This is a genomic window from Methylibium sp. (assembly GCF_013817345.1).
Taxonomy (GTDB): domain Bacteria; phylum Pseudomonadota; class Gammaproteobacteria; order Burkholderiales; family Burkholderiaceae_C; genus Methylibium.
The window spans coordinates 57672-114887 of sequence record NZ_JACDCW010000002.1 but is presented as its reverse complement, the minus strand read 5'-3'; the positions used below and the strand labels follow the sequence as shown (position 1 = coordinate 114887).

Below are 57216 nucleotides of genomic sequence, written 5' to 3'. Positions count from 1 at the left end.
GCCCCGGCGGCTACCAGATCGGCAACCACCCGGCGGGCTTTGCCGAATGGAACGGTCGCTTCCGCGACGACGTGCGCCGCTTCTGGCGCGGCAACGCCGGCCTGCGCGGGGCGCTCGCCGCGCGCCTGTACGGCTCGGCCGACATGTTCAACCACGACCGCCGCCGGCCCTGGGCGTCCCTGAACTTCATCACCGCACACGACGGCTTCCCCTTGCACGACCTGGTGCGCTACAACGAAAAGCAAAATGAGGCCAACGGCGAGGACAACCGCGACGGCTCCGACCACGACGACAGCTTCAACTGGGGCGTCGAAGGGCCGAGCGAGTACGAGGGCATCGAAGCGGTGCGCGGCAAGGTGGTGCGCGCCATGCTCGCGACGCTGATGTTCTCCAATGGCACGCCCATGCTGCTCGGCGGCGACGAGTTCGGCCGCACGCAACAAGGCAACAACAACGCCTACTGCCAGGACAACGAGCTGTCGTGGCTCGACTGGGATTTGCTGCGAAGCGAGAAAGGGCAGGCGCTGATCGACTTCACCGCCCGCCTCATCGAAGCGCGTCAGCACAATCCCACCCTGCGCGCTGCCAACTATCTCCACGATCAGCGTGAACTCGGCGCGGGCATTCGCGAGCTGAGCTGGCTCAACGAGCATGGCGAGCCCATGCAGCAAAGCGAGTGGGACCACCCCGAGGGTCGGCTGATCGCGCTGCGCCGCGCGCGCACCAGTGACGAGGGCTACATCAACCTGTCGCTCGTGCTCATCAATGGCGCGGCCGAGCCACAAGTGTTTCGTGTGTCGCCAGGCGACGCGGCCTGGCAGATCGTGATCGACAGCGCGCATCCCGGCAAGGCCCCGATGCCGCTCGAGGACGACAGCGTCGAGATCGAAGCGCACAGCGTGGTATTGCTCACCACCGCCGGCTATGCGCCGGCCGAAGAGCGGCCCGAACCCATGCCCGACGACGAGCCTGTCGAGACCCGGCCGGCGCCACTGGACTGAGAACACGCCGATGAGCTCCCAACACCACCACCGCTTCGATTTCGGCGCTCAGTTGAGCGACGATGGAGGCCACACCCGTTTTCGACTGTGGGCGCCGAGCAGCGCCGCGGTGATGCTCGCGATCGAGCCGGCCGGCGACGTGCCCTCCGGTGATCTGAAGCACGCCTTGCCGATGCGCCGCACCGAGGGCGGCTGGTTCGAGCTCGAGGTCGAATGCGGCGCGGGCACGCGCTATCGCTACTGCGTGGGGGGCAAGAGCAACGGCGAGGGCGGCGACGAAAAGGTCGGCTCCCCGGTCGGTGAACCGGACCCATCCACCTTCACCGCCGTTCCCGACCCGGCCTCGCGCCTGCAAGCCGGCGACGTTCACGACGCCAGCTTGGTGGTCGATCCGCAGGCCTATGAATGGCAGCACACCGACTGGTCCGGCCGGCCCTGGCTCGAGACTGTGCTCTACGAACTGCACGTCGGCGCGCTCGGCGGCTACGCCGGCGTGCAGGCCCGCCTGCCGGCGCTCGCTGCACTGGGCATCACCGCCATCGAGCTGATGCCGCTGAATGACTTTCCCGGCGCGCGCAACTGGGGCTACGACGGCGTGCTGCCCTTCGCGCCCGATGCCGCCTATGGCACGCCCGAGGAACTCAAGTCGCTGATCGACGCCGCTCACGGCCTGGGCCTGATGGTCTTCCTCGATGTCGTCTACAACCACTTCGGCCCGGACGGCAACTACCTCGGCCTGTACGCCGAACCCTTCTTCACCGACGACGCGCACACGCCCTGGGGCCAGGCCATCGATTTCCGCCGGCCGGAGGTGAGCGAGTTCTTCATACACAACGCGCTGTACTGGCTGATGGAGTACCGCTTCGACGGGCTGCGCTTCGATGCCGTGCATGCCATTGCCGAGCAGGGCTGGCTGAAGACGCTGTCGCAGCGCGTGCGCGCCGCCGTGGAGCCGGGCCGCCATGTGCATCTGGTGCTCGAGCACGACGACAACGCTTCCCATCTGCTCGAGAGCCATTTCGATGCGCAGTGGAACGACGACGGCCACCACGTGCTGCACGTGCTGCTCACCGGCGAGCACGAAGGCTATTACGCCGACTACGCCGACGTCCCGGCCGAGCGGCTGGCCCGCGTGCTCGCGGAAGGCTTCGCCTACCAGGGCGACGCGTCGGCGCACCGCGGCGGCGAGGCGCGCGGCGAGCCCAGTGCGCAGTTGCGGCCGAGCGCCTTCGTGCTCTTCCTGCAGAACCACGATCAGATCGGCAACCGTGCCTTCGGCGATCGGCTCACGAAGCTCGCCGACCCCGGGGCGCTGCAGGCGGCAACCGCGCTGCTGTTGCTTGCGCCGCAGATTCCGCTGCTGTTCATGGGCGACGAATGGGCGGCGGCCGAGCCGTTTGTCTATTTCACCAGCCATCCCGACCCCGAGCTGGCCGCGGCGGTGCGCGAGGGCCGCCGACGCGAGTTCGAGCGCTTCGCCGCGTTCGCCGATCCGGCGCAGCGCGAGCGCATCCCCGACCCCAACGCGCCGGCGAGCTTCGAGCAGTCGTGTCCGCGCGAACCGGCCGAAGGCGGCGCTGCCGACGAAGCCCGGGCGCAGCGCGAGCGGGTGCGCGCGCTGCTCGCGCTGCGTCATGCACACATCGTGCCGCGGCTGGCGGGCGCTCGCAGCCTTGGTGCCCAGGCGATCGGCGAAGCGGCGGTGCAGGCGCGCTGGCGCATGGGCGACGGTGCGGAGCTGACGATCCGGCTCAATCTCGGTGCCGAGCCGGTCGATCTGGTGGCGCCGGGCGGCGAGGGCGACGAAGCGAGGTCGACCGTTGCGAAGGGCAACGAGGGCGTCGACAGTGCCACCCGATCGGCGCTCGGCGAACTGCTGTTCGAGACCGCCGCCGCCGGCCAACCACCGGCTCGCCAGCGGCTGCCGGCGCGCAGCATCGCCGTGTGGCTGAGCGGTGCAGCAGCAGCGGCGACCGAGGCGTCATGAGCGACACCGAGAGAGATCTCGCCCTCCTGCACGAACTGGCCGCCGCCGCCGGCATCGCGGTCGATTGGACCGATGCCCATGGCGCGCCCCGAACGGTCGCACCGCAAACTTTGCACGCGGTGCTCGATGCGCTCGATCTGCCGAATGCGAGCGCCGAGGAGCAGGCGCAGAGCTGCGTGCTGCTACGGGCCGAGCACGACAGCGCCGAGGCGCCGCCTTTGCTGGTAGCGAGCGTGGCCGAGCCCGTCGCGCTGGGGCGCTGGGCGGCGCAATGGGTCGGGCAGCCTTATCGCGTCGAGCTGGAAGCCGGCGGCGTGGTGGAAGGCCACATCGCCACCGCGGCGCAGGCCACCGACGCCGCTGTGCACAGCACCGATGGCGCACCCTCCGCGATTGGCTGTGTGCCGGCCATCGACCGAATCGGCTATCACCGTTTGACAGTCGGGCCGCTGAGCGTGACCGTGGCCGTCGCACCGCCGCGCTGCTACGGCGTAGCCGATGCAATGGCCGGACGCCATGCGGCAGAGCCGGGAGGCGTGGCGGCGGAGGACGATGTTGCATCTGCATCTGCATCTGCGACTGCGACTGCGACTGCGGATGCATCTGGGGCTGCCGAGCCCGCTGGCGGCAACACCCGCGCGGCGGCGACTGCCGGCTCGGCAGCGACCGCGAGCCGGCGTCCCTGGGCCTTGGCCGCCCAGCTCTACTCCCTGTGCCGCCCAGGCGATGGCGGGCTGGGCGACTTCACCGCGCTAGCCGAACTCGCCGAAGCGGCGGCGCGTCACGGTGCGGCCGGGTTGGCGATCAGCCCATTGCACGCCATGTTCTCCGCCGATCCCGGCCGCTACAGCCCTTACGGCCCGTCGAGCCGGCTGTTCTACAACGCGCTGCACGTGGACCCAGCGGCGTGCTTCGGCGCAGCCGCCTTGCGCAACGCGCTGCAGGCCCTGGAAGCCGAGGACGCCGGCCGAGACGAGACCGTGCAAGCCCGGCTCGAGCGCTTGGAGACCGCTGACCGGGTCGAGTGGCCCGAGGTCTCGCGTCTCAGGTTGCGCGTACTGCGCCGGCTTTTCGGCAGCGCTGCGTTCCGAGAATCGACCTCGCTTCAGGCCGCCTTCACGGCGTTTCGACGCGAGGGCGGCGAAGCGCTCGAGGACCACGCCCGCTTCGAGGCGCTGCACGCGCGCTTCGGCGTCGTGCCGGCAACGGCAACTGCGGACGCCAGCGATGGCAACAGCAACAGCAACAGCAACAGCAACAGCAACAGCAACAGCAACAGCAACAGCAACAGCAACAGCAACAGCAACAGCAACAGCAACGAGAACGGCGGAGGCGGAGGCGGAAGCGGAAGCGGAAGCGGAAGCGGCTGGCGATCCTGGCCGGTCGAATTCCAGGACCCCCGCTCACCGGCCGTGCAGTCCTACGCCGAAGCGCATGCCGACGAAGTCCGCTTCCATGCCTTCCTGCAGTGGTTGGCCGCAACCGGCCTCGCCGACGCGCAAGCCCGCGCCCGCGCCGCCGGCATGCCGATCGGCCTGATCGCCGACTTGGCCGTCGGCGCCGACGGCGAGGGCAGTCAGAGCTGGAGCCGGCAGAGCGAGATGCTCAACGGCCTGTCGGTCGGCGCGCCGCCCGACGTGATCAACGTCCAGGGCCAGTCCTGGGGCCTGGCTGCGTTCTCGCCGCGTGCGATGGCGCGGCACGGCTACCGCGCCTGGATCGAAATGCTGCGCGCGGCCTTTCGCCATGCCGGCGGCGTGCGCATCGACCACGTGCTCGGCCTGGCGCGTCTGTGGCTGGTGCCGCACGGCCGGCCCGCCACCGAGGGCGCCTACCTGCGCCTGCCGATCGAGGATCTGCTGCGGCTGGTCGCGCTCGAATCCTGGCGCGAGCGCGCCGTCGTCATCGGCGAAGACCTCGGCACCGTGCCGGCCGAGTTCCCGGCGCGTCTGGCCGCAAGCGGGGTCCTGGGCATGCGCGTGCTGTGGTTCCAGCGCGAAGGCGAGCGCTTCGTGCCGCCCGAGCGCTGGGGCGAAGACGCCGTGGCGCTCAGCACCACGCACGACCTGCCGCCCATCGCCGGCTGGTGGCAGGGCCGCGACATCGACTGGCGAACGCAACTCGGGCTGTTGCCGCACGGCGCGAGCGAAGACGATGAGCGTGCGCAACGCGACCGCGACCGCGCCGCGCTGTGGCAAGCCCTGGGCGATGCGGGATGCGTCGATGCTCGCGCCGCCCAGCCGCCGATCGGAGAGCCCCCCGTCGCTGCGGTGCTCGGTTTCGTCGCGATGAGTTCGGCGCCGCTGGCCATCGTGCCGCTGGAAGACGCGCTCGGCCTGGTCGAGCAGCCCAATCTGCCCGGCACCACTGCTGTGCATCCCAACTGGCTGCAGCGCCTGAGCGTGCCGGTGGATCGCCTGCTCGACGCGCCGGAGGTCGAGGAAAGGCTCGCCGCCGTGACGCAGGCGCGCGAAGGGCCGGCGCCTGCAGCGCACAGCGAATTCATGGCCACCGCACCGCGCGCCACCGCGCGGCTGCAACTCCACGCCGGCTTCACGCTCGACGATGCGGCGCACTGGGTCGACTACCTCCACCGGCTCGGCATCAGCCATGTGTACACGTCGCCGCTGACTACCTCGCGCGTCGGCTCCACGCACGGCTACGACGTGGTCGACCCGACCCGCATCGACCCCGAGATCGGCGGGCGCCCCGCGCTGCGCCGCCTGATGGCGCGCTTGCGCGAACGGGGCATGGGCCTGGTGGCCGACATCGTTCCCAACCACATGGGCGTCGCCGGCCGCGAGAACGCCTGGTGGCAGGACGTGCTCGAGTGGGGCCGGGCCAGCCCTTACGCGCAGTGGTTCGACATCGACTGGGAGCCGGACGACCTGGCCTTGCACGGCAAGCTGCTCGCGCCCTATCTCGGCGAGCCGTATGGGGAGACGCTGACCCAGGGCGATCTGCAGTTGCGCTTCGATGAGGAGTGCGGGCGCTTCTGGTGCGCGTATCACGATCACCGCTTTCCGATTGCGCCGACTTCGCACGCGGACGTGCTCCGTGCATTGCCCCCTTTCCCTTTGGGAGAGGGCTGGAGTGAGGGCCGGCCCGACCCTGCTTCTGCGATGGCCCCTCGCCCAGCCTCTCCCCAGCGGGGAGAGGAGCCAACCCTGGGGTCACTCGTCGAGCGCTTCGAAGGCGTCTTGCCCGAGCCTGACGGCGACAACCTTGCGCGCTGGCAAGCCGCTTGCGCCGCGCTGGCTGCAGTCGCCGCGACCGACACCGGCCGCGCTCACATCGACGCCGTGCTCGCACGCCATTCGACGCAAACCGAGGAGGGCCGCAGCCGCCTGCACGCGCTGCTCGAACGCCAGCATTACCGCCTTGCCTGGTGGCGCTGTGCGGCCGACCAGATCAACTGGCGGCGCTTCTTCGAGGTGAGCGACCTCGCGGGGCTGGCCGTGGAACGCGAAGAGGTCTTCGAGGCCAGCCACTCGCTGGTCTTCGATCTCTACGCCGAAGGACTGATCGACGGCGTGCGCATCGACCACATCGACGGTCTGGCCGATCCCGAAGGCTATTGCCTGGCGCTGCGCCGCCGCTTGACCGCACTGCATCCGGGCCGGCCCGAGGCGCTGCGCGAAGGGCGGCCGTACATCGTCGTCGAGAAGATCCTGGCCGTCGGCGAAGCACTGCCCAAAGCCTGGCAGACCGACGGCACGAGCGGCTACGACTTCATGGACCAGGTGGGCGCGCTGCTCCATGAGCCCGCCGGCGCCGAGCCGCTGGCCGCTTTGTGGCGCGAGTTCAGCGGCCGCCCGTTCGATTTTCCCGAGGAAGCCCTGCAAGCCCGGCGGCAGATCCTGGCCGAGAACCTGGCCGCCGAACGCGAGGCTTGCGCGCGCGCCTTTCACCGGGTGGCCCGCGCCTCGCTCTCCACGCGCGACTGGGCGCTGACCTCGATCCGCCGCGTGCTTACCGAGCTGCTCGTGCACTTCTCCGTGTATCGCAGCTACCCCGGACCCGGCGGCCGATCCACCGCCGACCGGAAGTACCTGGCCCACGCGGCCGCCGGTGCGCGGGCCGCGCTGCGCAGCGCGGACCATGCCTTGCTGGAACAGCTCGCGCGTTGGCTGAACGAGGCGCCGTCGTCCGAGCTGCACCGCAAGGCGCTCACGCGCTTCGAACAGCTCAGCGCGCCGCTCACCGCCAAGTCGGTCGAGGACACTGCCTTCTACCGTTACGGCCGGCTGCTCTCGCGCAACGAGGTGGGCAGCGACCCGGCGCACTTCGCGCTCGGCGTCGACGCCTTTCACCGCCTGGGCCGGGAGCGTGCCGAGCAGTGGCCCGCCGCGATGCTCGCCACGGCCACGCACGATCACAAGCGCGGCGAGGACCTTCGCGCGCGGCTCGCGGTGCTGAGCGAACTGCCCGACGACTGGGTCGTCATCACGCGGCACTGGCGCGAACTCAATGCGTCCGCCGGACAGGTCATGGTGAGCGGCGCGCGGGCACCGAACGGCGGCCAGGAACTGATGCTTTATCAGATGCTCGTGGGCGCCTGGCCGCTCGGCCTGGACGCCGGTGACCGCGAAGGGCTGGCCGCCTTCGCCGAGCGCATCGCCGCCTGGCAGACCAAGGCGCTGCGCGAGGCCAAGCAGGTCACCGGCTGGACGGCGCCCGACGAGGCCTACGAGTCGGCCTGCCGGCGCTTCCTGTTCGCGATCCTCGGCCTCGAAGAGCCGGCCCCGGCGAGCGAAGAATTCGTCGCCACCCTTGCTGGTTTCGTCGAGCGCATCGCGCCGACCGGTGCGCTGGGCGGCTTGGCGCAGTGTCTGCTGCGCCTGACGGTGCCTGGCGTGCCCGATCTCTACCAGGGCTGCGAGTGGTGGGACTTCAGCCTGGTCGATCCCGACAACCGTGCGCCGGTCGATTACGCCGCGCGCAGTGCAGCGCTTGCGCAGCAGGCGCCTCTCGCCGCGCTGATTTCCCGGTGGCGTGACGGGCACATCAAGCAGGCCTCGATCCGGCGCGCCTTGCAGCTCCGCAGCGAGAAGGCGGCGCTTTTTGCCGGCGGCGATTACCAGCCCCTCGGCATCGAAGGGCCGCTGGCCGGGCACGCCATTGCCTTCGCGCGCGGCCTCGGCGATGACTGCATCGTCGCGGTGGCCAGCCTGCGCGCGGCGCGTTTGCTCTCCACCGGCAGCACACCCTGCATCCCCGCCGAGGCCTGGGCCGACACGGCCCTGGTGCTGCCGCAGAAGCTTGTCGGGGCGCCTCGCGTGGTCGATGTGCTGACGGGCAAGGCATTCCGCGGCGATCAGGGTCCGCTCCGCCTGCGCGAACTGCTTGCAGAACTGCCGATTGCCCTGCTCGTCGCAAGCTCCACCCAGTTCGGGTAGAACGGGTCGCTGCCGTCATCGCTGCACTCGCCATTCGCGCTTGCTTCGGTGACAAACGCCTCCGCATTCCCACTCTCGTTACCCTTTCAGGAGATTCACATGAAGAACACTTTTGCCTGCCTCGTGCTCTGCGCCGCCAGCACCGCCGCCTTCGCTGCCGACATGGCCGACATGAAGCTGACCGCCGCCCAGATCGATGCCGCCTTCAAGGTCGCCAATCCCGACAACGACGGCACCGTCGACATGAAGGAGGCCACGAAGTTCGGCATCACCAAGAAGGCGTTCGAGGCGGCGAATCCCGACAAGGACGGCACGCTCGACAAGAAGGAATTCGCGGCCGCAATTGCTCACCAGTTCAAGCAGGCCAACCCGGACAACGACGGCACGCTCGACCCCAAGGAAGCGAAGGCGGCCGGCATCAAGAGCCAGAAGGTGTTCGAAGCGGCCAACCCCGACAAGGACGGCACGCTCGACATCGCCGAGTACCTCGTCGCCCTGACGAATCAGGCCAAGTAAACCGCGGTTGCGCCTTGGGTGGGGGAGGTTGCTTCAGCGCGCAACCGTCGGCTTGCCCGAAGACTCGATCACGTTCGGATGATCGGCCAGCGGCCGGCGCGGCTCCAGCGCCTGATGCAGTGCCAGGCCGATGGCGGCGCCCACGAATTCGGCTGCGACGAAGCCCGGCGCGCTGACCGGCGCGATGCCGGCGAAGCTGTCGCTGAACATGCGGCCGAACACCGCCGCCGGGTTGGCGAACGAGGTCGAGGCGGTGAACCAGTAGGCCGCGCCGATGTAGCTTGCCACCATGACCGGCGCGCGGCCGGCCGGCGCCCGCAGGATCACGAGCAGCAGCCCGGCGGTGGCGACCGCCTCGGCGATCCACTGGCCGTTGCCGCTGCGCAGCTTGCTCGAGAACTGCAGGATCTGCATGTCGAACATCGCATGCGCCAGCCAGGCGCCCAGCACCGCGCCACCGAGCTGCGCCAAGGTATAGGGCACCAGGGCGGAACGCGGCAACTCGCCACGCCACGCCATCACGGCGCTGACCGCCGGGTTGAAATGCGCACCGCTCACGGGGCCCAGTGCCTCGATCAGGATGTAAAGGCCGCCAACGGTTGCCAGCGCATTGGCCAGCAGCGCAAGGGCGACGTTGCCCCCGGCCAGCCGCTCGGCCATGACGCCAGAGCCGATCACGACCACGAGCAGCAAGGCAGTGCCGAGCGCTTCGGCCAAAAGCCGGCGAGAGAGCTCCTGCATCGCGCGCCTCAGCTCGCCGAAACGGCGACCAGCGCCTGCTTCAGCGCCGCATCGTCCAAGCGCTCCAGCGGCAGCCGCAGCAGTTGCAGCATGCGGTAGCCGAGCGCCTGGCGGGTGAGTTCGAAGGCATTGCGCCGCGCGACCTCATCCCCCGGCGCATTGGACGGGTCCGGATACCCCCAGTGCGCCTGCACCGGACCGCCGGGCCAGTAGGGGCAGGTTTCCTGCGCCGCGCTGTCGCACACGGTGATCACGATGCGCATGGTCGGTGCGTCAGCCACTGCGAATTCGTCCCAGCTCTTGCTGCGGTACCCGCCGGTCGCGATACCCGCCGTTTGCAGCGCCTCGATCGCCAAGGGATTGATGCGCCCGCTCGGCGCACTGCCTGCACTGAAGGCTCGCACGTCCCGGTCCAGCCGCTCGGCCAGATGGTTGAGCATCGCCTCGGCCAGCACGCTGCGCGCCGAGTTGTGGGTGCAAAGGATGAGGACGTTGGTGGTCATGGGTGTGTGGGGAGATCGAGCATCTGGGGGCAGCGAAAATTCAGCGCGTGCCGATCTCGCGCACCTCGCGCCGGATCGCCATGGTGTCGAGCTTGTCCAGCGGCAGCGCCAGCATCAGCTCGATGCGCCGCTTGAGCGTGACGGCGGTTTCCATGAAGACCTTCGCTTTCTCGGCGTCGCTGCCCTCGAAGGCCGCCGGATCGCGCACGCCCCAGTGCGCCGTCACCGGCTGCCCCGGCCACACCGGGCAGACCTCGCCCGCCGCGTTGTCGCAGACGGTGAAGACGAAGTCGAGCGCAGGTGCTTCGGGGCCGGCGAACTCTTCCCAGCTCTTGCTGCGGTAACCCTCGGTGGGCAGGCGCAGATCGCGCAAGGTCGAAAGGGCGAAGGGGTTGACCGTGCCGCTGGGCCGGCTGCCGGCCGAGTGCGCGACGAAGCCGCCGCGGCCGGCGTTGTTCATCAGGCCCTCGGCCAGGATCGAACGCGCCGAGTTGCCGGTGCAAACGAACAGCACCTGATACGTCTTCTCGTTCATGGCGACTCCTTGTGATGGTTCAGCAGTTCGTGCAACCCGCGTCCTCGACCTCGCACGGCTGGCCTTCGCAGCAATGCGCCGTGAGGTAGCCGAGCAGGGCGTTCATGCGCCCGAAGGCCGCGCGGTAGATCAGGTGACGGCCGTCGCGCTCCTGCGAAATCAGGCCGGCGTGCGTCAGTTCCTTGAGGTGAAAGGACAGCGTAGTTGCCGCCACGTCCAGTTCTTCGGACATCGCCCCGGGCGTGAGCCCTTCGGGGCCCGCGACCACCAGCGAGCGGAACACCCGCAGGCGCGAAGGTTGTGCGAGCGCGGCCAAGGACTTGACGACATCGTGTTCTTCCATGATTCGATAATATTGGAAGCATTGGATACCGGCAAGAGCCGATATTCACTTCTCACGGAAGTGCCGGGCCTATGCTCGGCGCCGACCTCCTTCAAGACCGAGTCCCCGAGATCCCCGACGTGCCCACTTCTCACCCGCCCCTCAGTCTGGCCGCGACCGCTGAATCGCCCTTGCCCGACGCCGCGAGCCCGAACCTCGCCGAGCTTCCTCAACTCGCCGCGGAGTGCTTCGACGCGCCGTCGAACGAGCGGCTCGCCGCTGCCGCCAGCTCGACCCACGCGCCGCGCTTCCTGCTGCTCTACGGCTCCCTGCGCGAGCGCTCCTACAGCCGCCTGCTCACCTTCGAGGCCGCCCGGCTGCTGCAGGCGATGGGCGGCGAGACGCGCATCTTCGATCCCGCTGGCCTGCCGCTGCCCGACGCCGCGCCTGACAGCCACCCCAAGGTGCAGGAGTTGCGCGAAGCCGCACTCTGGGCCGAGGGCATGGTCTGGTGCTCGCCGGAGCGGCACGGCGCCATGACCGGCATCCTGAAAGCGCAGATCGACTGGATCCCGCTGGCGCTCGGTGCAGTGCGCCCGACCCAGGGCAAGACGCTGGCGGTGATGGAGGTCTCGGGCGGCTCGCAGTCCTTCAATGCCGTCAACCAGATGCGCGTGCTCGGCCGCTGGATGCGCATGATCACCATCCCCAACCAGTCGTCGGTCGCCAAGGCCTTCCTCGAGTTCGACGAGGCCGGGCGCATGAAGCCCTCGGCCTACTACGAGCGCGTGGTCGACGTGATGGAGGAACTGTTCAAGTTCACGCTGCTCACGCGAGACGTCAGCCCGTACCTGGTCGATCGGTACAGCGAACGCAAGGAAAGCGCCGACGAACTGTCGAGACGTGTGAATCAACGAGCCATCTGAGCGTTTTCATGGATTTGCGTGGCTCGATGGCTCACCACCTGGAGTCAAGCCGGCACGGGAGCCGCGGCCGGCTCGATGCGGCATTCGGGCTCACACCTCCGCCCTGTGATCCTGGCGGTCGATTCCGTAGCGGCGCATCTTTTCCCACAGCGTCTTGCGGCTGATGCCGAGCCGCGTCGCCGCCTCCGTCACCAAGCCCTTGTGTTCCCGGAGCACAGCGATGACGAAGGCCCGCTCGGCGGTTTCCATGTGTTCGTTGAGCGATCCGCCAACACGGCCCGCCGGCGACTGCGCAGCCGAACCGGGAGCCGCAGGAAACAGGTCCGCAGCTTGGAGCACCGGCCCCGCCCCCAGCGCGAGCGCGCGGCGCAGCACATGGTTGAGCTCGCGAACATTGCCCGGCCAGCCGTGAGTAAACAGGGCCTGCTGCGCCTCGAGCGTCAGTCGGCAGCTCGGCCGCGTGTTGCTGCTTCCCAGCTCGGCCAGCATGCGGTCGGCGAGCCAGACGATGTCCTCGCGGCGCTCCCTGAGCGGGGGCGCTGCCACGGTGATCACGTTGATGCGGTAGTACAGGTCCTCGCGGAACAGGCCCGCGCGCACCATGGCCGGCAGGTCGCGGTGCGTCGCGCACACGAGCCGGAAATCGACCGGCGTCGCCGACTCGGCCCCGATGCGCGTGACCTTGCGTTCCTGCAGCACGCGCAGCAAGCGCGACTGCATGCCCAGCGGCATGTCGCCGATCTCGTCGAGGAAGAGGGTGCCGCCGTTGGCCTGCTCGATCAGACCCCGGTGCGCGCGCGCCGCGCCGGTGAAGGCGCCACGCACATAGCCGAACAGCTCGGCTTCGATCAGCGCCTCGGGAATCCCCGCGCAATTGACCGCGACCCATTCGCCCGTGCGGTGCTTGCCGCCCTTGCGGTGCAGCAGCGCGGCGATCACTTCCTTGCCCACACCGGATTCGCCCGAAATGAGGACGGATTCGACGCTCTCGGCCAGGCGATCCGTGAGCGCCTCGATCTTGCGCATGGAGGGTGAAATGCCGAGCAGCGGCTCGTCACGGCCGGCCGGCGCCGCGGCGCAAAAGCCGTGCACGCGCGCCATGAGCTGATCGAGATCGAAAGGCTTGGTGACGAAGTCCACCGCGCCGGCCTTGAGCAGGCCGACGGCTTCGTCGATGCTGCCGAATCCGGTCATGAAGACGAAGGGCGGGCGCTTCGCGGCATCGAGCGCTTCGAAGATCGCCGCGCCCGACATGTCGGGCAGGCGCAGGTCGCAGATCGCCAGCGCGTAGCGGCGCCTCTCCAGCGCGAGCAAAGCCTCGCGGCCCGTCTTGAACCAGTCGGCCGGGAGCCCCTCGATGCGAAAACGTTCGCACAGGGTTTCGCCGAGCAACTCGTCGTCTTCGACCAGGCAGATCTTGTTCGTTGCGCTCATGCGGAGAGTTCGGGCGAAAAGGTGGAGCGGTTGCTTGCGCCGGGCAGCGGCTGCAGCGGGATGCGGACTTCGAAGACCGTTGTGCCGGGGTCGGCCGATAGCGTGATGCGTCCGCCCATGGAGCTCACCAGCTGATGACTCGCCCACAGCCCGAGGCCATGGCCTTCACCGCCGACCACGGGCTCGAACGGGCGCGCGCGCCGGGGCGGTGGGAACTCCTGTCCGTCGTTTGCCACCCGCAACACGAGCTCGTGATCGGTGGTGGTGGCCGTGAAGGCGATCCACGCCTCGCTGGCCTGCACTGCATTGAGCAGCAGGTTGAGAACGACTTGGCGCACCGGTGCGGCCGGCACGGCCAAGTCGCCTTCGACGGGGTAGCTCCAGTCGAGCCGGAGTTGCTTGCGCTGAGCCTGCGGATGCACGAGGACGCGGAGGTCCTCGATGTCCGCCGGCGAGAGCGGTCGCGCATTGGTCTTCGTTTCGATCAGCAGCGCCGAGAGCGTCTGTCGAATCTGCTCGAGCCCGCGCTCCAGCAAGGCGACCGTGCGTGGCAAGAGCTTCGGGTCCTTGCGCAGATTGCTCAGCGCATTGAGCATGCCGGCCAGCGGGTTGTTGATCTCGTGCGCGACGCCCGAGGTCATGCGGCCGATCGCCGCGAGCCGGTCGGCCGCCACGAACTGCTGCTGCAGTTGCTCCTTCTCGCGCAATTGCTCCTGCAGCAGCGACATCGAGTGTTCGAGCCGCGCGAGTTCGCTTGCGGGCGCCGGCGGCGGTGGCGTGCCTGCGGCGGAGATACCCGCGTAAGCCGTCGATTTGTGCGCCGCCTCCTCACCCAGCCGGTAGAGCGCGTCGGTCACCCGCGCGACCGGGCTCGCCAGGCGGTGGCCCACCCACCAGCCGAGCGGAATCAACAGCACGACCAGCCCGAGCGTGATGCCGGCCAGGGTGGCGATCGTGTCGCGATAGCGCTGCGCGAAGACGGCGTGCGAGTAGCTCATGAGCAGCGTGCCGATGGGTTCCTGGTCGGCCGACAGCAGCGGCAGCTTGACGACGGCATAGGCATCGGCCCCGCTGCGGGTCTCCGCCAGCACCGCCTCGTCCCGCTTCGTTTTCAAGGCGGCCGCCTGCTGCAACGGCGCGCTGAGTCCAGCCAGCGGCGAGCCGACGCCGAAGCGAAGCGGATCGGACGACACGAACACGGCGTTGCCGCGGTCCAGCACAACCACGTCGCAGCGTTGTGGCCCGCCCTCCACGGCAGCGACGGCGCGCACGGCTTCGAAGGCTTCCCAGACATCGTCGCGCGCGATGTGCACGACCAGGCCGCGGGCGAGCGACTGAGCCACGGTGCCCGCGTGGTCGTGCAGGTCCTCGCGCAGCCAGTGGCGCGCCGACAGCGCGATGGCCACCGAGATCGCCAGGGCGGTGAGCACCGAAATGGCGGTGATCAGCAGCGGCACCTTGGCCCGGTAACTCCAGGTGCGCGGGTTCCAGGCCTGCGGGATGCGCATGGCCGTCCTATCCCACTCGTGCACCGCTCAGCGCAGCCAGCGCAGCGATGCTTTCGAACAAGGCCGGCTCGAAGCGGCCGAAGCCGCTCAGGTTGAGCTCGCTCAGCAGTCCCTTGCCGTTCGGATCGTCGGCCATGCCGAGCAGGGCGCCCTGCAGCCGGCGCTCGATCTCGGGGTCGAGGCTGGCCCGCACGGCCAGCGGCGGAAAGCCGTAGAACTCGCTTCGCCATGCGACGCGCGTCTTCGCGACCAGGGCCGGCGCCACCCGTTGCAGGGTGTCCCACACGTAGCCATCGACGGCGCCCGCCTGTGCCAGCCCTGCCGCCACCGCGCTGACCACGTTGCGATGGCCCCAGGTGTAGAAACTGCGCGCGAAATGCCGGTCGGGATCGACGCCGGCCTTCATCAAGGTGGTGCGCGGCACCAGGTAGCCGGAGTTGGAGTCGGGGTCGGAGTAGGCGAAGACCTTGCCGCGCAGATCGAGCACCGAGGCTGTGTCCGCATCGGTCGCCGGCACGATCAGGTAAGACTGGTACAGCGGCTCGCCGCGGTAGAGCGGCACCGACAGGCCGCGCAGCTGCGCCTTGTTCATCACCCACGGATAGCCGCAGATCCAGGCCGCCTCCAGCTCCTGGCTTCGCAGCAGACCCATGATGTCGCGGTAGCTGCGCCGGGAGACGAACTCGACGCGCATGCCGGCGACGGTGCTGAGGTAGCCGGCCCACCGGGCGAGAAAGCCCGTCTGGTCGTCGAGGAACACCGGCGTGGTGCCGAAGCGCAGCACGCTCGAGGCGCCGACGTTCGGCTGTGCCCGGGCCATGCTTGCCGGGCCGAGCCAGCAGGCCTGCAGGCCCGCGTGAATGAACTGGCGTCGCTTCATGCTGCCTCCTCCTCTATTCGAAGGTTACGGCGAGGTAACGCATCACCGACAGATCGGACAAACCCGCGTTACGACGACGTAACGCCAATTTCCGGGCGTGGGGAAAAGTCGTTTCGGATCAAGGACTTGGCCAGCACAGCCGAAGCGGCATGTTTCTCGCACATTGAACGGCGTCAGCAAAGAGCGCGTCATCCAACCGAGAGGGAGCCCATGGATTCCACCGTCAGCCGCCGAATGTTCTTCAAAGTCTCCGGGGCCACCGCCGCCGGCGTCGCCATCGCCAGCCCGGGCGCTGCGCAGGCGGCTCAGGTCGAAGCCGGCCGCACAACCCTGCCGTATCCCCGCAAGCCGGTCGCCATGGCTTCCGGCCTGAAGGTCAATGAACCCGTGAGCTTCACGTACCCGGACGACGCCTCGCCCTGCACGATGCTCAAGATGGGCCACAAGGTGCAAGGCGGCGTTGGGCCGGAGGGCGACATCGTCGCCTACAGCATCCTGTGCACGCACATGGGCTGCCCGGTCAGCTACGACGTGCAGGCGAAGTCCTTCAAGTGCGGCTGCCACTACAGCCAGTTCGACCCGGAGATGGGCGGGCAAATGATCTGCGGTCAGGCCACGGAGAACCTGCCGCAGGTCAGCCTCGCTGTCGCCAGCGACGGGGCGATCACCGCCACCGGCGTGCAGGGCCTGATCTACGGCCGCCAGTCCAACGTGCTCTGAGGAGGCTGCCATGACGAACCGCAAGGACCGCATCGCCCTGCCGCCGACCGGCGCGCAGAAGACCAACATGACTTGCCACTTCTGCATCGTCGGATGCGGCTATCACGTCTACAAATGGGACGAGGGCAGCGAGGGCGGCCGCGCCGCGAGCCAGAACGCGCTCGGCCTCGACTTCACGCAGCAGCTGCCGCCGCTGGCCGTGACGATGACGCCGGCCATGACGAACGTGATCGAGGACAAGTCCGGCAAGCGTTCGAACATCATGATCATTCCCGACAAGCAGTGCGTCGTGAACAGCGGCCTGAGTTCCACGCGCGGCGGCAAGATGGCCAGCTACATGTACACGGCCGACGGCATCGCGGCCGACCGGATGCTTTCGCCCCGGCTCTACACGGGCGATCAGTGGGTCGATATCGACTGGGACTCCGCCCTGGCGATCTACGCCGGCCTGATCAAGAAGGTGCTCGATACCGACGGGCCGAACGCCATTGCCTTCTCCGCCTTCGACCATGGCGGCGCCGGCGGCGGCTTCGAGAACACCTGGGGCTCGGGCAAGCTGATGTTCAGCGCCATCCAGACGCCGACCGTGCGCATCCACAACCGCCCGGCTTACAACTCGGAATGCCACGCGACGCGCGAGATGGGCGTCATGGAGCTGAACAACAGCTACGAGGACGCGCAACTGGCCGACGTCATCATCTCGACCGGCAACAACCCCTACGAGAACCAGACCAACTACTTCCTCAACCACTGGCTGCCGAACCTGCAGGGCAACACGGTGGAGAAGAAGAAAAAGCTGTTCGGCAACGAGGCCGTCGGGCCGGCGAAGATCATCTTCATCGACCCGCGCCGCACGGTCTCGCTCTCCGTGGCCGAAACGGCCGCCGGCAAGGAAAACGTGCTGCACCTCGACCTGCAGCCCGGCACCGACGTCGCGCTGTTCAACGGCCTACTGACGCACGTGGTCGAGCAGGGTTGGCACGACCAGGACTTCATCGCCAAGCGCACGAAGGGATTCGACGAGGCCGTCAAGGCCAATCGCCTGTCGCTCGACGAGTGCTCGCGCATCACCGGCGTGTCCGTCGCCAAACTGCGCCAGGCGGCCGAGTGGGCCTACCAGCCCAAGGCCGGCGGCGCGCGACCGCGCACCATGCACGCGTACGAGAAGGGAATCATCTGGGGCAACGATAACTACCTGATCCAGTCGGCGATGGTCGATCTGGTGCTGGCCACGCACAACGTGGGCGGCCGCCGCGGCACCGGCGTCGTGCGCATGGGAGGCCACCAGGAGGGCTACACGCGCCCGCCGCATCCCACCGGCGAGAAGATCTATGTCGATCAGGAGCTCATCCAGGGCAGGGGCCGGATGATGACCTGGTGGGCCTGCAACAACTTCCAGACCAGCAACAACTCGCAGCAACTGCGCGAGGCGGTGCTCAGGCGCAGCCAGATCGTCAAGGCGGCCATGTCCAAGGCGCGCGGCGCGACGCCGCAGCAGATGGTCGATGTGATCTACGAAGCGACGAAGCAGGGCGGCCTCTTCGTCGCGTCGATCAACCTGTACCCGACCATGCTGGCTGAGGCGGCGCATCTGATGCTGCCCTCCGCGCATCCCGGCGAGATGAATCTGACCTCGATGAACGGCGAGCGCCGCATGCGCCTGAGCGAGAAGTTCATGGACGCGCCGGGCGCCGCCCAACCCGACTGCCTCATCGCCGCAATGATTGCCAACAAGGTGCGCACGCTCTATCAAACCGAAGGCAACGCGAAGATGGCCGAGCGCTTCGCCGGCTTCGACTGGAAAACGGAGGAAGACGCCTTCAACGACGGCTTCCGCCGCGCCGGCCGCCCCGGCGCGCCGCCGATCGACAGCCAGGGCGACGACACCGGCCACCTTGCGACGTACGCGCTGCTGCGCGCCGCCGGCAACGACGGCGTACAGCTTCCGATCAAGGAAGTGAAAGACGGCAAGCTGATCGGCACGACGATGCTTTACACCGAGAAGTTCGGCACCAAGGACGGCATTGCGCAGTTCAAGCCCGCGCCGTGGCCGGGGCTGCCCAAGCCGGTGGAAACGCAAAAGGCCAAGCACAAGTATTGGATCAACAACGGCCGCAACAACGAGATCTGGCAGACGGCTTATCACAACCAGTACGACAGCTTCATCAAGGGCCGCTACCCCATGGCCTACATCGAGCTGAACCCGGACGACATGAAGGCGGTGGGCGCCGGTGCCGGCGACGTGGTCGAGGTGTGGAACGACTACGGCTCGACCTTCGCGATGGCCTACCCGGTCGTCGATGCCAAACCCGGGCAGACCTTCATGGTGTTCGGCTACGTCAAGGGCATCGCGGGCGACGTGACGACGGAATGGACCGACCGCAACGTCATCCCGTACTACAAGGGCACCTGGGCCAGCATTCGCCGTGTGGGCTCGATCGACGAGTACAAGCGGACGGTATCGACCAAGCGGCGCTCCTACGACAACGTGAGCAACGGCAAAGCCTGATCCCTTCTCCTTTCACCGGAGGAATCTCGAATGATCGCCACTTCCGTGCTCGCCTCGATGCTGACCCGGCGCTCGGTGTCCCCCAAGCGCCTGTGCGGCCCGGGTCCGTCGCCCGAACAGCTCGAAGGCATCGTCGGCGCGGCGCTGCGAGCGCCGGACCATGGCGGCTTGCTGCCGTGGCGGCTGATCGAGTTTGCGCGCGCGCAGCGACCGCGGCTGGCCCGCTTGTTCGAGGAAGAAAAGCTGCGGCGAGATCCGCTCGCTTCAACGGAGGACCTGGCCAAGGCCCGGGAGCATGCAACGCATGCGCCGGTGGTCCTCGGCTTCGTCGTGCGGCCCAGGCGCAACGTCGTGGTGCCGCCGCACGAGCAGTGGCTCGCGGCCGGGGCGGCGCTGGGGCACGTGTTGCTGGCCGCGCACTACATGGGCTTCGGAGCGATCATCCTCAGCGGAGAGCGTTGCGCCGATGCGCGGCTGCGCGAGGCGCTCGGTGTCGAGAGCGCGGAGACATTGGCGGGCTTCATCAGCATCGGCAGCATCGCCCGGAGTCCGCCTCCGGTTTCGCCGATGCCCGTCGCAGGCGTTCTGTCGGTCTGGAGGGGCGCTGACGAGCCGGTCCAGGACGCCGCAGCCCGCCGTTTCTGAATCGCAGCCGGTTCATCATCGGATGCGACGGGCCTCGGCGGCAGTGCTGCTGCCGAGCGATGCGTCCGGTTTTCACCGCAACGCTGCACCGCTGTCCATGTTCGCCGAGCTTGTTGGCGGCGCCACTGCGTCGAGTGTCAGCTTCGTGCTGACGGTGCGGCCCTCCGTCTCTTCCACCGACCGGATCGGCCCGATCTTCACCCGATCGGCCGGCGCGCCGGCCTTGCCGATCAGGTAGTCGCGGATCGCGTCGGCACGTCGCGCCGCGAGCCGTTGCACGGCCGCGTCGGGCAGGGGAAAGCTCTGGGCGATGCGCTCGAACATGGTGCGGTACAGGTCATCGGGCTGCGCACCGCCCGGGCGGCCGGTGCTCGCCTCCGCTCCGCTGGCTGCAGCCGCTGGCTGGGGCGGCGCGGCACGCAGTTCGCGCAGCGCTTGTTCACCGGCGTGTTCGACCAGCAGCGTTTCGAGTGCGCGCTGCGTGCGTTCGCTTCCGAACGCGATCAGCCCCTGCGATTCGCCTGCGGCCGGCTCGTCGCCCAGCACGCGTGCCAACTCGCGGCGTGCCGCCTGCCGGCGCAGCGCCTGCGTGTCGCGTTCGGCGGCATACGTGCCGCTCACGGCGAGCTGCAGCCGGGGTCGCTCTGCGAGGGCGCGCCCCACCTCTTCGAGTTTTTCGCGCTGCGGCGGCGCCAGCGCGTCGCTGCCGGCGCGGAACTCGATCTGGGCGAGCTGCTCGTCGCCGTCCTTGCCGTCGAACAGCCGGCCGAGGGCGCGAAACGGCGCCGTGACGACGCGCTTGAGCAGACTGCCGAGCGCCTCGCGCACGAGGGCGCCGATGTCGAACTCCGGGTCGCCGACATCGCCGCGCACGGGCACCGCCACGTCGATGCGGCCCTGCGCGTCGGTGAGCAGCGCCACGGCCAGATCGAGCGGCACGTCGAGCGCGTTGGGCGCTGCGACGCGTTCTCCGAGCCGGAAGTCGTCGAGCCGGATCTTGTTCTCACCGAGCAGTTGGCCGTTCTCGATGCGGTATTCGAGATCGAGCCAGAGCTTGCCTTCGGCCACCGTGCGGCCCGCGAAGGTGGCCGTGTAGGGCGAGAGCGGCGGCATCGCCACGTTGTTCATGCGCACGCGCAGGTCGAGGAATTCCGTCGGCGCGAAGGGCAGCAGGCTGCCGTTCACGCGCGCGGAGCCGAAGGGCTCGATCTGCCCGGCGGCCTGCACGCGCGCCCGCTCGCCGCGAGCGGTGGTGATGCCAAGCATGCTGCCGTTGAGCGACGTGATCTGCGTGGAGAACGGCAGCAACAGGCTGAGGTCGGCGTAGTCGAGCACGCCGCGCTGGATGCGGATGCGCTCTATCGCCACTTCGAAGGGCACCTCTTCCGGCGCCGGAGGGTTTGCAGTGCGCGCGGCGGCATTCGGATCGTCGCGGATCACTTGCGTGAGGTTGACCGAGCGGTCCTCGGCGATGACCAGCTTGGCGCCGGGCTCCTGCACTTCGATCTCGCGGATCGTCAGGCGGCCGGGGGCGGTGTCGAGCGTCACGCCCTCGGCTTGCAGCGAGCGCCAGGCGAGGAAGCGCTCCTCCGAGTCGGCCTCGTCGATGCGCACGGCGTCGACCGTCGCGTCGCCGGTGGCGCGCAACGCGAAGCCGTTGGTCTCGCCGGGGCGCAGTTCGAGCCGCCCCTTCGCCGAAAGCAGGCCCGAGCGCATCTCCAGCCGGGCATGGCGTGCGAGCAGCGGTTGCAAGGGGAGCAGCGGCAGCCGGTCGAGTTGGAGCTCGACGTCGCCGCTCTCGCCGCTTTGGGCGATGGCTCCTTTGGCCGTCAAGCTGCCGCCACCGGCCAGCGCCAATTGCGCGTCGAGTTGCATCGGCGTGTCGGCGGCACTGGCGATGTTGGCGAGGGTGGCGTCCTTCAGCTCGGCGGTGTATTCAATGGCCGGCTCGTAGCCGCCGTGGCGCAGGGCCAGGGCCACACCATTGGCGCGAAAGGCGTCGAGCGCGTAGCGCCAGTCGGTCGGCGCGTCGGCACCGGCATTGGCATTGGCATTGGCATTGGCATTGGCATTGGCATTGGCATTGGCATCTGAGCCGACGCGAGGCGGCTCGGATCGCCCGGTTTGTGCCGAGTCGGGCTGGCGTTCCGGTTCTCCGGACCCGCGGTCGGGTTGGCCACTCTCGGCAGGCGCCGTTTCGACGGGTGCCTCGCCGGAGCGCAAGGCTTGCAGGAGACCGGGCTGACCGCCTTCGGCCAGTTCCACTTGGGCGCTCCCACCCTGGGCGGCGATCTCGCCGATCCGGATGCTGCGCTCGCCGGTGTCGAGCCCAGCGCCGGCAACAGACAGCGTGTCGAAAGCCAGCAGCGGCTCGGCTGCGCCGATGGCAGCCAGCCTTGGCGCTTCGAGTTGCGCGGTGAGCGCGCTGAGCCGGGTTCGCGCTGCACCGGGACCGAAATCGAGCGCCACGCCGGTTGTGCCGCTGAGCTTCGCAATGTCGAGGACCAGCGGAATCGGCCGGCTCCGGTCGGCAGCCCGCAGCGCGACGCCTTCCACACGCAGCGCTTCGATGCGGACCCGCCACGGCGGCGCGTCTTGTTCCGCCGGCTCGCGCTCGTCGGCTGGCTGTGCATTCTTTTCGTCAGTCGGTGCCGCCGCAGGCTCGCCCAGCGCCTGCCAGTCGAGCCGGCCCTCCTTGTCGAACTCGAGGGCAAGTGCGCCATCGTCCAGGACGACTTCGGCGAACGCCAACTCGTGTGTTTGCAGATCGAGCCGGCCGCCAGTGGCGGAGATGGTTTTGAGGCTCAAGAAGGGAGAGCTAGCGCCCGTCGGCTGCAGCGCCACGCCGGTCAGCTGCAGTTCGGCGGCATCGAGTGTCAGCGCCGGGGCAGCCTGCGTGGCGGAGTACGCATAGCGCGTCTTTGCGCTCAAGGCGCTCGCCGGCGGTGCGAGATCGAGACCGAGCGAAGCGCGCAACAGCGGCCAGACGGCGGCCACGTTCAGGCCGGTCACTTGCAGTTCGCCGGCCGAGCGAAGCGCCGGCTGCAGCACGATCGAGCCCTGCGCGCGCAAGCTGCCATCCTCGGCTATCACAGCGCTTAGGCGGTATCGACCTTCCGGGCGCTCTTCGCCGCCCTGCGTCGAGATGTCGGAAGCTTCGATCTCGATGTTGCCGAGCGTCACGCTGGCGGGCGTGGGACCCCGCAGGTCGGTCAGCGCGAGCCGGCCGGCCTCCACGGTGGCGTGCTCGACGTGCAGAACCGGCGGCGGCGATTGCTGCGCTTCATCTTCCCGAGGGCGCAACAGGCCGGCCCAGTCGAGGCGGCCGTCGCCGTCGATCTCGGCACGCACGTGCAGGCCTTGCAGGCGCAGGGCGGAAAGCTTCCAGGCTTGCGCCCACAGGCTCGACCAGTCGAGATCGACGACCAGCCGCTCGAGCGTCAGCAACGGTTCTTGGTCGGCCTTGCGCGCAAGCTGCAGATCCTGCGCCACGAAGCGCAACAAAAAGGGATTGAAGCCGGTGTCGCCGACGGTCAACTCGGCGTCGAGCCGTTCGGCGGCATACGCCGGCGCGTGGCGCTCGACGAGTGCGGGCACCACCACGAAACCGACCAGCGCAAAAAGGCCGAACAGCAGCACGCCGACAGCTACCAATTTGAAGGCGGTGCGGCGGCTCATGCGCGGCTCATGGGGACCGAGTCGATCGCGGCAAGTTCGGTCGGCAGCGCACTGCTCTCAGCGCATAAAATCTTCGCAGGCATGGTCCGCAGTGTCGACCACTCCCGCAAGACAGCACGTAGAGCGAGCATCAGGATTGGGAGCGATGCGAGTGCCCGTGTCAGGCTTACGGCCCGCGCGGATTGAGTCTCGACGCTTGCCACATGTAGAACGTGACGGGCGCAGAGCGGGTCAGCACCCGCCCGTCTTCGTCCACGATCAGTGCCTGCAATTCATGATTCCCGCGATCGACGCCGGAGAGCTGAAAGCGTGTGCGGCTGTTGTCGGGCGCCGCCGGCTCGCCGTCGAGCAGCAGGCGGATACGGTAGCCCGGCGGCAGCACCGCGCCATCTTCCACGCTGAGCACGACGTTGACGTCGCCGGAGTTGTCGTGGATGGTTTCCTTGGGCGCCGGGCTGGTGATCGTCAGGCCGGCAGCCGATGCGACGGCCAGCGAAGCACACAGCAGCAACCCCGCGACGAGCCGCAGCATGGCGAGCACACGGGCAGGCGGGGCGGGGAAGAACAATCTGGCGTCCATCGTTTCGGTGTCTTGCAGCAACTTAGCCGAGCAGACGGCGTGCCCGCGATGAAAGGCGTAGCGGCGAACGACGAAGGGTTGATCGGACCCGATCCTCAGGTCAGCACCTGGAACGCCAGCGCCATCTGACAGACGAACCCAAACACGAAGGCAAGCGTGCGCACCCACGGCACCTTAAAGCTGTAGGCCAGGAAATGCACCACGCGCGCCCAGAAGAAGACCACGCAGGCCATCACCGTCACCGCGTTGTGCACGTCGACTGCATGCGCAACGAGCACCAGCGCCGCGAAGACCACCAGGTTCTCCACTGCGTTGTAGTGCGCCGCCTTCATGCGCTGCGCCCAGGCGTAGATCGGCTTCGGGTTTTCCGGATAGCCGACGGCATCCTTCAAGCCGCGCACCAGGATCAGATTGACGGTGTAGGGCACCCACATCAACGCAGTGAAGACGGTGGTGAAGACGAGGTACTCGAGCTCGGGGGTCATGGCGGCTCCTGCAGGGCTGGGTCGAATCGAGAGCGCAGCCGTGGTTGGCGGCGAAGGGGCACCCTCAGTATCGACTGACGCCGCAGTGCGGCGGCGCGGCGGGAAAACCCCCGAGAATGCGAGCGAGCGCGTCCTAGAATCGGCCGCCTCAGAGGAGTCGAACGCATGACGCAGAGCAAGGCGCGATCCCAGCGCAGCGCACCGCCGCAGGAGGAGGGCGATTCGGCCGCAACAGGCGAGGTCGCGTTGCGCATCCTCAAGAAATACCCGAACCGGCGGCTGTACGACACCCGCAGCAGTGGCTACATCACGCTGGCGGACGTGAAGCGCATGGTGCTCGAGCAGGAAAAGTTCGTGGTGCGCGACGCCAAGAGCGGCGAGGACCTGACACGCAGCATCCTGCTGCAGATCATTCTGGAAGAAGAAACCGGCGGCGTGCCCATGCTCTCGAGCGAGATGCTGGCCAACATGATCCGCTTCTACGGCCACACCATGCAGGGCCTGATGGGCTCCTACCTGGAAAAGAATATTCAGGCCTTCACCGAAATGCAGAGCCGCTTTTCGGAACAGTCCGGCGTCACCGGCGGCAAGAATCTCGGTCCTGAAGTTTGGACGCAGTTCATGAATGTGCAGGCGCCCATGATGCAGGGCCTGATGACGAACTACCTCGACCAGTCCAAGACGCTCTTCGTGCAGATGCAAGAGCAGATGCACAAGCAGGCCGGGCAGCTGTTCCCGCCCGGCTTCGGCATCGGCGGCAGCAAGAAGTAGCGACGGCGCACGCCGGCACCGCATCGGCGAAAATGCGGTCATGACCGAAAGCTCCCTGATCGAAGCGCCCGCCGCGGCTGCGCCCGCCCCGTCCGCCGCCGTGCCGAAGATCGGTTTCGTCTCGCTCGGCTGTCCCAAGGCGTTGACCGACTCGGAACTGATCCTCACGCAGCTTAGCGCCGAGGGCTATGCAACGTCCAAGACCTTCGCCGGCGCCGACCTGGTGATCGTCAACACCTGCGGCTTCATTGACGACGCGGTGAAAGAAAGCCTGGACACCATCGGCGAAGCGCTGGCCGCCAACGGCCGCGTGATCGTCACCGGCTGTCTGGGTGCCAAGGCAGGCGAGGGCGGTGCCGGCAATCTGGTGCGCCAGGTTCACCCCAAGGTGCTGGCCGTGACCGGACCGCACGCGACGCAGGAAGTCATGGATGCGGTGCACCTGCATGTGCCCAAGCCGCACGATCCCTTCGTCGATCTGGTGCCGGCCTACGGCGTGAAGCTCACGCCCAAGCACTACGCCTATCTCAAGATCAGCGAGGGCTGCAACCACCGCTGCAGCTTTTGCATCATTCCCAGCATGCGTGGCGACCTGGTATCGCGGCCGATAGGCGATGTGCTGTCGGAAGCACGCGCGCTGTTCGAGTCCGGCGTGAAGGAGCTGCTGGTGATCAGCCAGGACACCTCGGCCTACGGCGTCGACGTGAAATACCGTACGGGCTTCTGGGACGGCAGGCCGGTGCGCACGCGCATGACCGAGCTGGTCGAAAAGCTCGGCGAGATCGCCGAACCCTTCGGTGGCTGGGTGCGGTTGCACTACGTCTACCCGTACCCGCACGTCGACGAGATACTGCCGTTGATGGCGGCCGGACGCGTGCTGCCCTACCTGGACGTGCCGTTTCAGCATGCTCACCCCGACGTGCTCAAGCGCATGAAGCGCCCGGCCAGCGGCGAGCGCAACCTCGAGCGCCTGCAGCGCTGGCGCGAGGCCTGCCCGCAGATCGTCGTGCGCTCGACCTTCATCGCCGGCTTTCCGGGCGAGACTGAAAGCGAGTTCGATTACTTGCTCGATTTCATGCGCGAGGCGCGCATCGACCATGCCGGCTGTTTCGCCTATTCGCCGGTCGAAGGTGCCAGTGCAAACGCCTTGCTGGGCGCCTTGCCCGCCGAGGTGCGGGAGGAACGCCGCGCGCGCTTCATGGCGGTGGCCGAAGCGGTCTCGGCCGCGAAGTTGCGGGAACGGGTCGGCGCCGAAATGCAGGTGCTGACCGACTCGGCACCGGCGCTCGGCCGCAAAGGCGGCATCGGCCGCAGCTATGCCGATGCGCCGGAGATCGATGGCGTGGTGCGGTTGCTGCCGCCGCTCAAGGCTTCCAAGCAACTGCGTGTGGGGGAGTTCACCCGGGCGCGCATCGTCGGCACCGAAGGGCACGACCTCGTCGCGCAGCCGGTGTGAGGCGACGGCCATGAGCGAAGGCGACAACGACAGCGCAACCGACAGGCTGACCACGGGCCTGATCCATCATCGTTACCAGCCGCCTGCCGGTTTCGGCGCCGTGCCGCCGGGCGTGTTCAAGGCCTCGACGGTGATCTTCAAGGACACCGCTGCACTGCGCGCGCGTCGTTGGCAGGACAAGACCGGCTACACCTACGGCCTGCACGGCACGCCGACCACCTTCACGCTCGAGGAGCGCATCGCCTCGCTCGAAGGCGGGCGGCACACGCTGCTTGCGCCTAGCGGGCTTGCGGCCATCGCCCTGGTCGATCTGGCGCTTCTTGCCGCCGGCGACGAAGTGCTGCTGCCGGCAAACGTGTATGGCCCGAGCCGCGAACTGGCACGACACGAACTGGCGCGCCTGGGCGTTGCACACCGCCTCTACGACCCCCTGGATGCCACCGCACTCGCCGACATGATCGGCCCGCAGACGAAGCTGGTGTGGCTCGAGGCGGCCGGTTCGGTGACCATGGAGTTTCCCGACCTTGCAGGGCTGGTTGCGGCCTGCAAGGCACGCGACGTCATTACGGCGCTCGACAACACTTGGGGCGCGGGCATCGCTTTCGCGCCCTTCGATTGCGGCGTCGACATCTCCATGCAAGCGCTGACCAAGTACGCCTCCGGCGGCGCCGACGTGCTGATGGGCTCAGTGACGACGCGCGACGACGCGCTGCACCAGCGCCTGAAAACAACGCACATGCGCCTGGGGCTGGGCGTCGGCGCCAACGATGCAGAGCTCGTGCTGCGCTCGCTGCCATCGCTGGTCTTGCGCTACACCGCTCAGGACGCCGCGGCGCGCCGGCTTGCCGCATGGTGGCACGGCCGCAGCGAGGTTGTGCAGATCCTGCATCCGGCTTTCGAAGGGGCTCCGGGTCACGCGCACTGGGCGAGCGCCTGCCGTGCCGCGGCGGGTTTGTTTTCGGTGGTGTTCGACGCTCGCTACACGCAGGCGCAGGTCGATGCCTTTCTCGACACGCTGCGGCTCTTCAAGCTTGGCTATTCGTGGGCCGGGCCGGTGAGCCTGGTCGTGCCCTACGACCTGACCGCCCTGCGCGGCACAGGGGCCGGGGCGGGGCAGGGCATGCTGGTTCGCTTTGCGATAGGGTTAGAGGCGGCAGACGATCTGATCGCCGATTGCGAGCAGGCCTTGCCCGCACTGACCGCCTGAGCCGCAAGCACACATTGCATCGTGCGGTCTTGAACTCCGCAGGTCTGAAACACGAAAGGAATCGAACCATGAAGTTAGCGATCATCGGGCAGCAGGATTTCGGCAAGTCCGTGCTGGAAGCGTTTCTGGAGCGCAACGACGAAGTGGCCGGCGTGTTCTGCGCGCCGGAAAAGCCAGGTGCGAAGCCTGATCCGCTGCGCACGGCGGCCGAGGAACGCGGGCTGAAGGTATTCCAGTTTTCTTCATTGAAAGTGCCCGAGGCCCATGAGGCGCTGAAGGCGCTGAACGTCGATCTCGGCGTGATGGCCTACGTGCTCCAGTTCGCGCCGGACAGCTTCGTGCAACTGCCGCGACTCGGCACCATTCAGTACCACCCTTCGTTGCTTCCGAAGTACCGGGGCCCGTCGTCCATCAACTGGCCGATCATCCGCGGCGATACCCGAGGCGGCCTGAGCATCTTTCGTCCGACCGAGGGCCTCGACGAGGGCCCGCTGATCCTGCAGAAAACCTGCGACATCGGTCCGGACGAAACCATCGGCGAGGTCTATTTCAACAAGCTGTCCCCGATGGGCGTGAAGGCGATGCTCGAAGCCGCCGATCTGGTCTTTGCCGGCAAACACACGGAGACGGTGCAAGACGAGTCGCAGGCAAGCTACGAAGGCTGGTGCCGCGACGCGGAGGCGCGCATCCACTGGTCGAACCACGTTGATTTCATCTACAACCTGATCCGCGGCACCAATCCCGCCCCCGGTGCCTGGACCACGCTGAACGGCAAGAAGGTGCAGATCTTCGATGCACGCAAGCACTTGTTCCGCCGTTTCGCCGATGTGGCGGGAAAGATCGGTGAAGTGTCTGAAGTCACCGAGGCCAGCTTCAAGGTGACGGCGCAAGGCGGCGTCATCGAAGTGTTGCGAGCGCGCGGCGAGGACGGCAAGAAGTTGGCCGGCGGCGAATTCGCTCGCACCAACGGATTGGCCAAAGGCACCTTGCTCGGCACCTGAAGTTCGGCCGAGCCACGCCAACTCCCAGCACCCACGCGATGTAAGGTGCCGGCGGGTTGCCGAGGTCGTCCATCAGGCACTGCCAAATTGGCAGCGTCCGGGGCGCTGCGGCGAGGCTGTACGGCCTGAATCTCATAGGAGAAAGGCCCGACCGGCGGCTTCACTGAACCGCGCTAATGTATATTATGTAAACTGTTAGAGCGTTTCGCTGATCTGGCGTGCTTCATGCTGTCGGGCGCTCCAGCATTCACATCTCTGCGTTAGGCCTGAAGAATTTTCCGGCGACTTCTGGCCGAACCGCAGCGATTGCAGAGACGCCGGCCTGTCGACTACCGCAGAATCTCGCGGCCGTCCCCACGGCGTGTCTGCGTCCCAGTCGACTCTCTATGCCTAACGACATTGCGTTTCTGCTTTTGGCTTTGACCGTCAGCCTCGTCACCATGGCGGCCGCGCTGCCTGCAGTGATGGGCAAGGTGAACGCGGCGGCGCAACGAGCACAGGCGGGAGTCGTTCTGCAGGCGCTCGGATGGGTGCTGCTGCTCCTTTCCGGTTTGGTGGAAAGCGGTGCGTGGGCAGATCGTCTTCTTTCCTCACTGTCGATGGCCTGTCTTGCCGGAGGGCTCGCGCTGCTCGCGGGTGCCTTCGACCTGTGGTGTGGTCGCCCTGCCCTGGTTCGGATTCCAACGCTCATCGCCGTTGTGCTGCCGGTCGGGTATGCGCTCGGCTTTTCGAGCTATCCCTTCAGGGTCGGGTGGGCGAACGGCTTGCTGGCACTGCAGATGGCAATGGTCGCCGCGTCCCTTGCGCGGACGCCGGCCGTGCCCGTAGGCAGATGGCGCTGGCTCCTCGTCGTGAGCCTGCTCGCACAGATGGTGGTCACGGCCTGGCGAGGCTTGCTGGGTGCGTTCTTCACCGAGTCGTATCCGAGCTTTTTGTCGCCGCACCCCGTGAACTATGCGTTTGCGATCGTTGCAAATGCGACCAGCGTGCTGTCGCTCGTGGGCATCTTGCTCGCGCACCGTGACGAAGCCGCTCTCGCGCTCGAGCGTCTGGCTTCCCTGGACGGCCTGACCGGCGTGTTCAATCGACGGGCCTGGCTTGCCAAGGCGAATATCGAGCTGGCCGTCAGCGTGCGCTACGACCATCCGCTGGCCGTCGTGATGATCGACCTGGACCACTTCAAACAGATCAACGACAAGCTCGGCCACGAAGCTGGCGACCGTGCACTTCGACTCGTCGCCAACTCGCTGCTGGCCACGGCCCGCACCGGCGATGTCGTGGGCCGCTATGGCGGCGAGGAGTTCTGCGTGTTGATGAACCACGCCGACAGCGCTGCCGCGAACGCTTTCGACCGGCGCTTGCGCGAGCGCTTGACCGACGCCGCCTCCCGCGAACTCGGTTTTGCGTTGAGCTACAGCGCCGGCATCGCCATGCGCACCGCGTTCGACGACAGCTTGCAGGCGATGCTCGCACGCGCGGACGCGACGCTGTACCGCGCCAAGGCTCAAGGTCGCGCCCGCACGTTCACCCTGGATGAGACGGGCATGCGGCTGCATGCCATGGAGACCCCTTCGGCATGTTGAAGTGACCTGGCAGCGGATGATGCGAACCAACCGGGCAGCGGCAACGAGCCGCGTCTTCGAACGTGTTTGCACCCCCAGGAGACGACATGAGCCAGTACCCGATTGCCGTGATGGTCGGCAGCCTCCGGCGCGATTCCTTCAACCGCAAGCTGGCCACGGCCATCGCAAAGCTGGCGCCCACGGAGTTTTCCTTCAAGCAATTGCGGATCGACGACCTGCCCCTTTACAACCAGGACGACGACGCGAATCCGGCCGAGTCGGTCAAGCGACTGAAAGGTGACATCAAGGCGGCATGCGGCGTCTTGTTCGTCACGGCCGAATACAACCGTTCGATCCCGGGTGTGCTCAAGAACGCGATCGATCATGCTTCGCGTCCGTACGGGCAAAGCGCCTGGGCGGGCAAGCCCGCCGGTGTGCTGGGGGTTTCGGTCGGCGCGATCGGCACGGCGGTGGCGCAACAGCACTTGCGCATCATCCTCGCCTACCTCGACATGCCAACGCTCGGCCAGCCCGAAGCCTTCCTCCAGGCGAAGGAAGGATTGTTCGACCCGGACGGGAACGTCGGCCCCGACAGCCGGAAGTTCCTGCAGGACTGGATGAACCGCTATGTCGCCTGGGTAAAGGCGCACTCGGCTTGAACAGGTCATGCATTGCCCGGCGCGCACGCGAGAGCGGCAACGCCCGCCGTACTAGACGGGTGCTCGAACCGCCTCGCGTTCAGCAGCGCTGCTCATCGCTTGTGCGGAGCCGCTGCGCAGCTTCTCCCAATACGACACCGCACGCGTGACCCAGTCGCGGAAATGACGGTCCTGCGGCGCATAGAACGGGATGCCACGGGCGGTGAAGTGTTCGACTTCCTTGGCGAACGCCCGAGACGGTGCAGCGTGGCCTCCCTTCAGCTCGAGCTCGATCGCGTGCAGCGCCATGGCGCGTTGCATCGGGTCCGCCGCCATCAGTTGTGCTCGCAGCGCCGTGGTGTCCGGACTGCCGGTTTCAACCTTCATCGTTTCTCCAGTAAGGGCAGCAGCAAAGCCGGCCTTCCTGGAATGTCGGTCTGGTCGGGGCTAGGCTTGAGGGTCGGCGCAGCCGCCCTGCACTGCCGAAGCCCCGCCTGTGCATATCTGCGCAACCGCCGGTCGGTGCCGTTGGCGCGTTGCAACGTTGGCGACCGCCCGGCGGGGGCGGCGGGCCGGGCGCGAGCCTTCCCGCAGCGTCGACAGGTCCTCAGTTCGGCACTAGTTGGAGCACCCGCCCCGGCTTGCCGTCGCCCCACACCGGCAAATACTCACCGCCTGCCCAGCGTTCGACAAAGCTGCGGTAGTCGCCACTGAAGGCCAGACCGCTCTGCCCGCTCGAGTGGATGAACCGGGACTTGGCCCGGTCGCCCAGGTCGTAGAGCGCACGCAGGCTCGGGCCGTGCTCGTCGAGGTAGAGCTCGCCGGTGACGGCGTCGGGCCGCAGGCCCACGCGCGAGACGTTGACGGTGTGGGTGTCGCCGCCCACCGGCGTGCGCAACTCGAACCAGCGCGACAGCAGGGGTACGTTGCTGAACGGGCGGTGCTCGGCGCGTGCGATGTGTGCGTCGCCCCAGCGCCAGGCGGCCGGATCGGCACCGAAGCGAGCCTGCAACTCGTCGAGCGCCCGGTCGAGCGCAGCGTCGACCTGCTGGGTGCAGTTTTCGCGGCCGGGCGTGCGGCGATCGTCGCACCAGTAACCGTCGTCGCGGCTCAGCACCGCTTCGAGACCTTCTCGAAAACCTCGCTTCTCGAGCTCGCGATCGAACAGCGCCGGCCCCAGATCGTCGGCAAACACACCGCGTGTGAGCTGCCGGACCCAGGCCCACAGCACGAGCGGCTCCGTTCGATCGGCGGCCATGGTGCCGTCGAAAGTGGCGAGCTCACGTTGCACCCGCTCGGCCAGCGGATGGCTCGATTGCGCCCGGCGCAGCACCGGCAGAAGGGTCAGCGCGGCGGGCGACAACACGTCGGCCTGGATCGCCGCCAGGCTGTCCAGGCTGTGCAAGGGGCTCACATCGAGCAGCCGCTCGATGCGCTGCTGCCGGTACGGCCACGCCCATTCGCTGGTGATGAAGTGCGGGTATTGCGGGCCGTGGATGCGCTGGTTGGCCGTGGCGATCCAGCCGCGCGCGGGCGCCCGTTCGCGCGGCGTCTCGCCGGCCGGCACGAAGCCGGCCCAGTCGTACCGGGAGTCCCAGCCGGGCGCCGGGCTCAGGCCCTTGAGGTCGTTGTCGGGGCGGCGCAGCGGCACGCGGCCCGCGGCGACCATGGCGATGCGTTCGGCGTCGGCGACCACGATGTTTTGCATCGGCGCGACGTACGCGGCCGAGGCCTCGATCAATTCGTCGACCGAGCGCGCCCGGTTGAAGGCCAGGACGGCATCGAGCGTGCTGGAAGCATCGGCGTCGAGGGCCGTCCAGCGCAGCGCAACCGCGTAGCGCGCCGCGCCGGGCGTGCCCGTGAGCCCTTCGGTCGGGCCGCCGGCATCGGAGATCACCGGGCCGTGACGGCTTCGCCGCGCGGTGAAGCTCACATCGGCGGCACCCTTGACCTTGATCGTCTCGAGAACCCGCTCGAAGCGGGCCCAGCTTTCGGGAGTCTCGTAGCGATCCTCGTTGCGCTCGTCGACGCGTTCGAGGTAGAGATCCTGCACATCGGGCCCCGTGTTGGTGAAGCCCCACGCCACATGGTCGTTCTGACCCAGCACCACCACCGGCAGCCCCGGCATGGTGGCGCCGGCTACACGAAAGCCGGGCGCCTCGAGCCGCGCAAAATACCACAGCGCCGGCGCGCTGAGCTTGAGGTGCGGATCGTTGGCGAGCAGCGGCTGGCCGGTCACGCTGCGCGAGCCGGCCACCGCCCAGCTGTTCGAACCCGTGCCTTCGACGCCCGCCTCGATCTGCCACGGCAGCGGTTTGGCCGCCGCAGTGTCGCGAACCGCCATGGGCTTCGGGCCGGCCACGCCGAGGTGCCGGTACAGCGCCGCATAGTCGCTGGTGGTCAGCGGCTCGTCGCCCGGATACGGCGGCAGCAGCTGCTGGATGCGTTCGACCGGCATGTTCAGCGCCAGCCGCATGCGCAGCAACTCGCTGCCCGAGTTGCCGCCCATGTCCCAGGCCATCATGATCGACCACGCCAGGCTGTCAACGGGGCTCCAGGCCTCGGGCTTCAAGCCGAGCAGCAGGAACTCGGGCGGAAGCGCCCTCACATGGTCCGCCAGGTAGGCGTTGATGCCGGCGGCATAGGCGCTCAGCATGGCGCGCACGGCCAGGCTCGCCTGCGCCCACTGCTGCTCCGCGCTGCGGCGCACGCCGAGCGCACGCAGGAACTTGTCGGCCTCGAGCGCGGGCGGGCCGAAGGCCTCGGCCAGCCGTCCGGCACCCGTGCGCTTGTGCGTGTCCAATTGCCACAGCCGGTCCTGCGCATGGGCGAAGCCCAGGCCGAACCAGGCGTCCTCAACGGAGCCGGCGCGAATGGTCGGGATGCCGTGCCGGTCGCGCTCGATCGTGAGGCCTTCGCGCAAGCCGCTCACCACCAGGCGGCCCTCGGTGACCGGCAAGGCGAGGTGCCGGTACACGGCAAACGCCGCCGCCGCGGCCAGCAACAGCCCCAGCAGCGAGGCCAGGCCCCACTTGATCCACTTCATGCGGCAAGGCTAGCGGCCGCAGCCGCCGAGCGCATCGGTGTTGGTGCGGAGCTTCTCTGCCGTATCCAGACGGCAATGAGGCTCCGCGCGCCTCACTGCCCTCGCAGATAGTCGCTCTTGCCCAGCTCCACGCCGTTGTGGCGCAGCAGCGCATAGGCGGTGGTGATGTGGAAATAGAAGTTGGGCAGCGCGAAGTGCATCAGGTACTGCTCGCCGGTGAACTGCAGCGGATCGCCGGTGCGGCGCGGCACGGTGACCAGCTTCGCTTCGCTGCCGTCGACCTTGTCGCGCGGCACCGATTTGATGTAGGCCACGGTGGCGCCGATGCGCTGCTGCAGTGCCGCCAGGGTCGTCTCGTTGTCGTCGAACGTCGGCGCAACGCCTTCGACCAGCCGCGCCACGCCGAACTTGGCGCTGTCGCAGGCGATCTGCACCTGCCGCAGCAGCGGCAGCATGTCGGGCGCCAGGCGAGCGGCGAGCAGTGCCTCAGGATCGGCCTGCTGCGCCTGGGCGTGCGCGACCGCCTTGTCGAGCCACTTCGAAAGGTTGCCGAGCATCGTGAGGTAAACCGGCACGCTGGCCGAATGCATGGAAATCGTCATTGCGCTTCTCCTTCAAGGGCCGGCGGGATGCTACCGGTTGCGGCAGGGCGCCGGCTCGGCATGCACAATCGAGAGCCGTCGCGCCACCACGGCGCGACCCCTGCCCTGCCCCATGAACATCATCATCCTGGACGACTATCAGGACGCGGTTCGCAAACTGCCCTGTGCCACCAAGCTCGACGGCTGCAATGCCAAGGTCTTCACCAACACCGTCAAGGGCATCGGCCAGTTGTCGGTGCGGCTCAAGGACGCAGAGGTCCTGGTGCCGATCCGCGAACGCACGCATTTTCCCCGTCAGTTGCTCGAGAAGCTGCCCAAGCTCAAGCTGATTGCCCAGACCGGCCGCGTGGGGCCGCACATCGATGTCGAGGCCTGCACGCGGCTGGGCATCGCGGTGAGCGAAGGGCCGAGTTCGCCGGTGGCGGCGGCCGAGCTGACCTGGGCGCTGATCATGGCGGCGATGCGCCGGCTGCCGCAGTACATCGGCACGCTCAAGCACGGCGCCTGGCAGCAGTCGGGGCTCAAGCAGGCTTCAATGCCGCCCAACTTCGCGCTGGGCACGGGCCTGGCGGGCAAGACGCTGGGTATCCTCGGCTACGGCCGCATTGGTCAGATCGTGGCCGGCTACGGGCGCGCCTTCGGGATGCAGGTGCTGGTCTGGGGCAGCGAGGCTTCGCGCGCCAAGGCCGAGGCCGAAGGCTGTGTTTCTGCCACTTCGCGAGAGGCCTTGTTCGAGGCCAGCGACGTGCTTTCGGTGCATCTGCGGCTGGCCGAAACCACGCGCGGCGGCATCGCGCTCGAGGACCTGCAGCGAATGAAGCCGACGGCTCTGTTCGTCAACACCTCGCGCGCCGAACTCCTGCAGGAAGGCGCGCTGGTTTCCGCCCTCAATCGCGGCCGACCGGGCATGGCGGCGATCGATGTGTTCGAGAGCGAGCCGATCCTGCAAGGCCACCCTCTGCTGCGGCTGGAGAACGCGGTGTGCACGCCGCACATCGGCTATGTGGAGCTCGACAGCTACGAGGCCTACTTCAGTGCCGCCTTCGACAGCGTGGTGAGCTATATCGCGGGCACGCCGATCAACATCGTCAACCCCGAGGCGCTGCGGGTCATGCGTGGCTGACACGCCCGGCGGCCTTCAAGCAAAGGCCGCCGAGGATGCCGCCCTCGCGTTACCGCCCGCCGACACGCTGCGCGGCGCCCGCTGGGCGCTCATGTTCGGCAACTTCGTCATCGGCTGCGGCGTCATGGTCGTGGCCGGTTCGCTCAACGACCTGACGCAGTCGCTCGAGGTCAGCGTGGCGCTCGGCGGGCAACTGATCGCCATCGCCGCGGTGGTGATGTGCGTCGGCGCACCCTTGCTCGCTGCGGTCGTCGGCGGCTGGGACCGCCGGCGGCTGCTGACCCTGACGCTGGTCTGGTATGCGCTCGGCCATGCCGCCTCGGCGCTGATGCCCAGCTACGCGGCGCTGACGCCGGTGCGCGCGCTATCCGTGCTCGCCGCTGCGGTGTTCACCCCGCAGGCCGCCGCGGCGATCGGCTGGCTGGCGCCGCCAGCGCAGCGCGGACGCGCCATCACCTTCATCTTCCTGGGCTGGTCGGTCGCTTCGGTGTTCGGCATGCCGCTGCACAGCTTCATCGGCGAATCGGTCGGCTGGCGCTGGGCCTTTGCCCTCGTCGCACTGCTGGCTGCGGGCGGTGCGGTATGGGTGTGGCGCGTCATGCCCGACGGCGTGCGGCCGCCGGCCATGAACCTGCGCGCTTGGGGCGGGGTACTGACGCATCCGGTGCTGATGGCCATCGTGGCCGTCACGGCCTTGTCGGCCGCCGGCCAGTTCACGGTGTTCACCTACTTTGCGCCGTACTACAAGGAAGCGCTGGGCGCCGGGGCGACCGAGATCAGCCTGCTGTTCGCCTGGTTCGGCGCCTTCGGCCTGGTCGGCAATGTGCTGTTCTCGCGCCATGTCGACCGCATCGGCGCGGCGCGTGCGGTCCCGGTGCTGCTCGGCGCGGTCGCGCTTTCGCTGCTGCTCTGGCCTTTGGCCGGCGGCTATGTGTCGATGGCTTGCGTGGTGGTGCCGTGGGCCTTCAGCATCTTCGCGGCCAATTCGGCGCAGCAGGTCCGCCTCGGACAAGCCGCGCCGGCTCAGGCATCGGCCTTGATGGCCCTCAACACCTCGGCCATCTACCTCGGGCAGGCGGTGGGTGCGGCCGGCGGCGGCGCCATGGTCGCCGCGCAGGCGGCGGCGGGTGCGCAGGGTCATCAGCTCTACAACGGTCTGCACTGGGTCGGGCTGGCCTGGGTGATCGCCGCGCTGGGGCTGAGCGTGTGGGCCGAACGGCGCCTGCGCCGCACCGGTTCCGGTTGACCTGAAAAGGGGCCTTGCACGGCAGCGCCCTGCCCTTGGCCACCTCAGCCTTTGGTACCGAAAATCTTGTCGCCTGCGTCGCCCAGGCCCGGGATGATGTAGCCGTGTTCGTCGAGATGGCTGTCGATGGCCGCCGTCCAGCAGCGCAGCGACGGATGCGCCGCGTTCAGCGCCGCAATGCCCTCGGGCGCGGCCACCAGCACCAGCGCGCGGATGTCGCGGCAGCCCTTGCGTTCGAGCAGATCGACGGTGGCGATCATCGAGCCGGCGGTGGCCAGCATCGGGTCGATGATGAGCGCAGTGCGCTCGGCCAGCGAGCCGACCAGGTTCTCGAAGTAGTGCTCGGGCTGCAGGGTGTCGTGGTTGCGCGAGAGGCCGACCACGCTGATCTTCGCGTTGGGAATCATGTCGAGCACGCCGTCCAGCATGCCGAGGCCGGCGCGCAGGATGGGCACCACGGTGACCTTCTTGCCCTTGATCCGCTCGATCTCGACCGGCCCGCTCCAGCATTCGGTCGTCACCGTCTCCAACGGGAAATCGGCGGTCGCCTCATAAGCCATCAGGCGCGCCAGCTCCTGGGTGATTTCGCGGAACTTCTTGGTCGAAATGTCGGTGGCGCGCAGCAAGCCGACCTTGTGCCTGACCAGCGGGTGCGTGACGAGGGTGACCGGCATGAAGCCAGTCTATGCCGCGAGCGGCTCCTCGGCCAACAGCAGCGGCAGCAGCGCGGCGGCGGTGCCTTGCAATCGACGCAGGGCCAGCGGATCGAGCTCGCTCAGCTGCGGATTGACGATGACCACCTTTGCGCCTGCGCGGCGCGCGGTGTAGGCCAGGCCGGCCGCGGGATGCACCGCGCCGGAGGTGCCGATGACGAGCATCACGGCGCAGCGCCGCGCAAGTTGTTCGGCCGCTTCGAGCGCGGCCACCGGCAAGGCCTCGCCGAACCACACCACGCCGGGGCGCACCCGGTTGCCACAATCGGCGCAGGCCGGCGGGCTGCCCGGTTCGGCCCAGCTTGGATCGCACACGTTCCCGCCGCGGGCGTGGCGGCGGCAGGCATCGAACCAGCGGTCTTCGAGGATGTCGCCGTGCAGGCGGATCACGTTCTCGCTGCCGGCGCGCTGGTGCAGGTCATCGACGTTCTGCGTGACGACGTGGAGCCGCCCGGGATGGCGGCGTTCGAAGTCGGCCAGGGCGCGATGGCCGGCGTTCGGCTTGGCCGCCATCACGCCGGCGCGGCGGCTCGCGTACCAGTCCCACACCAGCGCTGGATCGGCCGCGAATCCTTCGGGAGAGGCGAGCCGCTGCGGGTCGAAGCGAGCCCACAGGCCTGTCAAGGCGTCGCGGAACGTGGCGATGCCGCTTTCGGCCGACATGCCGGCGCCGGTGAGCACGGCGATGTGCGGCGCTTCGGCGAGCCAGCCGCGCACTTCTTCGATCGCCTCCTGCGCCATGGCGCTTGGCGTCAGGCGCTACCGCGCTGGCGCACCGCCTCGTACAGGCAGATGCCACTGGCCACCGAGACGTTGAGGCTTTCTACCGCACCAGCCATCGGCAGGCTGACGGCTTCGTCGCAGGTCTTGCGGGTGAGTTGGCGCAGCCCGCTGCCCTCGGCGCCCAACACCAGTGCGAGCGGCTGGCGCAGGTCGGCGGCGTAGAGGGTGCGCGGCGCATCGTCGGCGAGCCCGACCGTCCAGACGTTGCGCTCCTTCAGCTCGCCCAAGGTGCGCGACAGGTTGGTGACCATGAAGTAAGGCACCGTCTCGGCTGCCCCGCTGGCGACCTTGCTGACCGTGGCGTTCACGCCGACCGCGTGGTCCTTGGGCGCGATCACGGCGTGCACCCCGGCGCCATCGGCCACGCGCAGGCAAGCGCCGAGGTTGTGCGGATCGGTCACGCCGTCGAGCACCAGCAGCAGCGGCGGGCCCTCCACCGCATCGAGCAGGTCATCGAGCGATTTGCTCACCGGCAGCGGCGCCACCTTGGCGACGACGCCCTGGTGACGATGAGTGCCCGACAGGGCCTGCAGGCGCAGCTCGTCGCTTTCCAGCAGGCGCACGCCGGCTTCGCGGGCGCGGTCGAGGAACTGCTTCATGCGCATGTCGCGCCGGGTGCCGTCGACGTAGAGCTCGACGACCGAGCCGGGCGCGGTTTTCAGGCGAATGGAGACGGCGTGAAAGCCGAAGAGGATTCTTGAGGGAGACATCCGACGATTATGGAAGGCCGCTGGCGGCGATCTGCTGGGAGACCGTCTGCCGCGTTTCCGCCCGCAGGTGCCTTGCTTCGCAACGGCTGCTCGGCCGTCTGCGCCGGCGCACCGGCTATATCAGCCGGCCCGCCTCGATCTGCACTTGTCGGTCGCACCTCGCCGCGATGCTGCGATCGTGCGTCACCATCACGAGCGTCGTGCCCTGCTCCCGGTTGAGCTCGAACATCAGCTGGATCACCGTTTCGCCGGTCGCGAAATCGAGGCTCCCGGTGGGCTCGTCGGCCAGCAGCACGGCCGGCCGCACGACGAAGGCGCGGGCCAGCGCCACGCGCTGCTGTTCGCCGCCGGACAGAACGCGCGGATAGTGGCCGAGACGTTGGGCGAGACCCACGCGCGCGAGCATCTCGGTGGCCTGCGCCTTCGCGTCTGCGCGGCCCTGCAGCTCCAGCGGCAGCATCACGTTCTCCAGCGCCGTGAGGTTGCTCATGAGCTGGAAGCTCTGGAACACGAACCCGACGCTTTGGGCACGCACCGCGGCGCGCGCGTCCTCATCGAGCGAGAAAAGGTCGGTGCCGGCGAGCCGCACCCGGCCCTCGCTGGGCGTGTCGAGCCCGGCAATGATGGCCAGCAGCGTGCTCTTGCCCGAGCCGGAAGCCCCGACGATGGCAGCCGATTCCTGCGCCGCGAGCGCGAAATCGATGTCGTCGAGTATGGTCAGTTCGCCGCTCGGATCCTGCACGCGCTTGCTGACGTGCTCGACGGCGATGATGGAATCGGGCATGTTGAAAGGAGCACTCCGGATGGGCTTGAGCCGAAGGGACTGTATCAAGCGGGCCGCCGCGGTCGGGCTGTGGGGCTGCATCGCCGCACCGCTGGCCGCGCAGGCGCAGACGGCGCGGCCGGTGGTGCTGATAGTGGGCGACAGCCTGTCGGCCGAATACGGCCTGAAGCGCGGCAGCGGCTGGGTCGCACTGCTCGAGAAGAAGCTGGGCGCCGAGAAGATCGGGGCCACGGTGGTCAACGCCAGCATCAGCGGCGACACCACCGCCGGCGGGCGTTCGCGCCTGCCGGCCCTGCTGGCGCAGCACAAGCCCGATGTCGTCGTGATCGAACTCGGCGGCAACGACGCACTGCGCGGCCTGCCGCTCGACATGACCGAGCGCAACCTGGCCGAGATGACGCAGGCATCGAAGGCGGCCGGTGCCGAGGTGCTGCTGCTGGGCATGCAGGTGCCGCCGAACTACGGGCGCGCTTACTCGGACGATTTTGCGGCGCTGTTCGCGAGCGTTGCGAAGGATCAGGGCGTGGCGCTTGTCCCCTTCCTGCTCAAGAGTGTGGCCGACGTGGCGAATGCGGCGGAGCTGTTCCAGTCCGACCGGATCCACCCGCGCGAATCGGCGCAGCCGCTGATGTTGGCCAATGTGTGGCCGGTGCTCAAGCCCTTGCTGAAGTAGCCGGGCACGTCCTCGGACGCACGCCCGCAAGGAGCGCCGGACTCGTTCAGTCGTCGGGCGCGTCGAGCCCCGGAAACATCACGTCGGTATAGCCGAACCGGCTGAAATCGCGCACCCGCATCGGGTACAGCGTGCCGATCAGGTGGTCGCATTCGTGCTGCACCACGCGGGCGTGGAAGCCCTCGGCCTCGCGGTCGATCGGCTGGCCTTCGGGATCGAACCCGCGGTAGCGGATGCGCGCGAAGCGCGGCACCACGCCTCGCAGGCCGGGCACGGACAGGCAGCCTTCCCAGTCCTCTTCGAGCGCGTCGGTGAGCGGCGTGATCTGCGGATTGATCAGCACGGTGCGCGGCACCGGCGGCGCTTCGGGATAGCGATCGGTACTGCCGAAACCGAAGATCACCAGTTGAAGATCGACGCCGATCTGCGGCGCCGCCAGACCTGCACCACGGGCCGCCTCCATGGTCTCGAACATGTCGGTGACCAGCGCGTGCAACTCGGGCGTGTCGAACTCGTGCACCGGCTGCGCGATGCGCAGCAGGCGCGGGTCGCCCATCTTGAGAATGGTGTGAATAGTCATGGCGGGTGACTCCTTCTGAACGCCAGTATCCGGCGACGCGGCGCTACGAAGCCAGCAAGGCTTCGAGCGCCGCTTCGTCGAGCAGCGCGATGCCCAGCTCGCGCGCCTTGTCGAGCTTGCTGCCGGCTTCCTCGCCGGCGACGACGTAGTCGGTCTTCTTGCTCACCGAGCCGGCGACCTTGCCGCCGGCGGCTTCGATGCGCTCCTTGGCCACGTCGCGAGTCAGGTTCGGCAAGGTGCCGGTCAGCACGAAGGTCTTGCCCGCCAGCGGCTTGGGCGTCCGGTCGGCGGTGCCGTCGCTTTCCTCCCAGTGGATGCCGAGCCGGCGCAGCTCATCGACCACTTCGCGGTTGTGCGCCTGCTCGAGGAAGAGGCGGAGGCTCTGCGCGACGACCTTGCCGACATCGGCGACTTCGAGCAATTGCAGCTCGCTTGCCTCGAGGATGCTGTTGAGCGAGCCGAAGTGCCGCGCGAGATCCTTGGCCGTGGCTTCGCCGACGTGGCGGATGCCCAGCGCGAAGAGGAAGCGCGGCAAGGTTGTGCGCTTGCTCTTGTCGAGCGCGTCGACCAGGTTTCTTGCGCTCTTCGCGGCCATGCGATCGAGGTCGGCGAGCTGATCGGCGGTCAAACCGTAGAGGTCCGGCAAGGTGCGCACCGCGCCGCCGTCCACGAGCTGCTCGACCAGCTTGTCGCCCAGGCCTTCGATGTCCATCGCGCGCCGGCCGGCGAAGTGCAGGATCGCCTCCTTGCGCTGGGCGGCGCAGAACAGGCCGCCCGAACAACGCCAATCGACCTCGCCTTCCTCGCGCGCGATGGCGCTGCCGCACACGGGGCACTTGCCGCCGAGGCGCTTGAACAGATCGAACGGCTCGCCGGCATCGTCCGGTCGACGGTCGAGCACGACGCCGGCCACCTCGGGGATCACGTCGCCGGCGCGGCGCACGATCACCGTGTCGCCGACGCGAACGTCCTTGCGGCGCGTTTCGTCCTCGTTGTGCAGGGTCGCGTTGCTGACCGTCGTGCCGCCGACGAACACCGGCTCCAGCTTGGCGACCGGCGTGAGCTTGCCGGTGCGCCCGACCTGCACGTCGATGTCGCGCACCACCGTCATCTGCTCTTGCGCCGGGTACTTGTGCGCCAGGGCCCAGCGCGGCTCGCGCGATTTGAAGCCGAGCCGCTGCTGCAGGTCGCGCGCGTCGATCTTGTAGACCACGCCATCGATGTCGAACGGCAGCTGGGCTCGCTTTCCGCCGATCTGCGCATGGAAACCGACCAGCCCGTCCGCGCCGCGCACCACCGCGCGTTCGCCGTTGACCGGCACGCCCATCGTCGCCAGCGCGTCGAGCGTCGCGCTGTGTGTCTCAGGCAGCTCCCAGCCGCGCACCTCGCCTAGGCCATAGGCGTAGAAACTCAGGCGGCGCGAGGCGGTGACCTTCGAGTCGAGCTGGCGCACCATGCCGGCCGCGGCGTTGCGCGGGTTGACGAAGGTCTTGAGCCCGGCGGCCCGCTGCTGCTCGTTCATGCGCTCGAAGTGATCGCGTCGCATGTAGATTTCGCCACGCACTTCAATCACTTCGGCCTCGGCGCCGGCGAGCCGCAGCGGGATCTGCCCGATCGTGCGGATGTTGTGCGTCACGTCCTCGCCGGTCTCGCCGTCGCCGCGCGTGGCGGCCTGCACCAGCACGCCGTGCTCGTAGCGCAGGTTGATCGCCAGGCCGTCGAACTTGAGCTCGGCCGAATACTCGAGCGGCGGATCCTCGTCATGCAAGCCCAGCGCCCGGCGCACGCGCGCGTCGAAGCGCCGCGCCGCCGCCTCGCTGGTGTCGCGCTCGGCCGCGATGGAGAGCATCGGCACGGCGTGGCGCACCGGCGTGAGCCCGGCCAGCACCGCGCCGAGCACGCGCTGCGTGGGCGAATCGGGCGTGCGCAGTTCAGGCTGCGCTTCCTCGATGGCTTGCAGTTCCTGGAACAGGCGGTCGTACTCGGCATCGGGGATCTCCGGCGCGTCGAGCACGTAGTAGCGATGGGCGTGGTGAAACAGTTGCTCGCGCAGCTCTGCAGCGCGCCGGGCGACTTGTTCTTGCTTTGGATGCGGCATGGCGGCAGTTTAGGAGCGGCCGACTGCCCCGTCGCCCGTGAGCCGCGCCGGCTATCGTGAGGTTGATTGCCGTGCGTTTCCACCATCACGAGGGCAGCAGGCACCGCGAGGCGCGAGCAGCCGTGATCGGCCGATGGGGTCGCAGGTTGCGCAAAGCCGACGCAGCCGATCCCCGAGGAAGCACAGCGGCCGGCGCTCCAGCACGGCGAAAGCCAGCGTCAGCAGGGCGGTGCGCCCTCCTCGCCGCTGGGCAGCCCCAGCCGGCCCGGCAAGGCGCCGGTCATGAGTTACGCCATCGGCCCGGCAAGTCGCTGCGAAGCGTATTGGCCAAGCACCGCGTCGCAGCGTCAGCGCGTCGGCACCGGCTCCCACCAATGCGTGAAGGTCGGTTCTTCGTCGCGGCGCAAGGAATCGATGTAGGCCAGCAGGTCGGCAATGTCCTGCGCGCTCAGGCGGTCGCGGAACGGCGGCATGCCGTTGCGCGTGCCGTTGAGGATCGCGCGCACGGCATCGTCGCCGTGCGGGCGATCCTCGCGCAGGCTCGGGCACATGCCGCCGCCGCCACGCCCGCCGTGGCAGATGTAGCAGTTGTTGCTGAGGAACAGCCGGCGACCGTTGATGCGGTCGCCGTCGTCTTCGTCAATATCCGGCACGCCGCCGCCGTGCCTCGACACCGCGCCGACGCTCGGCCCCGACGACGACCCCGGGCCGCCCGCGTCGGCCAGCATCGTGGCCAAGCCGCACAGCGACAACACGAATGCGCAGGCGATCCTTCTCGTCGGGTTGGCTTGCATTTCAGTCTCCTTCGCGGGTCTCGGCGGTCGGCCCGATCAGCGGCACGCCATATTGCTCGAGGATTTCTCGGACCTGGTCGCGACGCCGCTCGAGCACGCCGTCGAGTTCGCGCTTCAGCGCAGCGTCGCCCTGTCGCACGCCGATCGCGATGTCGTAGGCGAACGGCCACGCGCTCATGTCCGGCGGTGGCGACACCGGCCGCACCTCGAGTCGTTGCGGGTGCCGGCCGGCGAAGTAGGCGGCGAACGGACCCCAGACGATCGCCAGGTCGATATCGCCGGAAGCGACCGCATCGACGATGCGGCCGGCCGGGCTGTCGACCGTGTCGGTGTCCCACATCGCGAAGCCGACGATGTTGTTGAGGAGGCCACGCCGTGCCAGTGCGTGCGCCGGCGGCGTGCTGAAGCCGTCGTCGCCGACCGCATGCAGGCCGATGCGCAGGCCGCGCAACGCCGGGTCGTCGAACGAACTCAAACCCGGCTGACGATCCTTCGCGTAAACGAAGGCGTAGGTCGAACGGTAGTACGGCACGCTCGCCAACACCGGCTCGAAGCCGCTCGGCACGCCCATCACGAGGTCGCAGGCGCCGGCGTTCAGCGTGCGGCGCACGAAGCCACGGCGCTGCGGCCGCCAGGTGTAGCGCAGCGTCGCGCTCAACTCGTCAGCCACCAACTGGGCCAGCTTGTTCTCGAAACCCTCGAGCCGCTGGTTCGAGAACGGCAGGTTGTTGGGCTGCGCGCAGACGCGCAATTCGCGCGCCGGCTCGGCAGCGGCGACCGCGGCAGCGACCGCTGCGAGCAGCGCGAACGCCGCCGCAACCCGCCATCGGGCCTCGTTGACGCTCGCGCGGTTCATGGCAGCTTGAACACATGCACCGCGCCGCCGGCTGGCGTGAAGCGCGGCAGATCGGCCATCGCGCCGACGATGCCGAGCCCGGCGAACGGATCGTCGGGCGACAGCTCGGCCGGCACGATCGCGCCGGCCACGCCGCCCGGGCCGGAGTAGATCGCGACGCGCTGCTTGCCGTCGGGGCCGAGGAAGGTCATCGGATGGCCGACGATGCCGGACTCGAGTCGGCGGTCGAGCAGCACCTGCCCGGTGACCGCGTGGACCGCCTTGAACCGGCGGTCGAGCGTGCCGTAGAAGACCACGTCGCCGGCCGTCGCGAGCACGCCGCTCCAGACCGGAAAGCGCTCGGCGATGCCCCACACCTTGCGCCCGCTGGTCGCGTCCCAAGCCATGAACTCACCGCGATGGCCGAGGCCGTCCGGGCCGGCTTTCATCCTGACGCTGGCGCCCACGAACGGCGTGCCTTCGATGAAGTTGACCTTCAGCGCCTCGTAGTCCATGCACAGGTTGTTGGTCGGCACGTAGAACAGGTTGGTGCGCGGCGAGAACGCGGCCGGCTGCTGATCCTTGCCGCCCACCCCGGCCGGGCAGATGTCGCGCACGTTGACGCCCTCGCGGGGGCGCTTGGCCGGGTTCTCGACGGGCGCGCCGGTGCCGAGGTCGATGCGTTCGGCCCAGTTGACGAACACAAACTTTTCGGCCACCAGCACCTCGCCGGTCTTGCGGTCCATCGTGTAGGCAAAGCCGTTGCGGTCGAAGCGCACCAGCAGTTGGCGCGTCGTGTCGCCGAACGGCAGGTTCACGACGATGTTCTCGTTGACGCCGTCGAAGTCCCAAGCGTCGTGCGGCGTGATCTGGTAGGCCCAGGCCGCCTGGCCGGTGTCGGGATTGCGCGCGAACAGCGTGGTCGACCACTTGTTGTCGCCGGGCCGCAAGTCGGGGTTCCAGACACCGGGGTTGGCGGTGCCGTAGTAGATCAGGTTGAGTTGCGGGTCGTAACTGACAAAGCCCCAGACCGTGCTGCCGCCGTGCTGCCACATGAATTCCGATGGCCAGGTGGCCGCGCCGAGATCGGCGCCACGGTCCTTGGCGTAGAACGGATTGAAGCCCGCACCGATGAGCACATCGACATCAGGGCCGGTGCTGAAAGCGCGCCAGACCTCGATGCCGGTGTTGAGGTTGAGAGCGGCGATGAAGCCACGGATGCCGAGCTCGCCGCCGCTGTTGCCGACCAACACCTTGTCGCCCACGACCAGCGGGGCCATCGTCATCGTCTGGCCGGTGGCCGGGTCGCCGAGCTTGGTGCGCCAGACCTCGCGGCCGGTCCTTGCATCGACCGCGACTGTGGTGTTGTCGAGCACGTTGTAGATGATCTTGCCGTTCGCATGCACCGCGCCGCGATTGACGATGTCGCAACACGCCTTGTCTTGCGCGAACGGATCGGCGCGCGGGTCGAAGACCCAGCGCAGCCGGCCGCGGTCGGCCAGGTCGAGCGCGAACAGCTTGTTCGGGAACGGGCTGACGACGTACATCGTCGAGCCGACCACGAGCGGCGTGCCCTCATGCCCGGCGATAACGCCGGTGCGAAAGCGGAACTCCTCTTCGAGTTGCCCGACATTGCCGCTGTGAATCTGCGCCAAGGAACTGAAGCGCGTGCCTTCGAGCGTGCCGGCCGGTGTGGTCCATTCCGCGCCCGCGGCTTGTGCCGCGGCCGGCGGGTGAAGGGCGCTGCCGAACAGAAGCGCGAGCGACACCGCCCGAAGCGAAGCCGAAATGTCCATGTCGAATCTCCTTTTCGCGCGAGGTGCGCTGGAAGATCAACTGCGGATTCGGTCGGGCAATCGCTATGCCGGCAGGCACTGGAGCAAATTCCCTGTGAACGGCCGATGCCGCGTGGAAACACATCGACACAAGCTTGGCAAAAATAGCGGCAACGGTCGCTCGACCGGAAATCCCTTCCGTTGCGACCGGTTCGTCTTGCATTCATTTGCAGGCGAGCCCGAAGTCACCGCCCGACGTCTCGCGACGCGGCTTGTGGAGATGGCGTCGTGAGGGGCTCGACGGCTAACTGAACAGCCGTCTTGCCGCTGCCGATCCTGCTGCCAGGTCGCGCTCGGCCAGGCGCGCATACAGACGCTCGAGCTCCTGGCCGATGGCGGCGAAGGAAGTCGGATGCAAAGGCTGGCCGCCGTCGTCGTACAGGGCGGCATCGAGCTCGGTGGACAAGGCCTCGCCGGCCGCGCACCAGGCGGCAAACGGTGCGGCCGCGCTGCCGGTCTGCGGCACGTCGAAAGCCAGAGTCAGCTCGCGCAGTGCGGCCTGGCTCGGATCGTCGGCCAGTGCGGCCTGGGCGTCGAAGTTGAGTGTCAGTACGGGCGGCGCACCTTCGTCGAGTCCGGGCAGCACCAGCCGGCCCGGCAGAGCGCCGGTCACGAAACCATGGCGGGCGGCGTGCTGCTGCACATAACCGGGCGACCAGGCCGGACCGCGGGAAACCAGGCGCAAGGCCAACTGCGCGTCGTGCTGGCCGGCAAAGGCGTCGAGCTCGCGTGCCCGCGCCACGACGTCGAGCATGTCCGGGAAGTCGGGCAAGGCGGCCAGCGGCTCGGCGAAGGACTGCACCTTCTGCACGAACTCGGAATACTCGATCTCGTTGAGCGCGCCGCTGCGGTTGGCCAATTGCACGCCGGCCTGGAACTCGCCGTAGCGCTGGCCCGGCATCGGCAGCTCCCATTCGCCGCTCTCCGCGTTGAGGCCTTCGACGAGCAGCGGCTTGGTGCCGGCCCGGCGTGCCGGCGGCAGGTGCACGGCCGCGGTTTCGCCGGCGACTGGGTTCTCAACGGTGATCGCGGCGATCGCATCGATCAGCGCATCGAGCCTGGGGCCGCCGCGGCGGGCCAGCGTGGGCTCGATGCGAGTCGCGGCCAGGTCCGCCGGCTCTGCCGGCCGGTCGAGCGAGGGTTCGCGCGAGGCGGCCGCCTCGCCGGGCTCAGCCGCAACCTGCCGCACTGCGCTGCGCCGCGCGCTCCACACGCCGTGCGCAACCACGCCGGCCACCACCAGCGCTCCGAGCACGAGGAGCCAGACCTGCAGGGTGCTCATGGCTGCCGGCTCTTTCTTGCTGCGCGCATTACGCTGCGACCGCCATCGTCACGGCAGCCTCCATATCGACCGCAACGATCCGTGAAACGCCCTGCTCCTGCATCGTCACCCCGATCAGCTGCTCGGCCATTTCCATGGCGATCTTGTTGTGTGAGATGAAGAGGAACTGCGTGTTCTCCGACATCGTCTTGACCAGCTTGGTGTAGCGCTCGGTGTTGGCGTCGTCGAGCGGCGCGTCCACTTCGTCGAGCAGGCAGAACGGCGCCGGGTTGAGCTGGAAGATGGCGAACACGAGGGCGATGGCGGTCAGCGCCTTTTCGCCGCCCGACAGCAGGTGGATGCTCGCGTTCTTCTTGCCGGGCGGCTGCGCCATCACCTGCACGCCGGCATCGAGGATCTCGCCGCCGGTCATGATCAGCCGGGCTTGGCCGCCGCCGAAAAGCAGGGGGAACATGCGGCCGAAGTGTTCGTTGACGGTGTCGAAGGTGCTGCCGAGCAGTTCGCGCGTTTCAAGATCGATCTTCCTGATCGCGTCTTCGAGCGTGGTCATTGCCTCCACCAGATCGGCCGATTGCGCATCGAGAAAGCCCTTGCGTTCGCGTGCGGCGCTCAGTTCGTCAAGGGCTGCCAGATTGACGGCACCGAGTGCGGCCACCTCGCGGCTGATGCGGTCGATCTCGGTCTGCAGGCCGGAGAGCTTGACGCTGCCGGCTTCGATGCCCTGGGCCAACGCTTCCATGTCCACCTCGGCAGCGGTCAACTGGTCCAGGTACTGCGCGCCGCCCAACTGCGCCGCCTGCGCTTCGAGCTGCAGCTTGCCGATGCGCTCGCGCAGCGGCTCGAGGCTGCGCTCGAAGCCCAGGCGCTGCTCGTCAGCCACGCGCAGGCGGGCGGACAGGTCGTCGTAGTGGCTGCGCTGCGCGGCCAGCGCGGTTTCGCGCTCCAGGCGAAGCGCCAGCGCCGTCTGCAGGCCGGCCTGGGCGGTGGCGTCGGTGAGCCGATCCAGCTCTTCCTGCAACTGGGCCGCGCTCTGCTCGTTGGCCGCGAGCTGCTGCGCCGCCGTCTCGATGACGCGCTGCAGCTCGCCGCGACGTGCGGCCAAGGCACGCGACGCGAACTGCGCCTCCTGCGCCTCGCGCTCGAGCGAGCGCTGCTGCTCGCGTGCATCGGCAAGCCGCCGCTCGGCCAGGATCACGGCATCGCCGAGTTCGGCGTGGCGCTCCTGCTCGCCAGCGAGCTGCAAGTCGAGTTCTTCGAAACGCGCCTCGCCGGTCGCGCGGCGCTCGGCCAGTTCTTCGAGGCCGGCGTCGATCTCGGCCAGCTCGGCTTCGATCTGGCCGCGCCGGGCGCTGGTCTGCTCGCTGAGTTGCTTCAACCGCAGCACTTCGACCTGCAACTCGTGCTTGCGCGTCTGGCCCTCGGCGGCTTCGCGGCGCACGCCGACGAGCCTTGACGAGGCGTCGGTGTAGGCCGCTTCTGCGCGCACCAGGCCGGCCCGGGCCTCATCGACGATGAGGCTCTGCGCGCGGGTCTGCTTCTCCAGGTTCTCGATTTCCTGCGCGCGGGCCAGCATGCCGGCCTGTTCGCTGTCGGGCGCGTAGAAACTCACCGCGAAGGGGCTGACCGCGTGGCCCGCGGGCGTCATGATGATTTCGCCGTGGGTGAGCTTGCCGCGCCCGGCCAGCGCCTCGTCGAGCGAGGCAGCGGTGTAGACACCTTCGAGCCAGTCGTTGAGCAGCGCGGTCAGGCCCGCATCGTTCAGGCGCAGCAGGTCCGACAGGCGCGGCAGCGTCGTGTGCGTGTTGGCGATGGCGCCGGCCGGCGGGGTGTAGAAGGCCAGCTTGGCGGGTGGCGCGTCGGTCTCGAAGGCGCGCACGGTCTCCATGCGGCCGACCTCGAGCGCGTTGATGCGCTCGCGAAGCGCGGCCTCCAGCGCAGTCTCCCAGCCGGTCTCGATGTGCAGCCGGGTCCACAGGCCCTTGACACTGTCGAGGCCATGCTTGGCCAGCCAGGGGCCGAGCTTGCCCTCCGTCTGCACCTTTTCCTGCAGCGCGCGCAGGGCCTCGAGCCGGGCGCTGAAATCGGCCTGCCGGCCGGCTTCGGTATTGACCTGCTGCTGCCGCGTGCGGCGGTCTTCGTCGAGGGCCGGCACCGCCGCCGTCAGCTCCTCGGCGCGCGCATCGGCAATCGCCTGCGCTTCGTCGGCGCTGCCGAGTTGCTCCTCGAGCGTGAGGAGCCGCGCATCGTCGGGTGCGGCCAGATTCTTCCGTTCGCTCGCCAGCCGCTCGTGGCGCTGCGACAGCGCGCGGCTCTGTTCTTCCACGTTGCGCGATTCGCCGGCGAGCAACTGGATCTGCTGCTGGACTTCCTGCGCCTTGCCGCGCTGCTCGTGGCTGGCGGTCTGCGCCGCACGCAGCGCGTCTTCCACGGCGGGCAAGCCGGCCGACTGCTCCTCGGCCTGGGCCGCCAGCACCTCGGCCTGCTCGTCGGCGACGGCGATCTGCGCAGCGATCTCCTCGAGCTCGCTCACCGCCTGCCCGCGCCGTTCGTCCCAGCCCGCGTTCTGACCGCTCAACTCCGCGATCCGCTGTTCGACGCGCTGGCGGCCTTCGACCACGTAGCGGATGCGTTCCTCGAGCCGGCTCACCTCAAGCGCCGCCTCGGCCAGCACACCTTGCGCAGCATGCAAATCATCGCCCGCCGCGTAGTGGGCCTGCCGCACTGTCTCCAGTTCCGCCTCGACATGGCGCAGTTCGGCCAACCGCGATTCGAGCGCATTGGTGGCCGCCAGGGACGCCTTGCTCACGCGCTCTTCCTCGGCCGCTGCGTCGCGGTGCTTGAGGAACCACAGTTGCTGCAGCTTGAGCGTGCCCTGCTCCTGCAGCCCCCGGTACTGCGAGGCCACCTCGGCCTGTTTCTCGAGCTTGTCGAGGTTGTTGTTCAGCTCGCGCAGGATGTCGTCGACGCGCGTCAGGTTCTCGCGCGTGTCCTTGATGCGGTTCTCGGTCTCGCGGCGGCGCTCCTTGTACTTGGAGACGCCCGCGGCTTCTTCGAGAAAGAGCCGCAGCTCCTCGGGCTTGCTTTCGATGATGCGAGAGATGGTCCCCTGGCCGATGATCGCGTAGGCGCGTGGACCCAAGCCGGTGCCGAGGAACACGTCCTGCACGTCGCGCCGGCGCACCGGCTGGTTGTTGATGTAGTAGCTGGAGGTGCCGTCGCGCGTGAGCACGCGCTTGACGGCGATCTCGGCGAACTGGTTCCAGGCGCCGCCGGCGCGCGCATCGGCGTTGTCGAACACCAGCTCCACCGAGGACCGGCTGGCCGGCTTGCGGTTGCCCGAGCCGTTGAAGATGACGTCCTGCATCGACTCGCCGCGCAGCTCCGACGCCTTGCTCTCGCCGAGCACCCAGCGCACCGCGTCCATGATGTTCGACTTGCCGCAGCCGTTGGGCCCGACCACGCCGACGAGCTGGCCCGGCAGCTGGAAGTTGGTCGGGTCGGCGAAGGATTTGAAGCCGGAAAGCTTGATCGAGTTGAGGCGCATCGCGGCAGGTCCGGCAAGCAGTCGCAAGCACCGCGGGTGCGCGGCTTGGCGCTGCTAACTCGTTGATTTGTAATGGAAAACCGGCATCGCTGCCGGTTCGAGAGTGGCGCGGATGATAGCATCGGCCCCCTCTAAGAACTGCAAGCAAACGTCCCTCGGCCCCGAGTCGGCGACACGCTTTCTTCCATGGTCAAGACCTCCAGGAAACCCCCCGCCGCGCCCGCACTGCGTGAACGGCCGATGCCGGTGAACCCGCCCACCGCGCCGAGCAAGGAACTGCATGTGTTCCCCAACCCGGCCGCCGAGCGCGACTACCTGATCCAGTTCCGGATTCCCGAATTCACCTGCCTGTGCCCGTTGACCGGCCAGCCCGACTTCGCCCACTTCAGCATCGACATGGTGGCGGACGAACACTGCGTCGAGCTCAAGAGCCTGAAGATGTTCATGTGGAGCTTTCGGGACGAGGGGGCCTTCCATGAAAAGGTCACCAACGACATCCTGAGCACGCTCGTGGCGGCCACCGCCCCGCGCTTCGCGCGCATCACGGCCAAGTGGTACGTGCGGGGCGGCATCTACACCACGGTGGTGGCCGAGCACCGCAAGAAGGGCTGGAAGCCGGCCGCGCCGATCGATCTGCCCAAGGCCGCCGGGCTTCCCGACTGAGGATGCATCCGGAGCCCGTGGCCGTTGAGCGGCCCGGCTCGGCGCTCAGCGCTCGCTGTGCGCCAGCAGCGACGAGCGCAGCGCGTGCAGCTTCGCGGTAAGCGCCTGGCGCTCGCGTGCCGAGTACGCCGTCGCGCTGGCCGCCTGCTCCTGCACAGCCTGTGCGCGCGACTGCAGTTCGGCACCACGCCGCGTCAGCGTGATCAGCACCTGCCGTTCGTCGGCGGCACTGCGCGTGCGTTCGATGCAGCCGAGCGCCTGCAATCGCTTGAGCAGCGGCGTGAGCGTGCCGGAATCGAGCGCGACCCGCGCGCCCAGCTCGGCGATGCTCAGGCCTTCGCATTCCCACAGCGCCAGCATCACCAGGTACTGCGGATAGGTCAGCCCCAGTGGCGCGAGCAGCGGGCGATAGACCTTGCTCATTGCCAGCGAAACCGAATACACCGCGAAGCAAAGCTGTTTGCTCAGCAGCAGGTCGGCTTCGGGAGGTGGCGCTGCGCTCTTGCGGTAGGTGCTCATCGAATCTCCCTGCGGGCAATGCATTGTGTGCAAAGTATTGTGCGCAAGGCAATCACGCGGAGGCAAGCCTGTACGTTGCGGATGCCGCCGAAGAGCTAAGACGGTACGCGGCGCCGGCAAGCCGCGGCGCGCGGGATTGACCCGGCTTGCCGGCCTCATTAACGTGGCACTTCGTTCAATGCGCCGAAGGAGTCCGCGATGCCCGCCACCCGAAGCGCACTGAACATCGAGGAGCGGTACTGGCCGACGACGCTGCTGGTCCTGGCCGCATTGCTCGGACTCGCCGGCCTGAACGCCTGGCTGTTCGCGTGGCTGTGGGACGCCGACTATCTGCGCTGGTACGTGCAGGCCGGCCCGCTGATCGCGCTGGCGACCGCCGCCTTCGGCGCGGCCTGGGGCCGGCTCGACCGGCAGACCGGGCTGGTGTCGGCCCAGCCGCTGGAGTATCTGGGCGCCTGCCTGCAGTTGATCGGTCTGCCGATCTATGTGCTCGGCAGCCACTTCCGCTCGGAGCACCAGCCCGGCGGCCATCCGCTCGGTGATCTGCTGTGCAGCATGGTCCTGGCCGTGGCGCTGGTGCTTGCGGCGCTGGCCTGGCTGCTGCTGATCGTGCCGCTGCAGTACTTCGTGTTCCTGGTCTGCGCGGCGCCGTCGCGTCTGGCGCTGCGCTCCAGCGCGCGCTTCCAGGCTCGGCTGCATCGCGGCTGGAAGCTCGAACTGGTGAGCCTGCGTGAAGCGGAGCCGATCGCAGTCGATGGCTGGGACGCGAGCATGGCCGACAAGCCGGTCACACTGGCCAATGCCTTTGCTGCGGCGCTGCTGTTCGTGCTCGGCTGGCTGTGGCTGTGAGAAGGGAGAGCACCGCGAGCTGCTCCTGCCTCTGGGTGCAAGAGAGAGCGCATGCTCACGCTGGCGCCCTCTCCTATCATTCCCACGTGAATCCCCTCCTCGACCGGCTCCAGCCCTACCCATTCGAGCGCCTGCGCACCCTTACGCGAGGCGTCCGGCCCAACCCCGATTTCTCGCCCATCAGCCTGGGCATCGGCGAGCCGAAACACCCGACACCTGGCTTCATCAAGCAGGCCCTTGCCGATGCGCTGGACGGTTTGGCGAGCTACCCGGCCACGGCCGGTGAGCCGGCGCTGCGCGAAGCCTACGCGGCCTGGGTGCAGCGACGCTACGGCGTGGCACTGAATGCGGCCACTCAGGTGCTGCCGGTCAACGGTTCGCGCGAGGCCTTGTTCGCGCTGGCGCAAACGGTGATCGACGCGTCGCGCCCCGGCGCCACCGTCGTCTGCCCGAATCCGTTCTACCAGATCTACGAGGGTGCCGCGCTGCTTGCCGGCGCCGAAACGCGCTTCGCGAACAGCGACCCCGAGCGCAATTTCGCCATCGACTGGGCGGCGATCGACGAGTCCACCTGGTCGCGCACGCAACTGCTCTACGTCTGCTCGCCGGGCAACCCGACGGGCGCAGTGATGGACTTGGCGCAATGGCAGCGATTGTTTGAGCTGTCCGACCGCCACGGCTTCGTGATCGCTTCCGACGAGTGCTATTCCGAGATCTACATCCGCGGCGAGCCGCCGCTCGGCAGCCTGCAGGCCGCAGTCGCGCTCGGGCGCAGCGGCTTCCAGCGGCTCATCGCCTTCACCAGCTTGTCCAAGCGCTCCAACGTGCCGGGGCTGCGGTCCGGTTTCGTGGCCGGCGACGCGCACATCCTCGAACGCTTCCTGCTCTACCGCACCTATCACGGCGCGGCGATGGGGCCGGCGGTGCAGCGCGCCAGCATCTCCGCGTGGAACGACGAGGCGCATGTCGAGGCGAACCGCACGCTCTACCGGCACAAGTTCGAGGCCGTCACGCCGATGCTCGCCGAGGTGATGGACGTGGCCATGCCAGATGCCGGCTTCTATCTCTGGGCGAAGTTGCGCTCGACGGCGAACGGCGGCCTCCGGGACGACACCGCCTTCGCTCGCGAACTGCTCGCTCAATACAATGTCGCGGTCCTGCCGGGCAGCTATCTGGCGCGCGAAGCGCACGGCGTGAACCCCGGCAGCGGGCGCATCCGCATGGCGCTGGTGGCCGGTGCCGACGAGTGCGTCGAAGCGGCACGGCGCATCGTCTCCTTTCTCCAAGAACAGTCTGTCTGAGCCTTCATGTCCAACACCCAACTGCAATCGACCATCGACGCCGCGTGGGAAGCCCGCGCGAGCATCACACCGGCCAATGCGCCTGAAGTGCGCGAGGCCGTCGAAGAGGTCATCGCCGATCTCAACAAGGGCCGCCTGCGCGTGGCCGAGCGCCAGGGCGTGGGCCAGTGGCAGGTGAATCAGTGGGTCAAGAAGGCGGTGTTGCTGAGTTTTCGGCTGACCGACAACAAGGTGATGCGTGCCGGCGACCTGGGTTTCTACGACAAGGTGCCCACCAAGTTCGCCCACCTCGACGAGGAGGAGATGCGCGCCACCGGCGTGCGCGTGGTACCTCCGGCGGTCGCGCGGCGCGGCAGCTTCATTGCGAAGAACGTGGTGCTGATGCCCAGCTACGTGAACATCGGCGCCTACGTGGACGAAGGGACCATGGTCGATACCTGGGCCACGGTGGGGAGCTGCGCGCAGATCGGGAAAAACGTCCACCTCTCCGGTGGCGTCGGCATCGGCGGCGTGCTCGAGCCGCTGCAGGCCAACCCGACCATCATCGAGGACAACTGCTTCATCGGCGCACGCTCCGAGGTGGTCGAAGGCGTGATCGTCGAGGAGAACTCGGTGATTTCCATGGGCGTGTACATCGGCCAGAGCACCAAGATCTACGACCGGGCCACCGGCGAGGTGACGTATGGCCGCATCCCTGCCGGCTCGGTGGTCGTTTCCGGTAATTTGCCCAGCACCGACGGCAAGTATTCGCTCTACTGCGCAGTGATCGTCAAGCGTGTCGACGCGCAGACCCGCGCCAAGACCAGCATCAACGAGCTGCTGCGCGCCTGAAGTGCGCGGCGCGGTCAGGTCGGCGAGCCTGAACAACAGCGAAAAGGGCTGCGATGAGCGGGAACATGGAGCGCGTGCTGCGGCTGATGGCCGAGAAGAAGGCTTCGGACGTTTACCTGTCGGCCAACGCGCCGATCCAGATCAAGATCAACGGCCAGCTTCTGCCGCTGTCCGACCAGCCGCTCACGCCCCAGCAACCGCGCCAGTTGCTGGCCGAGCTGCTCACGCCGACCCAGTTGGAAGAGCTGGAAGACACTGGCGAGCTGAACATCGGCGTCGGCATTTCGCAGGTCGGCAGCTTTCGGCTCAGCGCATTTCGCCAGCGCGGCTGCATCGCCGCGGTGTTCCGTTGCATCCCGGTCGATATTCCCGCGCTCGATTCGCTCGGCCTGCCGCCCATCCTCGAGTCGCTCATTCTCGCGAAGCGGGGGCTGATCCTGCTGGCTGGCGCGACCGGCACCGGCAAGAGCACCACGCTGGCCTCGATGCTCGAGCACCGCAACAAGAACCTGCCCGGGCACATCCTCACCATCGAGGACCCGATCGAGTTCCTGTTCAGCAACAAGAAGTCCATCGTCAACCAGCGCGAGGTCGGCCGCGACACGCAGTCGCTGCAGATCGGCCTGAAGAACGCGCTGCGCCAGGCACCCGACTGCATCCAGATCGGCGAGATCCGCGACCGCGAGACGATGACCGCGGCGATCTCGTATGCCCTGTCGGGCCACCTGGTGGTCTCGACCCTGCACGCCAACAACAGCTACCACGCGCTCGGCCGCATCCTGAGCTTTTATACGCCCGAGGCCCGGCCGGCCTTGCTCAACGATCTGGCCTCGGCGCTCAAGGCGGTGGTTTCTCAACGCCTGGTGCGCATGACAGCCGGCGGCCGACGGCCGGCGGTCGAAGTGCTGCTGAACACAAAGCTCATTGCAGACCTCATTGCGCAGGGCGACTTCTCGGCAGTCAAGGAAGCCATGGAGCAGTCGCTCGCGGAAGGATCGCAAACCTTCGAGTTCGAACTGGCGCGCATGGTCCGCGATGGCTCCATCACGCGTGACGAAGGCCTCTCGTACGCCGACTCGCCGACCAACCTCATGTGGCGGCTTCAGAACGACACCACGGCGCAGTCCAAGCTGATCGCGAAGAAGGAAGAGAAGGACGAAGGCCCATCCTTCACCGAGATCACGCTCGAGGTCCGGCCCGACGATCGGCGGACCAACTTCGGCACGCTTTGAGTGGACGCGCAAGGGACAACTAACGCCGTCGGCCCCGCATTGCGCTTGGCCGAGCAGCTCATCGCACGCCGCTCCGTCACGCCCGAGGATGGCGGCTGCCAGGCCCTGATTGCCGAGCGACTGGCGGCGCTGGGCTTCGAGTGGCACAGCATCGAAAGCGGCCCGGTCG

The 57216-nt window shown here is 68.2% G+C and carries 48 protein-coding genes (2 of these 48 running past the window's edge); 23 read left to right on the top strand and 25 right to left on the bottom strand.

From position 1 onward, the window contains the following. The 4 genes from glgX to H0W40_RS00995 form a co-directional block, all read left to right on the top strand. Positions 1–1001, top strand: the 3' end of a protein-coding gene (gene glgX / locus H0W40_RS01010; protein ID WP_292442161.1) for a glycogen debranching protein GlgX. Its footprint begins 1171 nt before the window's first position; the window shows 1001 of its 2172 coding nt (coding positions 1172–2172); its start codon lies beyond the left edge, outside the window; its stop codon occupies positions 999–1001. Between the two features lie 10 nt (positions 1002–1011). Beyond that, the gene (gene treZ / locus H0W40_RS01005) at positions 1012–2988 is read left to right on the top strand and encodes a malto-oligosyltrehalose trehalohydrolase (protein ID WP_292442159.1); all 1977 of its coding nucleotides are present in this window, start codon (positions 1012–1014) and stop codon (positions 2986–2988) included. Next, a complete protein-coding gene (gene treY, locus H0W40_RS01000; RefSeq protein WP_292442157.1) occupies positions 2985–8387 on the top strand; it encodes a malto-oligosyltrehalose synthase in 5403 nt (1800 codons plus the stop codon). The genes treZ and treY overlap by 4 nt, the downstream gene beginning before the upstream one ends. A 99-nt stretch (positions 8388–8486) precedes the next feature. Continuing rightward, complete coding sequence (locus H0W40_RS00995; RefSeq protein WP_292442155.1) at positions 8487–8903, top strand: EF-hand domain-containing protein; 417 nt, start codon at positions 8487–8489, stop codon at positions 8901–8903. A 33-nt stretch (positions 8904–8936) separates the two neighbouring features. On the opposite strand, the gene H0W40_RS00990 is transcribed toward H0W40_RS00995, so the two are convergent. Genes H0W40_RS00990 through H0W40_RS00975 form a run of 4 tightly spaced genes read right to left on the bottom strand, consistent with a single transcriptional unit; the run spans position 8937 to position 11025 of the window. Beyond that, the gene (locus H0W40_RS00990) at positions 8937–9644 is read right to left on the bottom strand and encodes an MIP/aquaporin family protein (RefSeq protein WP_292442153.1); all 708 of its coding nucleotides are present in this window, start codon (positions 9642–9644) and stop codon (positions 8937–8939) included. 8 nt (positions 9645–9652) lie between these two features. Continuing rightward, on the bottom strand, positions 9653–10147 hold the full coding sequence (locus tag H0W40_RS00985; protein ID WP_292442151.1) for an arsenate reductase ArsC: 495 nt from the start codon (positions 10145–10147) through the stop codon (positions 9653–9655). A gap of 40 nt (positions 10148–10187) precedes the next feature. Beyond that, positions 10188–10682: an arsenate reductase ArsC gene (locus H0W40_RS00980; RefSeq protein WP_292442150.1), complete on the bottom strand. Its 495-nt coding sequence runs from the start codon at positions 10680–10682 to the stop codon at positions 10188–10190. A gap of 19 nt (positions 10683–10701) precedes the next feature. Beyond that, positions 10702–11025, bottom strand: coding sequence for a helix-turn-helix domain-containing protein (locus tag H0W40_RS00975; protein WP_292442148.1), 324 nt, complete (start codon positions 11023–11025; stop codon positions 10702–10704). A gap of 170 nt (positions 11026–11195) precedes the next feature. Here H0W40_RS00975 and arsH point away from each other — a divergent pair, with 170 nt between their 5' ends. Continuing rightward, entirely contained in the window at positions 11196–11930 is a 735-nt protein-coding gene (gene arsH / locus H0W40_RS00970) for an arsenical resistance protein ArsH (protein ID WP_292442171.1), read from the top strand. A 90-nt stretch (positions 11931–12020) separates the two neighbouring features. Here arsH and H0W40_RS00965 read toward each other — a convergent pair whose 3' ends face one another. The 3 genes from H0W40_RS00965 to H0W40_RS00955 are packed head-to-tail and all read right to left on the bottom strand — an operon-like array spanning position 12021 to position 15752. Beyond that, positions 12021–13364 carry a sigma-54 dependent transcriptional regulator gene (locus tag H0W40_RS00965; RefSeq protein WP_292442146.1) on the bottom strand — a complete coding sequence of 448 codons (1344 nt, stop codon included), beginning with the start codon at positions 13362–13364 and terminating at the stop codon, positions 12021–12023. Beyond that, complete coding sequence (locus H0W40_RS00960) at positions 13361–14872, bottom strand: HAMP domain-containing sensor histidine kinase (RefSeq protein WP_292442144.1); 1512 nt, start codon at positions 14870–14872, stop codon at positions 13361–13363. Before H0W40_RS00960 ends, H0W40_RS00965 begins: the two co-directional genes overlap by 4 nt. Positions 14873–14879: 7 nt before the next feature. Continuing rightward, entirely contained in the window at positions 14880–15752 is an 873-nt protein-coding gene (locus H0W40_RS00955; RefSeq protein WP_292442142.1) for a PhnD/SsuA/transferrin family substrate-binding protein, read from the bottom strand. Between the two features lie 210 nt (positions 15753–15962). Here H0W40_RS00955 and H0W40_RS00950 point away from each other — a divergent pair, with 210 nt between their 5' ends. From H0W40_RS00950 to H0W40_RS00940, 3 genes are read left to right on the top strand one after another with little or no spacing between them, the layout of a single operon-like run. Then, positions 15963–16472 carry an arsenate reductase (azurin) small subunit gene (locus H0W40_RS00950; protein WP_292442141.1) on the top strand — a complete coding sequence of 170 codons (510 nt, stop codon included), beginning with the start codon at positions 15963–15965 and terminating at the stop codon, positions 16470–16472. 10 nt (positions 16473–16482) lie between these two features. Next, positions 16483–18981, top strand: coding sequence for an arsenate reductase (azurin) large subunit (locus tag H0W40_RS00945; protein WP_292442139.1), 2499 nt, complete (start codon positions 16483–16485; stop codon positions 18979–18981). A gap of 30 nt (positions 18982–19011) precedes the next feature. Further along, positions 19012–19626 (top strand): nitroreductase family protein, encoded by a 615-nt coding sequence (locus tag H0W40_RS00940; protein WP_292442137.1) that lies wholly within the window; start codon positions 19012–19014, stop codon positions 19624–19626. A 72-nt stretch (positions 19627–19698) separates the two neighbouring features. Here H0W40_RS00940 and H0W40_RS00935 read toward each other — a convergent pair whose 3' ends face one another. The 3 genes from H0W40_RS00935 to H0W40_RS00925 form a co-directional block, all read right to left on the bottom strand. After that, positions 19699–23304, bottom strand: a complete 3606-nt coding sequence (locus H0W40_RS00935; RefSeq protein WP_292442135.1) for a DUF748 domain-containing protein — start codon at positions 23302–23304, stop codon at positions 19699–19701. A 166-nt stretch (positions 23305–23470) separates the two neighbouring features. After that, positions 23471–23884 carry a hypothetical protein gene (locus H0W40_RS00930; RefSeq protein ID WP_292442133.1) on the bottom strand — a complete coding sequence of 138 codons (414 nt, stop codon included), beginning with the start codon at positions 23882–23884 and terminating at the stop codon, positions 23471–23473. A 95-nt stretch (positions 23885–23979) separates the two neighbouring features. Further along, a complete protein-coding gene (locus H0W40_RS00925; protein WP_292442131.1) occupies positions 23980–24369 on the bottom strand; it encodes an MAPEG family protein in 390 nt (129 codons plus the stop codon). A 165-nt stretch (positions 24370–24534) separates the two neighbouring features. On the opposite strand from H0W40_RS00925, the gene phaR reads away from it, so the two are divergent. From phaR to H0W40_RS00895, 6 genes are all read left to right on the top strand, one after another. Further along, positions 24535–25140, top strand: coding sequence for a polyhydroxyalkanoate synthesis repressor PhaR (gene phaR / locus H0W40_RS00920; protein ID WP_292442129.1), 606 nt, complete (start codon positions 24535–24537; stop codon positions 25138–25140). Between the two features lie 40 nt (positions 25141–25180). Then, positions 25181–26596: a 30S ribosomal protein S12 methylthiotransferase RimO gene (gene rimO / locus H0W40_RS00915; protein WP_292442128.1), complete on the top strand. Its 1416-nt coding sequence runs from the start codon at positions 25181–25183 to the stop codon at positions 26594–26596. Positions 26597–26606: 10 nt separating this feature from the next. Next, positions 26607–27803 (top strand): PLP-dependent transferase, encoded by a 1197-nt coding sequence (locus tag H0W40_RS00910; protein ID WP_292442127.1) that lies wholly within the window; start codon positions 26607–26609, stop codon positions 27801–27803. Next, a complete protein-coding gene (locus H0W40_RS00905) occupies positions 27770–28804 on the top strand; it encodes a methionyl-tRNA formyltransferase (protein WP_292442125.1) in 1035 nt (344 codons plus the stop codon). Before H0W40_RS00910 ends, H0W40_RS00905 begins: the two co-directional genes overlap by 34 nt. Positions 28805–29244: 440 nt before the next feature. Then, complete coding sequence (locus H0W40_RS00900) at positions 29245–30387, top strand: GGDEF domain-containing protein (RefSeq protein WP_292442123.1); 1143 nt, start codon at positions 29245–29247, stop codon at positions 30385–30387. An 86-nt stretch (positions 30388–30473) separates the two neighbouring features. Then, the gene (locus H0W40_RS00895) at positions 30474–31025 is read left to right on the top strand and encodes an NADPH-dependent FMN reductase (protein WP_292442121.1); all 552 of its coding nucleotides are present in this window, start codon (positions 30474–30476) and stop codon (positions 31023–31025) included. A gap of 51 nt (positions 31026–31076) precedes the next feature. Here the strand turns inward: H0W40_RS00895 and H0W40_RS00890 are convergent, their stop codons facing one another. The 3 genes from H0W40_RS00890 to H0W40_RS00880 form a co-directional block, all read right to left on the bottom strand. Continuing rightward, a complete protein-coding gene (locus H0W40_RS00890) occupies positions 31077–31391 on the bottom strand; it encodes a hypothetical protein (RefSeq protein ID WP_292442120.1) in 315 nt (104 codons plus the stop codon). A gap of 220 nt (positions 31392–31611) precedes the next feature. Further along, on the bottom strand, positions 31612–34050 hold the full coding sequence (locus H0W40_RS00885) for a penicillin acylase family protein (RefSeq protein WP_292442118.1): 2439 nt from the start codon (positions 34048–34050) through the stop codon (positions 31612–31614). Positions 34051–34142: 92 nt separating this feature from the next. Next, positions 34143–34652, bottom strand: a complete 510-nt coding sequence (locus tag H0W40_RS00880) for a DUF1993 family protein (RefSeq protein ID WP_292442117.1) — start codon at positions 34650–34652, stop codon at positions 34143–34145. A 112-nt stretch (positions 34653–34764) separates the two neighbouring features. Between H0W40_RS00880 and H0W40_RS00875 the strand changes: the two genes are divergently transcribed. Further along, entirely contained in the window at positions 34765–35775 is a 1011-nt protein-coding gene (locus H0W40_RS00875) for a D-2-hydroxyacid dehydrogenase family protein (RefSeq protein WP_292442115.1), read from the top strand. A 91-nt stretch (positions 35776–35866) separates the two neighbouring features. Continuing rightward, positions 35867–37021, top strand: a complete 1155-nt coding sequence (locus H0W40_RS00870; RefSeq protein WP_292442169.1) for an MFS transporter — start codon at positions 35867–35869, stop codon at positions 37019–37021. Positions 37022–37065: 44 nt separating this feature from the next. Here the strand turns inward: H0W40_RS00870 and upp are convergent, their stop codons facing one another. The 4 genes from upp to H0W40_RS00850 all read right to left on the bottom strand — a co-directional run bounded on the left by upp (position 37066) and on the right by H0W40_RS00850 (position 40011). Next, entirely contained in the window at positions 37066–37695 is a 630-nt protein-coding gene (gene upp, locus H0W40_RS00865; protein ID WP_292442114.1) for a uracil phosphoribosyltransferase, read from the bottom strand. 9 nt (positions 37696–37704) lie between these two features. Next, positions 37705–38475, bottom strand: coding sequence for an NAD-dependent deacylase (locus tag H0W40_RS00860; protein ID WP_292442112.1), 771 nt, complete (start codon positions 38473–38475; stop codon positions 37705–37707). A gap of 11 nt (positions 38476–38486) precedes the next feature. Further along, a complete protein-coding gene (gene rlmB, locus H0W40_RS00855; RefSeq protein ID WP_292442110.1) occupies positions 38487–39227 on the bottom strand; it encodes a 23S rRNA (guanosine(2251)-2'-O)-methyltransferase RlmB in 741 nt (246 codons plus the stop codon). 115 nt (positions 39228–39342) lie between these two features. Further along, a complete protein-coding gene (locus H0W40_RS00850; protein WP_292442109.1) occupies positions 39343–40011 on the bottom strand; it encodes an ABC transporter ATP-binding protein in 669 nt (222 codons plus the stop codon). Between the two features lie 19 nt (positions 40012–40030). Here H0W40_RS00850 and H0W40_RS00845 point away from each other — a divergent pair, with 19 nt between their 5' ends. Then, a complete protein-coding gene (locus tag H0W40_RS00845; RefSeq protein WP_292442108.1) occupies positions 40031–40684 on the top strand; it encodes an arylesterase in 654 nt (217 codons plus the stop codon). 46 nt (positions 40685–40730) lie between these two features. On the opposite strand, the gene def is transcribed toward H0W40_RS00845, so the two are convergent. The 7 genes from def to smc form a co-directional block, all read right to left on the bottom strand. Then, positions 40731–41264 (bottom strand): peptide deformylase, encoded by a 534-nt coding sequence (gene def, locus H0W40_RS00840; RefSeq protein WP_292442107.1) that lies wholly within the window; start codon positions 41262–41264, stop codon positions 40731–40733. A 43-nt stretch (positions 41265–41307) separates the two neighbouring features. Then, positions 41308–43362 (bottom strand): NAD-dependent DNA ligase LigA, encoded by a 2055-nt coding sequence (ligA, locus tag H0W40_RS00835; RefSeq protein WP_292442106.1) that lies wholly within the window; start codon positions 43360–43362, stop codon positions 41308–41310. 347 nt (positions 43363–43709) lie between these two features. Next, positions 43710–44156: a cytochrome c gene (locus tag H0W40_RS00830; RefSeq protein WP_292442093.1), complete on the bottom strand. Its 447-nt coding sequence runs from the start codon at positions 44154–44156 to the stop codon at positions 43710–43712. A gap of 1 nt (position 44157) precedes the next feature. After that, a complete protein-coding gene (locus tag H0W40_RS00825) occupies positions 44158–45012 on the bottom strand; it encodes a substrate-binding domain-containing protein (protein WP_292442092.1) in 855 nt (284 codons plus the stop codon). Continuing rightward, the gene (locus H0W40_RS00820; protein ID WP_292442090.1) at positions 45009–46787 is read right to left on the bottom strand and encodes a methanol/ethanol family PQQ-dependent dehydrogenase; all 1779 of its coding nucleotides are present in this window, start codon (positions 46785–46787) and stop codon (positions 45009–45011) included. The genes H0W40_RS00825 and H0W40_RS00820 overlap by 4 nt, the downstream gene beginning before the upstream one ends. A 283-nt stretch (positions 46788–47070) precedes the next feature. After that, on the bottom strand, positions 47071–48108 hold the full coding sequence (locus tag H0W40_RS00815; protein WP_292442089.1) for a cell division protein FtsZ: 1038 nt from the start codon (positions 48106–48108) through the stop codon (positions 47071–47073). A gap of 28 nt (positions 48109–48136) precedes the next feature. After that, positions 48137–51652, bottom strand: coding sequence for a chromosome segregation protein SMC (smc, locus tag H0W40_RS00810; RefSeq protein WP_292442087.1), 3516 nt, complete (start codon positions 51650–51652; stop codon positions 48137–48139). A gap of 240 nt (positions 51653–51892) precedes the next feature. Here smc and queF point away from each other — a divergent pair, with 240 nt between their 5' ends. Continuing rightward, positions 51893–52315, top strand: a complete 423-nt coding sequence (gene queF / locus H0W40_RS00805; protein WP_292442167.1) for a preQ(1) synthase — start codon at positions 51893–51895, stop codon at positions 52313–52315. A gap of 45 nt (positions 52316–52360) precedes the next feature. Here queF and H0W40_RS00800 read toward each other — a convergent pair whose 3' ends face one another. After that, on the bottom strand, positions 52361–52834 hold the full coding sequence (locus tag H0W40_RS00800; RefSeq protein ID WP_292442086.1) for a MarR family winged helix-turn-helix transcriptional regulator: 474 nt from the start codon (positions 52832–52834) through the stop codon (positions 52361–52363). A 198-nt stretch (positions 52835–53032) separates the two neighbouring features. Here H0W40_RS00800 and H0W40_RS00795 point away from each other — a divergent pair, with 198 nt between their 5' ends. From H0W40_RS00795 to dapE, 5 genes are all read left to right on the top strand, one after another. After that, positions 53033–53683: a hypothetical protein gene (locus tag H0W40_RS00795; RefSeq protein ID WP_292442085.1), complete on the top strand. Its 651-nt coding sequence runs from the start codon at positions 53033–53035 to the stop codon at positions 53681–53683. Between the two features lie 86 nt (positions 53684–53769). Continuing rightward, the gene (dapC, locus tag H0W40_RS00790; RefSeq protein ID WP_292442084.1) at positions 53770–54984 is read left to right on the top strand and encodes a succinyldiaminopimelate transaminase; all 1215 of its coding nucleotides are present in this window, start codon (positions 53770–53772) and stop codon (positions 54982–54984) included. Between the two features lie 6 nt (positions 54985–54990). Then, positions 54991–55815, top strand: a complete 825-nt coding sequence (dapD, locus tag H0W40_RS00785) for a 2,3,4,5-tetrahydropyridine-2,6-dicarboxylate N-succinyltransferase (RefSeq protein ID WP_292442082.1) — start codon at positions 54991–54993, stop codon at positions 55813–55815. 53 nt (positions 55816–55868) lie between these two features. Beyond that, a complete protein-coding gene (locus H0W40_RS00780) occupies positions 55869–57047 on the top strand; it encodes a PilT/PilU family type 4a pilus ATPase (RefSeq protein WP_292442081.1) in 1179 nt (392 codons plus the stop codon). Beyond that, positions 57048–57216, top strand: the start of a protein-coding gene (gene dapE, locus H0W40_RS00775; RefSeq protein WP_292442080.1) for a succinyl-diaminopimelate desuccinylase. The gene runs 1010 nt beyond the window's last position; only the first 169 of its 1179 coding nucleotides appear in the window; it begins with the start codon at positions 57048–57050; the stop codon falls past the right edge of the window.

Coding starts and splice junctions, on each gene's coding strand:
- H0W40_RS00930 (WP_292442133.1), bottom strand. CDS start 23,884: ATGGACGCCAGATTGTTCTTCCCCGCCCCGCCTGCCCGTGTGCTCGCC.
- H0W40_RS00945 (WP_292442139.1), top strand. CDS start 16,483: ATGACGAACCGCAAGGACCGCATCGCCCTGCCGCCGACCGGCGCGCAG.
- rlmB (WP_292442110.1), bottom strand. CDS start 39,227: ATGTCTCCCTCAAGAATCCTCTTCGGCTTTCACGCCGTCTCCATTCGC.
- H0W40_RS00995 (WP_292442155.1), top strand. CDS start 8,487: ATGAAGAACACTTTTGCCTGCCTCGTGCTCTGCGCCGCCAGCACCGCC.
- H0W40_RS00965 (WP_292442146.1), bottom strand. CDS start 13,364: ATGAGCGCAACGAACAAGATCTGCCTGGTCGAAGACGACGAGTTGCTC.
- upp (WP_292442114.1), bottom strand. CDS start 37,695: ATGCCGGTCACCCTCGTCACGCACCCGCTGGTCAGGCACAAGGTCGGC.
- H0W40_RS00980 (WP_292442150.1), bottom strand. CDS start 10,682: ATGAACGAGAAGACGTATCAGGTGCTGTTCGTTTGCACCGGCAACTCG.
- H0W40_RS00935 (WP_292442135.1), bottom strand. CDS start 23,304: ATGAGCCGCCGCACCGCCTTCAAATTGGTAGCTGTCGGCGTGCTGCTG.
- H0W40_RS00780 (WP_292442081.1), top strand. CDS start 55,869: ATGAGCGGGAACATGGAGCGCGTGCTGCGGCTGATGGCCGAGAAGAAG.
- dapD (WP_292442082.1), top strand. CDS start 54,991: ATGTCCAACACCCAACTGCAATCGACCATCGACGCCGCGTGGGAAGCC.
- smc (WP_292442087.1), bottom strand. CDS start 51,652: ATGCGCCTCAACTCGATCAAGCTTTCCGGCTTCAAATCCTTCGCCGAC.
- H0W40_RS00820 (WP_292442090.1), bottom strand. CDS start 46,787: ATGGACATTTCGGCTTCGCTTCGGGCGGTGTCGCTCGCGCTTCTGTTC.
- H0W40_RS00830 (WP_292442093.1), bottom strand. CDS start 44,156: ATGCAAGCCAACCCGACGAGAAGGATCGCCTGCGCATTCGTGTTGTCG.
- H0W40_RS00890 (WP_292442120.1), bottom strand. CDS start 31,391: ATGAAGGTTGAAACCGGCAGTCCGGACACCACGGCGCTGCGAGCACAA.
- ligA (WP_292442106.1), bottom strand. CDS start 43,362: ATGCCGCATCCAAAGCAAGAACAAGTCGCCCGGCGCGCTGCAGAGCTG.
- H0W40_RS00985 (WP_292442151.1), bottom strand. CDS start 10,147: ATGACCACCAACGTCCTCATCCTTTGCACCCACAACTCGGCGCGCAGC.
- H0W40_RS00885 (WP_292442118.1), bottom strand. CDS start 34,050: ATGAAGTGGATCAAGTGGGGCCTGGCCTCGCTGCTGGGGCTGTTGCTG.
- H0W40_RS00955 (WP_292442142.1), bottom strand. CDS start 15,752: ATGAAGCGACGCCAGTTCATTCACGCGGGCCTGCAGGCCTGCTGGCTC.
- H0W40_RS00880 (WP_292442117.1), bottom strand. CDS start 34,652: ATGACGATTTCCATGCATTCGGCCAGCGTGCCGGTTTACCTCACGATG.
- H0W40_RS00895 (WP_292442121.1), top strand. CDS start 30,474: ATGAGCCAGTACCCGATTGCCGTGATGGTCGGCAGCCTCCGGCGCGAT.
- H0W40_RS00975 (WP_292442148.1), bottom strand. CDS start 11,025: ATGGAAGAACACGATGTCGTCAAGTCCTTGGCCGCGCTCGCACAACCT.
- H0W40_RS00990 (WP_292442153.1), bottom strand. CDS start 9,644: ATGCAGGAGCTCTCTCGCCGGCTTTTGGCCGAAGCGCTCGGCACTGCC.
- H0W40_RS00910 (WP_292442127.1), top strand. CDS start 26,607: ATGAGCGAAGGCGACAACGACAGCGCAACCGACAGGCTGACCACGGGC.
- rimO (WP_292442128.1), top strand. CDS start 25,181: ATGACCGAAAGCTCCCTGATCGAAGCGCCCGCCGCGGCTGCGCCCGCC.
- H0W40_RS00950 (WP_292442141.1), top strand. CDS start 15,963: ATGGATTCCACCGTCAGCCGCCGAATGTTCTTCAAAGTCTCCGGGGCC.
- H0W40_RS00850 (WP_292442109.1), bottom strand. CDS start 40,011: ATGCCCGATTCCATCATCGCCGTCGAGCACGTCAGCAAGCGCGTGCAG.
- H0W40_RS00860 (WP_292442112.1), bottom strand. CDS start 38,475: ATGGCGCAGGAGGCGATCGAAGAAGTGCGCGGCTGGCTCGCCGAAGCG.
- H0W40_RS00925 (WP_292442131.1), bottom strand. CDS start 24,369: ATGACCCCCGAGCTCGAGTACCTCGTCTTCACCACCGTCTTCACTGCG.
- treY (WP_292442157.1), top strand. CDS start 2,985: ATGAGCGACACCGAGAGAGATCTCGCCCTCCTGCACGAACTGGCCGCC.
- H0W40_RS00845 (WP_292442108.1), top strand. CDS start 40,031: ATGGGCTTGAGCCGAAGGGACTGTATCAAGCGGGCCGCCGCGGTCGGG.
- H0W40_RS00960 (WP_292442144.1), bottom strand. CDS start 14,872: ATGCGCATCCCGCAGGCCTGGAACCCGCGCACCTGGAGTTACCGGGCC.
- H0W40_RS00800 (WP_292442086.1), bottom strand. CDS start 52,834: ATGAGCACCTACCGCAAGAGCGCAGCGCCACCTCCCGAAGCCGACCTG.
- H0W40_RS00875 (WP_292442115.1), top strand. CDS start 34,765: ATGAACATCATCATCCTGGACGACTATCAGGACGCGGTTCGCAAACTG.
- H0W40_RS00825 (WP_292442092.1), bottom strand. CDS start 45,012: ATGAACCGCGCGAGCGTCAACGAGGCCCGATGGCGGGTTGCGGCGGCG.
- queF (WP_292442167.1), top strand. CDS start 51,893: ATGCCGGTGAACCCGCCCACCGCGCCGAGCAAGGAACTGCATGTGTTC.
- H0W40_RS00870 (WP_292442169.1), top strand. CDS start 35,867: ATGTTCGGCAACTTCGTCATCGGCTGCGGCGTCATGGTCGTGGCCGGT.
- H0W40_RS00795 (WP_292442085.1), top strand. CDS start 53,033: ATGCCCGCCACCCGAAGCGCACTGAACATCGAGGAGCGGTACTGGCCG.
- H0W40_RS00940 (WP_292442137.1), top strand. CDS start 19,012: ATGATCGCCACTTCCGTGCTCGCCTCGATGCTGACCCGGCGCTCGGTG.
- phaR (WP_292442129.1), top strand. CDS start 24,535: ATGACGCAGAGCAAGGCGCGATCCCAGCGCAGCGCACCGCCGCAGGAG.
- treZ (WP_292442159.1), top strand. CDS start 1,012: ATGAGCTCCCAACACCACCACCGCTTCGATTTCGGCGCTCAGTTGAGC.
- def (WP_292442107.1), bottom strand. CDS start 41,264: ATGACTATTCACACCATTCTCAAGATGGGCGACCCGCGCCTGCTGCGC.
- H0W40_RS00815 (WP_292442089.1), bottom strand. CDS start 48,108: ATGAGCACCCTGCAGGTCTGGCTCCTCGTGCTCGGAGCGCTGGTGGTG.
- H0W40_RS00900 (WP_292442123.1), top strand. CDS start 29,245: ATGGCGGCCGCGCTGCCTGCAGTGATGGGCAAGGTGAACGCGGCGGCG.